44 protein-coding genes (1 of these 44 running past the window's edge) are annotated in these 57,671 nt (G+C 69.3%); 20 read left to right on the top strand and 24 right to left on the bottom strand.

Features of this window, described 5'->3' with window-relative positions; translation table 11 throughout:
- From ABZV91_RS18150 to ABZV91_RS18125, 6 genes are all read left to right on the top strand, one after another.
- Nucleotides 1-1,490, top strand: the 3' portion of a protein-coding gene (locus ABZV91_RS18150) for an ATP-binding protein (protein ID WP_355242643.1). 1,291 nt of this gene lie to the left of the window's left edge; the window shows 1,490 of its 2,781 coding nt (coding positions 1,292-2,781); its start codon lies beyond the left edge, outside the window; it ends in the stop codon at nt 1,488-1,490.
- Nucleotides 1,487-1,897 carry a roadblock/LC7 domain-containing protein gene (locus ABZV91_RS18145; RefSeq protein ID WP_355242640.1) on the top strand — a complete coding sequence of 137 codons (411 nt, stop codon included), beginning with the start codon at nt 1,487-1,489 and terminating at the stop codon, nt 1,895-1,897. Before ABZV91_RS18150 ends, ABZV91_RS18145 begins: the two co-directional genes overlap by 4 nt.
- A gap of 200 nt (nt 1,898-2,097) precedes the next feature.
- Nucleotides 2,098-2,412, top strand: a complete 315-nt coding sequence (locus ABZV91_RS18140; RefSeq protein WP_030522344.1) for a DUF742 domain-containing protein — start codon at nt 2,098-2,100, stop codon at nt 2,410-2,412.
- 55 nt (nt 2,413-2,467) lie between these two features.
- Nucleotides 2,468-3,025: an ATP/GTP-binding protein gene (locus ABZV91_RS18135; protein ID WP_355242652.1), complete on the top strand. Its 558-nt coding sequence runs from the start codon at nt 2,468-2,470 to the stop codon at nt 3,023-3,025.
- The gene (locus tag ABZV91_RS18130; RefSeq protein WP_355242638.1) at nt 3,018-3,929 is read left to right on the top strand and encodes an MHYT domain-containing protein; all 912 of its coding nucleotides are present in this window, start codon (nt 3,018-3,020) and stop codon (nt 3,927-3,929) included. Before ABZV91_RS18135 ends, ABZV91_RS18130 begins: the two co-directional genes overlap by 8 nt.
- Before the next feature lie 6 nt (nt 3,930-3,935).
- Nucleotides 3,936-4,313 (top strand): hypothetical protein, encoded by a 378-nt coding sequence (locus ABZV91_RS18125; protein WP_355242635.1) that lies wholly within the window; start codon nt 3,936-3,938, stop codon nt 4,311-4,313.
- Nucleotides 4,314-4,548: 235 nt separating this feature from the next.
- Here the strand turns inward: ABZV91_RS18125 and rpmF are convergent, their stop codons facing one another.
- The 3 genes from rpmF to ABZV91_RS18110 are packed head-to-tail and all read right to left on the bottom strand — an operon-like array spanning nt 4,549 to nt 6,342.
- Nucleotides 4,549-4,722 carry a 50S ribosomal protein L32 gene (gene rpmF, locus ABZV91_RS18120; protein ID WP_355242632.1) on the bottom strand — a complete coding sequence of 58 codons (174 nt, stop codon included), beginning with the start codon at nt 4,720-4,722 and terminating at the stop codon, nt 4,549-4,551.
- Between the two features lies 1 nt (nt 4,723).
- Complete coding sequence (locus ABZV91_RS18115; RefSeq protein ID WP_355242629.1) at nt 4,724-4,993, bottom strand: type B 50S ribosomal protein L31; 270 nt, start codon at nt 4,991-4,993, stop codon at nt 4,724-4,726.
- Complete coding sequence (locus tag ABZV91_RS18110) at nt 4,993-6,342, bottom strand: GTP-binding protein (protein ID WP_355242626.1); 1,350 nt, start codon at nt 6,340-6,342, stop codon at nt 4,993-4,995. The genes ABZV91_RS18115 and ABZV91_RS18110 overlap by 1 nt, the downstream gene beginning before the upstream one ends.
- Before the next feature lie 108 nt (nt 6,343-6,450).
- On the opposite strand from ABZV91_RS18110, the gene rpmB reads away from it, so the two are divergent.
- The 5 genes from rpmB to ABZV91_RS18085 all read left to right on the top strand — a co-directional run bounded on the left by rpmB (nt 6,451) and on the right by ABZV91_RS18085 (nt 8,032).
- The gene (rpmB, locus tag ABZV91_RS18105) at nt 6,451-6,687 is read left to right on the top strand and encodes a 50S ribosomal protein L28 (protein WP_355242623.1); all 237 of its coding nucleotides are present in this window, start codon (nt 6,451-6,453) and stop codon (nt 6,685-6,687) included.
- Nucleotides 6,688-6,695: 8 nt separating this feature from the next.
- Nucleotides 6,696-6,866, top strand: a complete 171-nt coding sequence (rpmG, locus tag ABZV91_RS18100) for a 50S ribosomal protein L33 (protein ID WP_030522352.1) — start codon at nt 6,696-6,698, stop codon at nt 6,864-6,866.
- Nucleotides 6,866-7,171 (top strand): 30S ribosomal protein S14, encoded by a 306-nt coding sequence (gene rpsN / locus ABZV91_RS18095; RefSeq protein WP_355242621.1) that lies wholly within the window; start codon nt 6,866-6,868, stop codon nt 7,169-7,171. The genes rpmG and rpsN overlap by 1 nt, the downstream gene beginning before the upstream one ends.
- 30 nt (nt 7,172-7,201) lie before the next feature.
- Nucleotides 7,202-7,456, top strand: coding sequence for a 30S ribosomal protein S18 (gene rpsR, locus ABZV91_RS18090; protein ID WP_030522354.1), 255 nt, complete (start codon nt 7,202-7,204; stop codon nt 7,454-7,456).
- 111 nt (nt 7,457-7,567) lie between these two features.
- Nucleotides 7,568-8,032, top strand: a complete 465-nt coding sequence (locus ABZV91_RS18085; RefSeq protein WP_355242618.1) for a hypothetical protein — start codon at nt 7,568-7,570, stop codon at nt 8,030-8,032.
- 174 nt (nt 8,033-8,206) lie between these two features.
- Here the strand turns inward: ABZV91_RS18085 and purH are convergent, their stop codons facing one another.
- The 6 genes from purH to sucC all read right to left on the bottom strand — a co-directional run bounded on the left by purH (nt 8,207) and on the right by sucC (nt 15,456).
- Complete coding sequence (gene purH / locus ABZV91_RS18080; protein ID WP_355242615.1) at nt 8,207-9,769, bottom strand: bifunctional phosphoribosylaminoimidazolecarboxamide formyltransferase/IMP cyclohydrolase; 1,563 nt, start codon at nt 9,767-9,769, stop codon at nt 8,207-8,209.
- Nucleotides 9,766-10,413 carry a phosphoribosylglycinamide formyltransferase gene (purN, locus tag ABZV91_RS18075; RefSeq protein WP_355242649.1) on the bottom strand — a complete coding sequence of 216 codons (648 nt, stop codon included), beginning with the start codon at nt 10,411-10,413 and terminating at the stop codon, nt 9,766-9,768. Before purN ends, purH begins: the two co-directional genes overlap by 4 nt.
- Nucleotides 10,414-10,558: 145 nt before the next feature.
- Nucleotides 10,559-12,130, bottom strand: a complete 1,572-nt coding sequence (locus tag ABZV91_RS18070) for a DUF6350 family protein (protein WP_355242612.1) — start codon at nt 12,128-12,130, stop codon at nt 10,559-10,561.
- Nucleotides 12,131-12,197: 67 nt separating this feature from the next.
- The gene (locus ABZV91_RS18065; RefSeq protein WP_355242609.1) at nt 12,198-13,115 is read right to left on the bottom strand and encodes a DUF5336 domain-containing protein; all 918 of its coding nucleotides are present in this window, start codon (nt 13,113-13,115) and stop codon (nt 12,198-12,200) included.
- A 220-nt stretch (nt 13,116-13,335) separates the two neighbouring features.
- A complete protein-coding gene (gene sucD / locus ABZV91_RS18060) occupies nt 13,336-14,250 on the bottom strand; it encodes a succinate--CoA ligase subunit alpha (RefSeq protein ID WP_355242606.1) in 915 nt (304 codons plus the stop codon).
- 42 nt (nt 14,251-14,292) lie between these two features.
- The gene (gene sucC / locus ABZV91_RS18055; protein ID WP_355242603.1) at nt 14,293-15,456 is read right to left on the bottom strand and encodes an ADP-forming succinate--CoA ligase subunit beta; all 1,164 of its coding nucleotides are present in this window, start codon (nt 15,454-15,456) and stop codon (nt 14,293-14,295) included.
- Nucleotides 15,457-16,063: 607 nt separating this feature from the next.
- Between sucC and ABZV91_RS18050 the strand changes: the two genes are divergently transcribed.
- Entirely contained in the window at nt 16,064-17,338 is a 1,275-nt protein-coding gene (locus ABZV91_RS18050) for a M23 family metallopeptidase (RefSeq protein WP_355242600.1), read from the top strand.
- A gap of 61 nt (nt 17,339-17,399) precedes the next feature.
- Here the strand turns inward: ABZV91_RS18050 and ABZV91_RS18045 are convergent, their stop codons facing one another.
- A complete protein-coding gene (locus tag ABZV91_RS18045; RefSeq protein WP_355242597.1) occupies nt 17,400-17,825 on the bottom strand; it encodes a hypothetical protein in 426 nt (141 codons plus the stop codon).
- Between the two features lie 38 nt (nt 17,826-17,863).
- Complete coding sequence (pcrA, locus tag ABZV91_RS18040) at nt 17,864-20,581, bottom strand: DNA helicase PcrA (protein WP_355242594.1); 2,718 nt, start codon at nt 20,579-20,581, stop codon at nt 17,864-17,866.
- Nucleotides 20,582-20,921: 340 nt separating this feature from the next.
- Between pcrA and ABZV91_RS18035 the strand changes: the two genes are divergently transcribed.
- Nucleotides 20,922-21,233, top strand: coding sequence for a chorismate mutase (locus tag ABZV91_RS18035; RefSeq protein WP_030522366.1), 312 nt, complete (start codon nt 20,922-20,924; stop codon nt 21,231-21,233).
- Nucleotides 21,234-21,325: 92 nt separating this feature from the next.
- Here the strand turns inward: ABZV91_RS18035 and ABZV91_RS18030 are convergent, their stop codons facing one another.
- Nucleotides 21,326-22,780, bottom strand: coding sequence for an NAD-dependent succinate-semialdehyde dehydrogenase (locus tag ABZV91_RS18030; RefSeq protein ID WP_355242590.1), 1,455 nt, complete (start codon nt 22,778-22,780; stop codon nt 21,326-21,328).
- A 577-nt stretch (nt 22,781-23,357) separates the two neighbouring features.
- On the opposite strand from ABZV91_RS18030, the gene pgi reads away from it, so the two are divergent.
- Nucleotides 23,358-24,995 carry a glucose-6-phosphate isomerase gene (gene pgi, locus ABZV91_RS18025; protein ID WP_355242587.1) on the top strand — a complete coding sequence of 546 codons (1,638 nt, stop codon included), beginning with the start codon at nt 23,358-23,360 and terminating at the stop codon, nt 24,993-24,995.
- A gap of 3 nt (nt 24,996-24,998) precedes the next feature.
- Here pgi and ABZV91_RS18020 read toward each other — a convergent pair whose 3' ends face one another.
- Nucleotides 24,999-26,492 carry a hypothetical protein gene (locus ABZV91_RS18020; protein ID WP_355242584.1) on the bottom strand — a complete coding sequence of 498 codons (1,494 nt, stop codon included), beginning with the start codon at nt 26,490-26,492 and terminating at the stop codon, nt 24,999-25,001.
- Nucleotides 26,493-26,648: 156 nt separating this feature from the next.
- Between ABZV91_RS18020 and ABZV91_RS18015 the strand changes: the two genes are divergently transcribed.
- Nucleotides 26,649-28,268 (top strand): acyl-CoA dehydrogenase family protein, encoded by a 1,620-nt coding sequence (locus ABZV91_RS18015; protein ID WP_355242581.1) that lies wholly within the window; start codon nt 26,649-26,651, stop codon nt 28,266-28,268.
- A 6-nt stretch (nt 28,269-28,274) separates the two neighbouring features.
- On the opposite strand, the gene ABZV91_RS18010 is transcribed toward ABZV91_RS18015, so the two are convergent.
- From ABZV91_RS18010 to ABZV91_RS17975, 8 genes are all read right to left on the bottom strand, one after another.
- Nucleotides 28,275-29,414, bottom strand: a complete 1,140-nt coding sequence (locus ABZV91_RS18010; protein WP_355242578.1) for a lipase family protein — start codon at nt 29,412-29,414, stop codon at nt 28,275-28,277.
- Between the two features lie 101 nt (nt 29,415-29,515).
- Nucleotides 29,516-30,046, bottom strand: a complete 531-nt coding sequence (locus ABZV91_RS18005; RefSeq protein ID WP_355242575.1) for a hypothetical protein — start codon at nt 30,044-30,046, stop codon at nt 29,516-29,518.
- Between the two features lie 81 nt (nt 30,047-30,127).
- On the bottom strand, nt 30,128-30,925 hold the full coding sequence (locus tag ABZV91_RS18000) for a family 1 encapsulin nanocompartment shell protein (protein ID WP_355242572.1): 798 nt from the start codon (nt 30,923-30,925) through the stop codon (nt 30,128-30,130).
- Nucleotides 30,922-31,950 (bottom strand): Dyp-type peroxidase, encoded by a 1,029-nt coding sequence (locus ABZV91_RS17995; protein ID WP_355242569.1) that lies wholly within the window; start codon nt 31,948-31,950, stop codon nt 30,922-30,924. The genes ABZV91_RS18000 and ABZV91_RS17995 overlap by 4 nt, the downstream gene beginning before the upstream one ends.
- A gap of 50 nt (nt 31,951-32,000) precedes the next feature.
- Nucleotides 32,001-32,327 carry a cupin domain-containing protein gene (locus tag ABZV91_RS17990; RefSeq protein WP_030522375.1) on the bottom strand — a complete coding sequence of 109 codons (327 nt, stop codon included), beginning with the start codon at nt 32,325-32,327 and terminating at the stop codon, nt 32,001-32,003.
- 133 nt (nt 32,328-32,460) lie between these two features.
- A complete protein-coding gene (locus tag ABZV91_RS17985; protein ID WP_355242566.1) occupies nt 32,461-32,967 on the bottom strand; it encodes a dihydrofolate reductase in 507 nt (168 codons plus the stop codon).
- Nucleotides 32,964-33,803, bottom strand: coding sequence for a thymidylate synthase (locus ABZV91_RS17980; protein ID WP_355242563.1), 840 nt, complete (start codon nt 33,801-33,803; stop codon nt 32,964-32,966). Before ABZV91_RS17980 ends, ABZV91_RS17985 begins: the two co-directional genes overlap by 4 nt.
- 132 nt (nt 33,804-33,935) lie before the next feature.
- Nucleotides 33,936-34,802 carry a hypothetical protein gene (locus ABZV91_RS17975; RefSeq protein WP_355242560.1) on the bottom strand — a complete coding sequence of 289 codons (867 nt, stop codon included), beginning with the start codon at nt 34,800-34,802 and terminating at the stop codon, nt 33,936-33,938.
- A 150-nt stretch (nt 34,803-34,952) separates the two neighbouring features.
- Here ABZV91_RS17975 and cobF point away from each other — a divergent pair, with 150 nt between their 5' ends.
- The 4 genes from cobF to ABZV91_RS17955 all read left to right on the top strand — a co-directional run bounded on the left by cobF (nt 34,953) and on the right by ABZV91_RS17955 (nt 39,287).
- The gene (gene cobF / locus ABZV91_RS17970; protein ID WP_355242557.1) at nt 34,953-35,693 is read left to right on the top strand and encodes a precorrin-6A synthase (deacetylating); all 741 of its coding nucleotides are present in this window, start codon (nt 34,953-34,955) and stop codon (nt 35,691-35,693) included.
- A 36-nt stretch (nt 35,694-35,729) separates the two neighbouring features.
- A complete protein-coding gene (locus ABZV91_RS17965; RefSeq protein WP_030522379.1) occupies nt 35,730-35,975 on the top strand; it encodes a DUF2630 family protein in 246 nt (81 codons plus the stop codon).
- Between the two features lie 8 nt (nt 35,976-35,983).
- On the top strand, nt 35,984-37,477 hold the full coding sequence (locus ABZV91_RS17960; protein WP_355242553.1) for an NAD(P)/FAD-dependent oxidoreductase: 1,494 nt from the start codon (nt 35,984-35,986) through the stop codon (nt 37,475-37,477).
- Nucleotides 37,478-37,559: 82 nt separating this feature from the next.
- Nucleotides 37,560-39,287 (top strand): carboxylesterase/lipase family protein, encoded by a 1,728-nt coding sequence (locus tag ABZV91_RS17955; RefSeq protein ID WP_355242550.1) that lies wholly within the window; start codon nt 37,560-37,562, stop codon nt 39,285-39,287.
- 92 nt (nt 39,288-39,379) lie between these two features.
- On the opposite strand, the gene ABZV91_RS17950 is transcribed toward ABZV91_RS17955, so the two are convergent.
- Nucleotides 39,380-40,246, bottom strand: coding sequence for a DNA-formamidopyrimidine glycosylase family protein (locus ABZV91_RS17950; RefSeq protein ID WP_355242547.1), 867 nt, complete (start codon nt 40,244-40,246; stop codon nt 39,380-39,382).
- A 9-nt stretch (nt 40,247-40,255) separates the two neighbouring features.
- Nucleotides 40,256-40,792 (bottom strand): potassium channel family protein, encoded by a 537-nt coding sequence (locus ABZV91_RS17945; RefSeq protein WP_355242544.1) that lies wholly within the window; start codon nt 40,790-40,792, stop codon nt 40,256-40,258.
- Nucleotides 40,793-40,957: 165 nt separating this feature from the next.
- Between ABZV91_RS17945 and ABZV91_RS17940 the strand changes: the two genes are divergently transcribed.
- Nucleotides 40,958-41,614, top strand: a complete 657-nt coding sequence (locus ABZV91_RS17940) for a maleylpyruvate isomerase N-terminal domain-containing protein (protein WP_355242541.1) — start codon at nt 40,958-40,960, stop codon at nt 41,612-41,614.
- Between the two features lie 156 nt (nt 41,615-41,770).
- Here ABZV91_RS17940 and ABZV91_RS17935 read toward each other — a convergent pair whose 3' ends face one another.
- Nucleotides 41,771-57,403 (bottom strand): non-ribosomal peptide synthase/polyketide synthase, encoded by a 15,633-nt coding sequence (locus tag ABZV91_RS17935; protein ID WP_355242538.1) that lies wholly within the window; start codon nt 57,401-57,403, stop codon nt 41,771-41,773.
- Nucleotides 57,404-57,671 lie beyond the last annotated feature (268 nt).

The raw sequence follows: 57,671 nt of genomic DNA, 5'->3' as shown, positions 1-57,671 counted from the left end.
ACCTGTTCCGGCTCGACCATCTCGCTACTCGAATGCGGCGCAATGGTGACAATCTGCTCGTGCTGGCCGGTACCGCGCTGCGTCGCGGGCAGCTCGACCCGGTCCCGCTCTCGGATATGCTGTGGAGTGCGGTTTCCCAGGTCGAGGACTATCAGCGGGTCGAGATCGGTCATGTGCCCGAAGGTGTGGTCGCCGGTGAGCCCGCGGTCGATATCGAACACCTGCTCGCGGAGGTCATCGACAATGCGTTGCGGTACTCCCCACCCAATACGCCGGTGGCGGTGACCGTCTCCCGCGCGGTCGACGGCGGGTACCTCATCGAGATCACGGACCGGGGACTGGGTATGGCCACCGAGGATCTGCAGGCCGCCAACGCGCGCCTGGCCTCCGGTGGTGAGATCAATGTCGAAACCGCACGCCGCATGGGTCTTTTCGTCGTCGGCCGGCTGGCCAAGCGCCATCAGATCACCGTGGGTCTCCGGCGTACCTCGACCATGGCGCAGCAGCCCGGTATCACCGCCAGCCTGCATCTGCCGGGCCTCCTGGTCTCCCCCGACACCGGATCCGACAACTCGAACGTCCTCACCGCCGACCTCTCCGCGGCCACACCGCAACTCCAGCACACCTCGCAGCTGCCCCAGCCGCCGACGCCGCGGCAGCTGACCCCGGTGCCCGATCTGCCGTCCTCGGATCCGTGGCCCTCGCGTTCCGATCTCCCCGCGGCGCGCCCGCTCACTCCCGCGCCCATGACCTCGAGTTTCGGCACCACGTCCACCGGATTGCCGCAGCGCCGCCCCTCCACGCACGGTCCCGCGGCCCCCGGCAAGGACACGGGGAACGGCAGCGGCGCCCGGGACACCTTCTCGGCGTTCGATCCGGTCCCCGATACCCCGGAATCCGACGAATCGCCCACCGGTCTGTGGTCGGAAACCTACAAGACCCAGTCCTTCCCGGCTCCGGTCGAGCTCCCGGCACCGGACACCACCGAACTCCGGCCGTCGTCCGACCCGCAGCCGCCGGCGGTCACCGCCCGCTCCGGATTGCCGATCCGGCGCCCGGGCATGGACCACGACGACCCCATCGGCCGCGCCGAGACGCGCCGCGACGAGCCGGCGCCGGCCACAACCACCTCCTCCCGGCTGCAACCGGTCGGCGGCGAGACCCCCACTCCGATCTACCAGCGTATGGTCTCGGAATGGTTGGTCGAGCCGGCCACCACCCAGGACCAGCCGCGCCAGGACTGGACCACTCCCGCCGATATCGGCTGGCTGGCCGCGGAAGACGCCGCCAAGCCGAGCTCGGACTCCACCACCGCGAACGGGCTCCCCATCCGCCGACCGGGCGCGCAGCTCGTCCCCGGTGGGCTGACCCCCGTCGAGGACGAGGCCCCCCGGGACCCGGCGGAGATCCGGAGCAATCTGACCAGACACCTGAGCGGGGTCCGCAGTGGGCGGGCCGACGCGCAGAACAATGACGGAGGGCTTGCATGACCGACGACCCGAAGAGCAGCACGGACGAGAACCTGAACTGGCTGGTCGCCAGATTCACCCGGGATGTGCCGGGTGTCTCCCATGCCGTCCTGGTCTCCGCGGACGGCCTGTTGCAAGCTGTCAGCCCCCATCTGCCCGCCGATCGTGCCGAGCAGCTCGCCGCGGTGACCGCGGGCCTGGCCAGTCTCTCCACCGGCGCGGCCCAGTTGTTCGACGGCGGCAAGGTGATGCAGTCCATCGTGGAGATGCAGCGCGGCTACCTACTGGTCATGAGCGTCGGCAACGGCTCACACATCGCCGTACTCGCCAACAAGCAGCACGATATCGGCCGGATCGGCTACGAGATGGCCCTACTGGTCGATCGCGTGGGCTCGGTCGTCAGCGCGACCGCCCGAACCACCGTCTGAGCACCATGTCCCAATTCGGCCAAGGCTTGCCCGATCCCCATACCGGCGGAGCCGGATTCGGCTCCCCGGATCGAAACTACGGTCCGGGCGCACAGAACTTCGGACCCGGTTCCTCGCAGTACAACACCGGTGCCTATCGGTTCGACGCCGCTGCGCAGCCGAACAACCCGCGCCGGGCCGGACGTGTCCGCCCGTACGCAATCACCGCCGGCCGAACCCAGCCCGCCGTCGATCTGCCGATGGAGGCGGTTATCGAAACCATCTCCTATCATGCACAATTCGATTGGCCGTCCGGTGACATCCGAGCCGAGATTCTCCGGCTCGGAACCCACCAGCTGTCGGTTGCCGAAATCGCCGCGCATCTCGATCGCCCGCTCGGTATGGTCCGCGTCGTCATCGGTGATCTCGTCGTGGACGGCAACCTGCGAGTGCATTCGACTTTGACCGAGCAGGCGAGTTACGACGAACGCCGGTCGCTGATGGAGAGGACATTGCGTGGACTCCGAGCCCTTTAGCAACAACCAGGGTGGTGGTGCGGCGGAGACCGAGACCCGGGTCGCGTCGACCAAGATCGTCGTCGCCGGTGGATTCGGCGCGGGTAAGACAACTTTCGTCGGCGCGGTCTCGGAGATCGTGCCGCTGCGTACCGAGGCGATGGTCACCAGTTTCTCCGACGGCGTCGACAATCTGGACGACACCCCGGACAAGCAGACGACCACGGTCGCAATGGATTTCGGGCGGATCATCCTGCCGGGCAACCTGACGCTCTACCTGTTCGGCACGCCCGGCCAGCGCCGGTTCTGGTTCATGTGGGACGACCTCATCCGCGGCGCCATCGGCGCGGTGGTGCTGGTGGACGCCCGCCGGCTGGAGGACAGTTTCGCGGCCGTCGATTTCTTCGAGGCGCGCAATCTGCCGTTCCTGATCGCGGTCAACCGGTTCCCGAACTCACCGCGGTTCGCGATGGCCGAGCTGCGTGAGGCGCTGTCGGTACGCGAAGGCGTGCCGATCGTGGATATCGATGCCCGTGACGCGAAAGAGGTCCGGCAGGCGCTGGCCGCCGTCACCGAGTACGCGATCAACCGCTTGAAGGCCCAGGAATACGAGGGAGTCGCCCGGCATGGTTGAGGTGCTGGCCGCGGAAACGGTCGAGACCGCCGATCTGTTCACCATGGGCTACTGGCTGACCCTGCTCACCTTCGGGGTATCGGCGGTCGGGATGTTCGTGGGTCTTGCCTGCGCGGTGAACGGCCGCCGTTCGGTCCGGTTCCGCCCGGTATGGGTGGCCGCCGCCGCGGTCTCCATCGGTGGTATCGGGGTCTGGCTGGCCAGCACGGTCTCGATGCTGGGTATCTCCATTCCGGGCCGCATTCTCCGCTACGACATCTCGGATCTGACGCTGTCGCTGGTGTTCGCCGTCGGCGCGGTCTTCCTCGGCCTGCTGCTCGCCGGTCGTGAGTTCGAGGTCAAACGCATGGTGAACGCGGCGGCCGGGCTCGGTCTCGGATTCGGGATCATGCTGTGGCTACAACTCACCTCGATCGATATCCAGGGTTCGGTCTCGCTGAACATCGGGCTCTTCGTCGTCGCGATCGTCGTCGTGGTGACCGCTTCCTCGCTGTGTGTCTTCCTCTTCCAGAGGTTCCGCTTCCCCGCCGCCCGGTTCGGGTCGATCGCGATGTTCGGTGCGGGTGTGGCGGCCGTCTACTTCACCGGTGTCGCCGCCCTGGAATTCCGTTTCGACCCCGACGCCGAACCCGCACAAGGGATGGAGCTGTTCGGCTACGCCTTCCCCATGTTCGTCATCGGCCTGCTGGCCCTGGCCGTTCCGATCACCGCGGTCCTGGTGGCTCCCGAACGTCCCGACGACACGTCCCGCGCGGCGAAGTCCGGTGCGTCGGAGACCAGTGGCCCGGTCGGCGGGCCCGGTCGCGTATCGCCCGTCGACGAGCAGATCCGGCCGGCTGCCCGGCCCAATGCGGCGGCGGCCCTGGCGCAGCGTGCGCAGCCGCTGCCGGAACCGGCGCGCTGATCCGGGGTGGATGCCGAAATCGTGCTGTCCGATCAGGAAAAGCTCCTGCGGGAGCTGGGAGCGCAGGTGCGCGGGCTGCGCTCGGAGGTGTCCGAGCTACGGGTCGAGATCAGCGAAATGGAGGCCACGGTCGCCGATCTCGCGACCCGGGCGGACCGGCCCGAGCGGGTGGAGCTGCCGTGGCCGCTCTCGCTGTTGCTGCTACCGGCCGCGCTCGCCCTGGCGCTGCTGCGACAGGTGGGCGATATCGCGGAGGCGCTCGCGGCGGAATGCGACTCGCGACAGGACGCGGAATCACCCGGGGAGATCGAGGTGAAAGCCCTCGAAAGTGGCGATGAGCGGGTCTCCCATCTCTGGGAGACCCGCCCTCACGCACGAGGATAACCGGTATGGACCGGTGAAGGAGTAGTCCGCCGGGATTTTCCGGCGGTCATCGCATCTCCGTCCGAAATAGCAGTACCGCACCGAACTTCGGTCCGCAATCGGTCAGCATGCCATCTTTTCAGGTGAGGACCATGGTAATGGTTGCGGAATATTTGCCAGCAGTGACGATGCGTCGCCTGTCTTGCCCGGATGAGACTGCCGCCATGGCTTTTTCGCATCTAGGGGCCCTGACAATTCATCGCCGTTTCCGGTCCAGCAGACCGCGTCGAGCGGCCTGCACCAGTCGCCGCGGCACCCGATGCACCACACCGTCCACTGTGACCGGAACCAGGTCCGGCGGCGTTGCCTTCCAGTTCGACCGGCGGCTACGGGTATTCGACCGCGACATCCGCCGCTTCGGTACTGCCATCTCACTGCTCCTTCCGGGCTCGGCCGGCGCGCCGGCCGTATCGGCGTTCGAATTTCTCCACCCGGCCTTGGGTGTCGAGCACACGATGCGCGCCGGTCCAGAAGGGGTGCGAATCCGCGGTGACGTCCACCGTCAGCAGCGGATAGGTATTGCCGTCGGTCCAGGTGACGGTCCGGTCGCCGGTAGCCGTGGAACGGGTCAGGAACCGGGCCCCGGTACTGGCGTCCTCGAAGACGACGGGGTGGTAATCGGGATGGATATCGGCCTTCATCACTTCTCCTTCCGGGCGCGCTCGCCCGTGTCGCCGCCGCGGCCCTCGCCGGTGGCGGCCGGATACGGTTCGTCCGGATCACAGGGGTCGGTATGCCATTCGCCGAAGGGATCCGACCAGCCGGCCACCTGATGCGGCGCTCGCTCGACCAGGCGCAGTTCGGCATCGTCGACCAGGGCCCGGCCCAGTGCCTGCCGGACCTCCTCCGGGTCGGCCGCGTGGACCAGGACGACCAGCGAATTGTCACGGTCGCCGAACCGGTCGTCCCAGCGCAGCCGGGCCATGGCCAGCCGTTCCGGCTCGACCTCGGCGCGTTCGGCTTCGGTCATCGCCGCCAGCCAGCGACCGGCGCCACCGATCCGCAGACCCCCGCCGGCCGATTCCAGCCAGACGACCTCGTCCGGCTGGGTCGCCAGCCATACCCGGCCACGCGCGGTGACCACACCCTCGAACAGGACGTCCAGCGCCTCGTGCAGCCGCTCCGGGTGGAACGGCCGCCCGGCGGCGAATTCGACCAGCTCCACATCGTATTCCGCGCCCAGCGGAGGCCGGCCGCGTAACAGCGGGGCATGGGCGTCGAAAGTCCGGCCGCGCCGCGACCCGGCCGGTATCCGGGTCAGCAGTTCCTCGATCGCGCCGGTGGTCACCGCCGCGTCCGGTCCCGTCCACAGTGCCGGGGCGAGCGGCGCCAACCGGGACAGCACCGCCCCGAGCCGGGCGCGCTCCAGCGGGTCCACGAGATCGGCCCCGGTGATCACCAGGGCATCCGCGAAATCGACCTGCCCGACCGCCAGTTGGGCGAGGGTGCGCTCGTCGTCGGCCCATGCCCAGCCGAGTTCGTCGAGCGCTTCGTCACCGGTCGCCGCGGGGAGCCAGGTACGCGCGTCGATACCGGTGAGCACGGCGGCTATCCGGACATCCCGGGCCGCGGGGCCGTCCACCCGGCCGACGACACCGGCCACGACCACCTCGCCGATCCCCTGGCACACCGACTCCGCTTCGATGGCCGGGTCCAGCGCGAGCACGATCCGCCGCACCGAATCACGGGCCGCGAGAGTGCACAGTAGTGGCAGCAGATCCGCCTTCAGCGTGCACGAGACGCAGCCGTGCGCGAGTTCGTGCACCGAGACGGTATCCGTACCGCCTCGGGACACGGTGCGGCGCACGACCCCCTCCCCGAGTTCGGTGAGGTCGTGGCGTACCACCACGGTGCCCGCGGTCGCGCCGAGCGCGTCCGCGATGAGGTCGACGGAACCGGCCGGGTCACCGTGCAGGCCCGCGACCACCACGACCGGCGTGCGGCGGTCTCCGGGATCGATGTCATCTGGGAGTTGTGCGGAATGGGACACCACTACCCTTTCGGTAATGATTTTCAATTACGACCCGGCACACGCTACAGTGTGGACCCATCGTTGTCGAAAACGATTGTCATCATCGTTCACGTCGGAGGGAGCCCCATGTCGGCGCACTGTCAGGTCACCGGCCGCACACCCGGGTTCGGCAAGGCCGTCTCGCATTCGCACAAGCGCACCAGCCGGCGCTGGGACCCCAATATCCAGCGCAAGACCTACTATCTGCCCAGCGAAGGCCGCCGGATAACCCTGAATGTGTCCGCCAAGGGCATCAAAACCATCGACCGGGACGGGATCGAGGCCGTGGTGGCCCGCCTCCGCGGCCGCGGAACGCGGATCTGAGCGCAGCGATGGCATCGAAATCGACCGATATCCGTCCGGTGATCAAACTCCGGTCCACGGCGGGCACCGGATACACCTACGTCACCCGCAAGAACCGCCGGAACGACCCCGACCGCATGGTGCTGCGGAAATACGATCCCGTGGTCCGCCGGCACGTCGACTTCCGCGAGGAGCGCTGATGGCCAAGAAGTCGAAGATCGCCCGCGACCGGCAGCGACGCGCCGTCGTGGACCGATACGCCGAACGGCGGGCCGAGCTCAAAGAGCTGATCCGCAAACCCGGCACGCCCGAAGACGACCGGCTGGCCGCGCAGGCGGCCCTGCGCCGACTGCCCCGGGACGCCAGTCCGGTACGATTGCGCAATCGGGACGCCGCCGACGGGCGACCGCGCGGTTATCTCCGGAAGTTCGGCCTTTCGCGTGTGCGTGTGCGTGAGATGGCACATCGAGGAGAGTTGCCCGGTGTGCACAAATCGAGCTGGTAACCCACCGATCGTGAGTTAGGAACCGGTCATATGGCAGTCAAACGAGGCCCGTCGAAGAAGGTCCGCGCCGAACAGGCCCGCCGGCCCAAGAAGAACCCGCTGATCGCAGCGGGTATCGAGACGGTCGACTACAAGGATGTGAATCTGCTGCGCACTTTCATCTCCGATCGCGGCAAGATCCGCAGCCGCCGGGTCACCGGCCTGACCCCGCAGCAGCAGCGACAGGTCGCGGTCGCGGTGAAGAACGCGCGCGAGATGGCCCTGCTCCCCTTCACCAGCCGCTGACCCCTCGCTGAATTCCCGCCCGGACGCCCGGCACCGCACCCGCGGCGCCGGGCGTCCGGCTGCTGTCCACGCACGGGCAGTGCGGGGTCGGCGCCCACTACAGTGGTGCGCATGCTCACACTGCGGGGATCTACGGCAATTCTGGCTCTCGGCGTCGTCCTCGCGGTCTCGGCCTGCGGTACCGACGGCACCGCCGCCCCGGAGCCCGGCCTCTCCCCGACCTCCGTGCCCGCCCCGGCGAGTACACCCGCGACTCCCACCGAGGATCCCGGCGCCGACCCCGGCCACCTCTTCACCGCGGACCCGTCCCTCGTCGGCGCCCATCCCGTCCCCTTCACCTCGTGGACGAGGGTGGCCGAGGACCGCATCGCGATCCATTTCGAAACCGGTGTGCCCGAATGCTACGGCGTGGACGCCAGCACCACCGAGGACGACGGCACGGTCACCGTCGAGCTGCGCAGCGGCACCCGGGCCGACGCCGTCGACAAGATGTGCGTGATGATGGCGGTTTTCGGCACGCTGGAGATCCCACTGGACGCGCCGCTGGGTGACCGCCGGGTACTCAGCGCGGTCTGATCGCCTGCTGCCACCGGCCGGATCACCCTACCGGCGGCTCGGCCGAACTCCTGGTCGTACCGGTCCGGCCGCTCTCGGGTACGCCGGATCCGGGTATGCCGATACCCCTGTGCGTTCCGCCCCGCCTCGACCGAAGCGGGAATGCCCGTGGCGGCACCGCCACGGGCACCGTACTCAGTGGGCGAAGTGCCGGGACCCGGTGAAGTACATGGTCACACCGGCTGCCCGCGCGGCATCGATGGTGTCCTGGTCACGCACCGAGCCGCCCGGCTGGACGATCGCCCGGATACCGGCCTCCAGCAACAGTTGCGGGCCGTCGGGGAACGGGAAGAACGCGTCCGAGGCGGCCACCGAGCCCGCGGCGCGATCACCGGCCCGCTGGACGGCGAGCCGTACCGAATCGACCCGGTTGACCTGCCCCATACCGACGCCCACCGACGCGCCGTCATGGGCCAGCAGAATGGCGTTGGATTTCACGGCCCGGCAGGCGCGCCAGGCGAATTCGAGATCGGCCAGGGTCGCCGCGTCCGCGGCCTCACCGACCGCGAGCGTCCAGTTCGCCGGATCGTCACCGTCGGCGTCGATCACATCGCGCTGCTGTACCAGCAGCCCGCCGCTCACCGGCCGGTGTTCGGCGCCCGCCGGCGCCGGCGCCTCGGCGACAAGGATGCGGATGTTCTTCTTGCGCTGCAGTACTTCGACGGCGCCGTCGGCGTAGGAGGGTGCCACGATCACCTCGGTGAAGATCTCGGCCACCTGCTGGGCCATCGCCACCGAGACCTCGCGGTTGGTCGCGATGACACCGCCGTAGGCGCTCACCGGATCGCAGGCGTGCGCCTTGCGGTGTGCTTCGGCGATATCCGCGCCGGTGGCGATACCGCACGGGTTGGCGTGTTTGATGATCGCCACCGCGGGCGCGGCGTGGTCGTAGGCGGCCCGGCGCGCGGCATCGGCGTCGGTGTAGTTGTTGTACGACATCTCCTTGCCGTGCAACTGCCGCGCCCGCGCCAGCCCGGGCCCGCCGTCACCGTCGGTGTACAGCGCGGCCCGCTGATGCGGGTTCTCGCCGTAGCGCAGGACCGCCGAACGGTCCCATACCGCGCCGATCCAGGACGGGAACTCGTCCTCCTCGACGGTCTTCTCGACCAGCGTCGACGCCATCCAGTTCGCGACCGCGACGTCATAGCTCGCGGTGTGCTGGAAAGCCTTGGCGGCCAGCGCGATACGTTCCGACAGCGTGAACCCGCCGTCGGCGACGGCCTTACGGACCTCGTCGTAGTCGCCGGTGTTCACCACCACGGCCACCGACGGATGGTTCTTGGCCGCGGCGCGCACCATCGACGGGCCGCCGATATCGATCTGTTCGACGCATTCGTCCGGGCTCGCCCCGCTCGCGACGGTCTCGCTGAACGGATAGAGGTTCACCACCACCAGCTGGAAGGCCTCGATACCCAGTTCGGTGAGCTGGCCGAGGTGTTCGGCCTTGCGGGTATCGGCCAGAATGCCCGCGTGCACCCGAGGATGCAGCGTTTTGACCCGGCCGTCCAGGGTTTCCGGGAACCCGGTCAGGTCCTCGACCTTGGTCACCGGGACACCGGCGTCCGCGATCCGCGCCGCGGTCGACCCGGTGGACACCAGCTCCACCCCCGCGCCGTGCAGCGCGGTCGCCAGCTCGACGAGCCCGGTCTTGTCGTAGACGCTCACCAGCGCCCGGCGGATCGGCGTGCGTTCACTCACCGGAGAACTCGCTCATCAGGGATAACTGCCTTTCGTCCATCGGAGACAATTCCGCGGGTCGCGACGGCGGCGACAACCTCCACCAGCAACCGTCGCTCCACGACTTTGATGCGCTCGTGCAACGCGGCCTCGTCGTCGGCCGGATCGACCCGGACCGGCTCCTGGGCCAGGATCGGGCCGGTGTCCACGCCGGCGTCCACCAGATGCACGGTGGTTCCGGTGACCCGGACCCCGTAGGCGAGCGCGTCCCGCACCCCGTGCGCACCGGGGAAAGCGGGCAGCAGGGCCGGATGGGTGTTGATGATCCGGCCGCCGAAACGATCCAGGAACACCGGCCCCAGCAGCTTCATGAAGCCCGCGCAGACCACCAGGTCGGGCGAGTATCCGGCCACTGCCTCGGTGAGCGCCACATCCCATGCGCCGCGATCGGCGTGATCGCCGACCGCGACCCGGAAGGCGGGCACACCCGCCGCCGCCGCGTGTTCGACGGCGGGGCACTCCCGGTCGACGCCCACCGCGTGGATCCGCGCCGGATACCCGGGGTCGGCCGCGGCGTCGAGCAACGCGCGCAGCAGTGAGCCGGTCCCCGAGGCGAGTACGACCAGGCCGGCCGGGGTGGAATCGGTGGGTTCCGGGGCGGTCAGGGCTCTACTCCTGGAGTTCGAAGGAACGACGGGCGGGGTCCACCCGCCGGCGGGAACGAACCCGCGGCACGGATAGAGCCTAGTAGACGCGGTCGGGCCCGCCTGCGGCGGCAGTGAGCCGGGGGCCTGGAGCGAGCGAACGCGGTCAGGTCCGGCGCGGGTCCCCGTCGTCTCCGTCCAGCGCGTCCGGCTCGACCACTTCCGCGTCCACGATCTCCGGCGCCGCCTCCGCGGCGGCGACGGCGTCCGCGGCGGATCCACGCGGCGGATCCTCGACCACCTCGGCCTCCAGCGGGCGTTCGGGCCCCGGCGATTCGGCGCGCGGCCGGTCGAGCAGACCCGCATAACGGTCGGCCGGATCGGTGGCGGAATCGCCCGGCAGCTCCGGGAGCCGCCGCTCGGGCAGCGCGCGGTCCGCCGGAGTCCGGCCGCTCTCCTGCTCGCCGGGGTAGTAGTCGTCGTCGTAATCGATATCGTCCGGGTCGAAGAGCGCGTCGGGATGGCGCATCAGCGGTGTGGGGAAAGAGACGACGAAGGTCCGCGCGAACAGCAGCCCGGCGTAACCGGGAATCGCCAGCCAGGCGAACACCGCCAGGGCGAACACGGGCAGCTCGAGGCCCAGCCGCCCGAAATTTCCCAGTTCTCCGCCGGACAGCGCCGCCAGCGCGGTGAGCGCCGCGCTCGCGAGCCCGGCCGCGGCGAGCAACGCCCAAGGGGCGCCGGGGCGGTCGTAACTCACCCGGGCCGATTCCACGCCCCCGTACACGCCCACGGCAGCCGGCACGAGCAGCAGCACGGCCCACCAGAGCTCGGCCGGACCCGTCGGTACCGCGGCCAGTACCGGCACCGCGGGAATCGGCCCACCGACCACGGTGAACACCCCGACCGAGGCATCCCCGAATTCGACGCCCGGACCCACCAGCACCCCGACCCCGGCCACCACCGCGTTCGGCAGGTACAGCAACGAGAGCAGAGTGAGCCCGAGTACGTCGACGATCCCCTCCGCGGACCCGTAGGTCTCGCCGACCCGCGACCAGTGCGCCAGCAGGGCCGGCACCAGCAGCACGGCCGCGGCGGCCAACAGGCGCAAGACGGCCCGGCCCGCGACGTAGGCGGCGGCGATCACGTCGTAGGGCAGGCCCTCGAAGAGACGTTCCCGGCACCGGAAGGCGATACCGCACAGCACGGCGGTGAGATGCAGGAGCAGTGCCCAACCGAAGGCGGTCAGCGGGTTGGGACGTTGCAGGGCAATGGATCCCGACGCGTCCTCGGTGACCGCCAGGCAGACGGCGGTGATCAGCAGCGGGCCCCCCATCGCGGCGCCGCACAGCCAGCCCAGTTCCGCCCGGGTGGGTTCGGTATCGGTGGCGGCGACGGCTTCCCGGGCCGCGGCCCACAGCAGCAGCGCGGTCGGCAGCACCGGAAGCAGACCCACCGTGGTACTGCCGATGAGCAGCGGCACCTGGTGCGCGGCGAGCCAGCCCGCGGCCACCGCGCCACTGAGACCGGTGAGATCACTGCCCGCGGTGAAAAGGGTCACCAACATGGTGACCACGACAACGGCCAGGGTGAAGGCGGCGGGCCGGAAGGCCACGAAGAGAAGCGCCCGCGCACGCTCGGGCGGTAGTGAGAGAAAACCCGGCTCGTCACCGGAACGCGTCGAACTCCTGCGTGCCCCCCGGAGCGGGTGGTTCGACGAGGTACGCGGGGAACTCATGGATTTCAGAGTGGCAGCCGCCCCGGCGCGGACGCTTCAGGCGCGCCGCGCCGGGCGCTGCCGGTGCTCACTTCTGGTCGTCGGACTGCCGGAACGCGCGGGTGGCGTCGGCGGCCGGATCGGACGGCTGCTCCCCGCCGAACGGCTGGGCCTGCTGACCCGGCTGTTGCGGCTGCTGGCCGTAGGCCTGCTGCTGCGGCTGCTGACCGTACGGCGAGGGCTGCTGGCCACCGGCGTACGGCGACTGCTGCGGCTGCTGGCCGTAACCCTGCTGTTGCTGCTGGGCGTAACCCGGCTGCTGACCATAGGCCGCCTGCTGCTGACCGTAACCCGGCTGCGGCTGCTGACCGCTGCTGTACTGCTGGCCGTAGCCCGGCTGCTGACCGTAGCCCTGCTGCTGGCCCTGGTACTGCTGCTGACCGTAACCCTGCTGCCCGCCGGGGAATCCGGTCTGCGCCGCCGGACGAGCGGCCGGCGGGGTGAGGATTCCGGACTCGAACAGCACGACCGCCACCGCGAGTCCCGTCTGAACCAGCGCCAGCACCAGGATCAGATAGAGCCCGATCTCGGCCTTCGCGCCGTCCGGCAGGCTGAACAGCTGGAACAGGATGGTGACGAAGGTTCCGGCCGCCACCGCGGCCGCCGCGCCGACCCAGTTCTGCTTGGGCAGCAGGGACAGGCCCGCGAGGATCGCGGCGATCAGCAGCAGTCCGCCGATCGTGGCTTCCTGGTACTCGAACAGGTTCAGGCTGGTATCGGCCGAGGACGGCAGATCCATATCGGTATCCGCGCCCACGTAGGACAGGAAGCCGAGCAGGAAGGCGATCACGCCTACCGCGGCCACACCGATGGTGAGGAAGAACGGCAGTCCTTTCCCGTCGGCCCCGGCGGCGCTCCCACCACCGGCCGCCTGCTGGCCGGGGTTGGGCGGAACGGAGGGCGGAACGGGTGCGTTGTACCCGGAGCCCCCGGTCGGGTATGACATGTCGTCATCTCCTAGGTCGAGTAATACGTACTTGACGGCTGAATTCTCTTCGACGCTACTGCACGCACGCGCAGAGGTCATCACCGAAGGATCCGGCCGTGGACGGCTCGATTACGCCACCGATACCGTCCACGCACCGTATTCCCGCTCGGTGCGCGACAAATCACAGAGGCCGCCCGCGCGAGCGGACGGCCTCCCGGAGTTCGGCGCTGCTACCGGATCAGGCGGAAACGGCCGCCTTCTCCAGGATCTCGCGCGCCAGGGCGGCGGTCTCGGACGGCGTCTTGCCGACCTTCACGCCCGCGGCCTCCAGCGCGTCCTTCTTGGCCTGCGCGGTACCCGAGGAACCGGAGACGATGGCGCCCGCGTGGCCCATGGTCTTGCCCTCGGGGGCGGTGAAACCGGCCACGTAGCCGACGACCGGCTTGGTGACATTGGCCTGGATGTAGGCCGCGGCCCGCTCCTCGGCGTCGCCGCCGATCTCACCGATCATGACGATCAGCTCGGTCTCCGGGTCCTTCTCGAACGCCTCGATGGCGTCGATGTGGGTGGTGCCGATGACCGGGTCGCCGCCGATACCGATGGAGGTCGAGAAGCCGAAGTCACGCAGCTCGTACATCATCTGGTAAGTCAGGGTGCCGGACTTGGACACCAGGCCGATCGGGCCCTTGCCGGTGATGTTGGCCGGGGTGATGCCGACCAGCGATTCACCGGGGGTGATGATGCCGGGGCAGTTGGGGCCGATGATCCGGGTCTTGGCGCCCTTCTCCACGTTGTAGGCCCACGCGTAGGCGGTGTCCTGAACGGGGATGCCCTCGGTGATCACCACGAGCAGCGGGATCTCCGCGTCGATGGCCTCGATGATGGCGTCCTTGGAGAACTTCGGCGGGACGAACGCGATGGAGACATCGGCGCCGGTCTTCTCGATGGCCTCGGCCACCGTGGCGAAGACGGGCAGCTCGACGGCGTTGCCGTCCTTGTCGGTGTGCGAGACGGTGGTGCCCGCCTTACGCGCGTTCACACCACCGACGACCTGGGTACCGGCCTTGAGCATCAGCGCGGTGTGCTTGGTGCCCTCGCCGCCGGTGATGCCCTGGACGATGACCTTCGAATCCTTGTTGAGGAAAATAGACATAGTTCTTTTTGTCCTTTACTGGGCGTGCCCTGGTAGGTCGACTCAGCGGGCCGCGAGTTCGGCGGCCTTGTCGGCGCCTTCGTCCATGGTCTGCGCCAGCGTCACCAGCGGGTGCGCGGCCTCGGCGAGGATCTTGCGACCCTCCTCCACCCGGTTACCGTCCAGGCGGACCACCAGCGGCTTGTTCGCTTCGTCGCCCAGGATCTCGAGGGCCTTCACGATGCCGTTGGCGACCGCGTCGCATGCGGTGATACCACCGAAGACGTTGACGAAAACGCTCTTCACCTGGGCATCGTTCAGGATCACGTCGAGGCCGGCGGCCATGACCTCGGCGGAGGCGCCGCCACCGATGTCGAGGAAGTTGGCCGGCTTGACACCGCTGTGCTTCTCGCCCGCGTAGGCGACGACGTCCAGGGTGGACATGACCAGACCGGCGCCGTTGCCGATGATGCCGACCGCACCATCCAGCTTGACGTAGTTGAGGTCGTTCTCCTTGGCCTTCAGCTCCAGCGGATCGGTCGCGTCTTTGTCCGCGAACTCCGCGTGGTCGGGGTGCCGGAACTCGGCGTTCTCGTCCAGGGTGACCTTGCCGTCGAGCGCCAGGATCTCGTTGTCCGGGGTGCGGACGAGCGGGTTGACCTCGACCAGGGTGGCGTCCTCGTTGACGAAGACCTCCCACAGCTTCTGGATGGTCACCGCGGCGGCGTCCAGTACATCGGCGGGCAGGTGGCCCTGTTCGGCGATCGAGCGGGCGAACGCCAGGTCGACGCCCTTCACCGCGTCGACCGGGACCTTGGCCAGCCGGTCGGGCTTGGTGGCGGCGACCTCTTCGATCTCCATACCGCCCTCGACCGAGCACATGGCCAGGTAGGTGCGGTTGGTGCGATCGAGCAGGAAGGAGATGTAGTACTCCTCGGCGATGTCCTTCGCCTCGGCCACCAGGATCTTCTTGGTGATGTGACCCTTGATGTCCAGGCCGAGGATGTTCTGCCCGTGCGTGAACGCGTCGTCCGGGGTGGCCGCGTACTTCACGCCACCGGCCTTGCCGCGGCCGCCGACCTTCACCTGGGACTTGATCATCACCGGTTTGCCGATTTCCGCGGCGATCGCGCGGGCGTCCTCGGCAGTGTCGGTCACGCGGCCTTCCGACGAAGGCACCCCGTGCTTTACGAAGAGCTCCTTCGCCTGATATTCGAAGAGATCCATGTACTCACCGTCTCGTCTGCGTTGCTATGACAACGTCTTTGTTGGCGGCCCGACGTCGGTAGCGGGTCGTTCGGACTCTAACCACTCACAGGCACGCCCGATCGGGCACGTTCATCCTAAGTGGCGCAGGTCACGAGCCCTCCGGCGGGGAGGGCAAAGCCGCAGGCCAAGGCTACCGGCGAGTAGCTTCCGGACGAGCCGCAGGCGGTGCGCGGCGACCGTCCGCGCCGGTGAGCCGATCGCGACCCGGAGATCACAGGACAGCGCGTCCGACCGTGAGGCCCACCCGACTCGGGAAACGTGATCAATGTCACAGTAACGTTTGAAAACGTCCTACCGCTTGCCGCGTCGCAATCGTTTCGTTACCGTCGAACGGTCGATGTCACAGGCCGATCACAAACGTTGCACAGCGTGTGTGCTTGCGCACTCGGTTGTTCCGCGAGTAGAGATCTCCGTGATATTGCTCCCTGAGCAGGTTTAGAGAGGACGGCAGCTTGACGCAGCACCCCGCTCCGCAGTCGCAGAGCCGTTCGGCAGCAGCCTTCCCGGCCCCGCAGTCCGTGATCACCGGCCAGGAGTCCGGCGCCCGTCGGATGCGAACCGGCCGATGAACCACCGCGGCACCCTCGACGCCCATCCCGACGGTCGCGCCCGGCGCCGGCACGAGAACGCGCAGCCCGCCGAAGCGGCCCAGTCGTTCAACGCTTTCGGCGCACCCGGCGACAGTCGGACCCGCAGGCGCCCGCTCAACACGGCCGCCGCCTCGGCCGCCGCCGACGCCCACCGCACCGCCGCCGACGACTTCTGGGCGACCAATCAGGGTTGGGCCGATTCCCGGGCCGACAGCTGGTCCGATGGCGAGCAGCAGGCCCAGGACAACTGGCAGCAGGGCGGGTGGCAGCAGAACGACAAACCCGTCTGGCACAGCGATCCGAACTGGAACACCCACCAGAGTTGGGGCGAGGCGCAGTCCTGGTCCGACGCACCGACGCAATCCTGGCCCGAGCCGGCACCCTACGAGCCGGGCGGCCGCGCCGAATCCGACCACTACGCCAGACCCACGACGATCGCCGAGGCGCTGGAGAGCGCGCCGGTCGCCGACGAGGTCCCCGAAGAAACCCGGCAGTCGCGCTCCCGCGGCGCGCATCGGGTAGCCGCCCCGCCGTCCGCGCTCAAGGGCCGCGCCGCGGTCGTCGCGGTGGCCGCGGGCGCCGTGGTGGCCGCGGGACAGTGCGCCACCGCCGAACCCACCGAACAGAAACACGCACAGCAGGCCACCGACTACGAGGCCGCCGGATCGGTTCACGAGATCGCCGCCCAGTCGATGGCCACCGAGGATCCGGCCGCCGTATCGAACACCGCGTCACCGCAGATGCTCGGCGGGAACCTTCCGGTCGACACCAGCCGCTTCGGCGAGATGCTGGCCAACGGTGCCCAGTTCGCGGAGGATCTGGCCCAAGCCGAAGAAGCGAAGTTCCGGCCGCTCTTCGCCAAATTCGCCAACGGTGCCTACACCTCCGGCTTCGGCGCCCGCTGGGGCGTCCAGCATCTCGGAATCGACGTGGCCGCGCCGATCGGCACCCCGATCTACGCGGTGGCCGACGGTGAGGTCATCGATGCCGGGCCCGCCTCGGGTTTCGGTATGTGGGTGCGTCTGCTGCACGCCGACGGCACCATCACCGTCTACGGACACGTCGACACCACCACCGTCTCGGTGGGCGAGTACGTGTTCGCCGGAGATCAGATCGCCACGGTGGGTAACCGTGGGTTCTCCACGGGACCGCATTGCCATTTCGAGGTGTGGCTCAACGGCAGCGACAAGATCGATCCCGTGCCCTGGCTGGCCACCCGGGGAATCAGCCTCACCGGCAACGGTGACTGACCACCTCCGCCCGCCGGGTGTCACCCGGATGAACCGCGGAACACCCGGCCGCGGTTCGCTTTCACGGTGCGGCGGCGATCGCCAGCCCGATCAGCGTGATCACCTTGGCGACCTCCAACCCGATGTACCAGTAGTGCGCTGTGGAACGCGGTAGCTCCTCCCCCGCGAGCACCCGATCCGAGCGGCGCGACAGCGGCGGGCGTACCACTGCCACCTGAACAGTCAGGATCAGCGCCGCGAGCACGAGCCATACCCACACCGCTGCGGCGGGCGCCAGCACCACGGCCGCCACCAGCACCAGCGCCGCGAGCACGGCCTCCACGGTATTCAGCGCCCGGAACACCAACCGCCCGATCCCCAGCCCGAGTTCGGTGGTGACCCCGGGCGCACGGAACTTCAGCGGCGCCTCCAGGAACGAGATGGCCAGCACCATGCCGAGCCAGAGCATCGGCACGAACCACATCACATGCTGCGCGACGGACTCCATGACCGGAACCTACCGCGCGGCCGGGCCCCGCGGGTGCGCTACAACTTCGTCAGGGTCTGGCTGAATTTCGGGATGAGCCGGATGGTGCCGCTGGTCCCGAAATCGATGGTCACACTGGCCATATCGCCGACCCCGTCCGCGGCGACCACCCGGCCGAGGCCGTACTTGTCGTCGCTGACCCGGTCGCCGACCGCGAGCACCAGGCCGACATTGTTGCGGGATACGCCACGGCGCGCCGGGCGCGTCTCCCGGATGCCGGGCCGCGGCTCCCGGGACTGCGGCCAGCCGCCCGTCCAGTCCTCCTCGCCCGCCTCGGCGCCGCGACGGCGGCCGTACTGCGCCGGAGCCGAGGACCGTTTGGGTTCCAGCCGCTTCCAGTCGATCAGATGATCCGGGACCTCCTGCAGGAACCGGGATTCCGGATTGAACACCGGCTGCCCCCACGCCGAACGGACCACCGCGCGGGTGAGATACAGGCGGCGCCGGGCCCGGGTGATCCCCACATAGGCCAGCCGGCGCTCCTCGGCCAGCTCGGCGGGATCGCCGAGGGCCCGCAGATGCGGGAACTGGCCGTCCTCCCACCCGGTCACGAAGACCACCGGGAACTCCAGCCCCTTGGCGGTGTGCAGGGTCATCATGGTGACCATGCCCGCGCCTTCCTCGGGTATCTGGTCGGCATCGGCCACCAGCGAGACGCGTTCCAGGAATGCGGCCAGCGATCCGGGTTCGGGTTCGCCCTCACCCGTTTCCGGCACCAGGCCCTCGGCCCGGGCGGCCTCCAGGGCGTTGCGCGCCTCGGAGCTGAACTCCCGGGCGACGCTGACGAGTTCGTTCAGGTTGTCCAGCCGCGCGCCGTCCTGCGGATCGTCGGAGGCCTCCAGTTCCGCCCGGTAGCCGGTACGGTCGAGTACCGCCTCGACCACCGCGCCCACATCGGGGAAATCGACCTCGTCCAGCGCCCCGGCGGCCCGGATCTGCTCGAGCAGCGCGACGAATCCGGCGATGGCGTTGCGCGCCCGGGTGTTCAGCAGCGCGACCTCACCGGCGGCAGCGTCGCGCAGCGCCTCGGCGAAACCGATACCGCGCTGTTCGGCGTGCACGGCCACGCAGGCCTCGGCCCGGTCGCCGATACCGCGGCGCGGGGTGTTGAGGATCCGGCGCAGGCTCACCGCATCGTCCGGGTTCTCCAGGACACGCAGGTAGGCGACGATATCTCGGACTTCTTTGCGCTCGTAGAACCGGACCCCGCCGACCACCTTGTAGGGCAGGCCCATCCGGATGAAGATCTCCTCCAGCGCCCGGGAGTTGTTGTTGGTGCGGTAGAACACCGCGATATCGGAGTAGGCGGCCCCGCCCGCGTCCACCAGCCGGTCGATCTCGCGCGCGACGAAGGCCGCCTCGTCGTGTTCGTTGTCGGCGACGTAGCCGGTGATGAGTTCCCCCTCACCGGCGTCGGTCCACAGCCGCTTGTCACGGCGGTTCGTATTGCGCGCGATCACCGAGTTGGCCGCGGACAGGATGTTCTGCGTGGACCGGTAGTTCTGTTCCAGGAGGATGGTCTCGGCATCGGGGAAATCGCGTTCGAATTCCTCGATATTGCGGATGGTGGCGCCACGGAAGGCGTAGATGGACTGATCGGCGTCACCGACCACGCAGAGTTCGCTCGGCGGCACCGTATGCGCGTCGGGCTCCCGGGCCTCGGTGGCGGGTGCGGCAGCCGCGGCGCCGGCGTCGGTATCGGCGGCTTCACCGGCCGTCCCGGCTCCCGCGCCGTGATGCCCGACCAGTTCCCGCACCAGCACGTACTGCGCGTGGTTGGTGTCCTGGTATTCGTCCACCAGGACGTGCCGGAAGCGGCGGCGGTAGTACTCGGCGACCTCGGGATGCCGTTGCAGCAGGGCGACCGTCTCGCCGATGAGATCGTCGAAATCCAGCGCGTTCGCCGTGCGCAAGCGCCGCTGGTACTCGGTGTAGACACGGGCGACCACGCGCGGCAGTTCGGCGTCCTCGAACTCCGCGTCGCTGCTCGCCTGCTCCGGGCCGACGAGTTCGTTCTTCAGATTCGAGATGGCGGTCGCGAGCAGCCGCGGGGTGTACTTCTTGGCGTCCAGTTCCAGATCCCGGCCGATCATGGCGAGCAACCGCCGGGAATCGTCGGCGTCGTAGATGGAGAAGTTCGAGTTCATTCCGGGAAGCAGCGCCGACTGGGTGCGCAGGATCCGCACACAGCTGGAATGGAAGGTCGACACCCACATACTCGCGGCACGCGGACCCACCAGGTCGATGACCCGCTCCCGCATCTCGGCGGCGGCCTTGTTGGTGAAGGTGATGGCCAGGATCTGCCCGGGGGTGGCTCCGCGCGCGGCCAGCAGGTAGGCGATCCGGCGGGTCAGCACGGCGGTCTTGCCCGAGCCCGCCCCGGCCACGATCAGCAATGGCGACCCGGTGTGCAGTACGGCGGCGCGCTGCTGCGGGTTGAGGCCCTCCAGCAGCCGGTCGGCCTCCTCCGCTCGGCGCTGCGCGCCATCGGTGCGCTGCTGCGTCTGCTCGGCCTGCACACGCTGCCGCAGCGCGGCCAGACCGCTGGGCGCACCGGGCTCGCGGCCACCGGGCACCGTCGTGCGCCGGTCGGCACCGGATAGCTCCAGGCCGGGCAGGGCCGCAGCCGCCGCGCCGGGCTCCGGCGAGCCGGCGGCGGAGGTGCCGACACGGGAATTGTGCGAATCCGAACGAAGTGCTGCCGCGGTGGTGTCCATCGTCTGTTCACGCTACCGCCGCGACCCGACACGATCGAACACTCGGCCGAATTCGTCGCCGGCGGGCGGGCTCGGCGGGGAGATATCCCCACCAGTGAGCGTTTTGCATACATCGGTTACCGTGGCAAACTGGCAATATGGTTTGCCCTTCAGCGAAACATCCGCGCCGGTTGTGTGGACAGCTGGGCCGCAGACCGGGCACCTGAGGCCCGCACGGGGCAGGTGAGGGGGAACGGCATCACCAGACCCGCCGGGTCTTTTTCACGCGGTGGAGGAGCTCTGGATCGGTAACACGACGCGCCTCGGCGCCGATCCAGGTTCTGACACGAGGAGATGAGAAATGAGCACACCCGCTACGGCGACCGGGTCGGGTTCGACTACCGACACGGACTCGGAGCTTCCTCGGACCGAAGCCGAGATCGAAAAGCTCCGTAAGGAGATCGACCGGCTGGATGCGGAGATCCTCACGGCCATCAAGCGCCGGACGGAGATCTCGCGGGTCATCGGACGGACCCGGATGGCCTCCGGGGGTACCCGCCTGGTGCACAGCCGGGAGATGAAGGTGCTGGAGCGCTTCAGCGAGCTCGGCCAGGAAGGCCATACCCTGGCGATGCTGCTGCTGCGTCTCGGGCGCGGACGTCTCGGCCGCTAGGTCCCAACAGAACCGACGCGGCGGCCCGCAGACCGCCGCAACCTCACGAACCGCCCCGGGTGACCACGCCCCAGGGCGGTTCGTACTGTCTGTCACGTCATAGCGATGTACTTGGTCGACAGGTATTCCTCGATTCCCTCGGTACCACCTTCCCGGCCGAACCCGGACGCCTTGACGCCGCCGAACGGGGCCGCCGGGTCGGAGATCACGCCGCGGTTCACTCCCACCATTCCGCTCTCCAGCCCCTCGGCCACCCGCAGCGCCCGGTCGAGGTCCCGGGTGTAGATATAGCTCACCAGCCCGAACTCGGTGTCGTTGGCGGCGGCCAGGCCCTCTTCCTCGGTATCGAAGGCGACGATCGGCGCCACCGGGCCGAAAACCTCCTCGCGGAGGATCCGCGCCTGCGCGGGGATATCGGTGAGCACCGTCGCCGGATAGAACCAGCCCGGGCCGCCCGGAGCCTTCCCGCCGACCCGGACCGACGCGCCCGCGCCGACCGCGTCGTCGACCAGGTCGGACACGGTGTTCAGCTGGTCCTCGCTGACCAGGGGGCCGAGCGTGGTGTCCGGATCGGTTCCCGGGCCCAGCCGGACCTGCGAGTTGATCGCCGCCACGAACTTCTCGGTGAACTCCTCGACCACCGCGCGGTGCACATGGAAGCGGTTGGCCGCGGTGCACGCCTCACCGCCGTTGCGCAGCTTGGCCAGCAGCGCCCCCTCCACGGCGGCATCGATATCGGCGTCGTCGAACACGACGAACGGCGCGTTCCCGCCGAGCTCCATCGACGTACGCAGCAGGCCGGACGCGGATTTCTCGACCAGGGTACGACCGACCTCGGTGGACCCGGTGAAGGTCAGCTTGCGCAGCCGGGGATCGTCGAGCAGCGGCTGGGTGACCGCGCCGGACCGACGGGAGGTGATCACCGACAGCACACCGTCGGGCAGGCCCGCCTCGGCGCACAGCTTCGCCAGCAGCAGCATGGTGAGCGGGGTCGCCGAGGCCGGTTTGACGATCATGGTGCAGCCGGCCGCCAGCGCGGGACCGATCTTGCGGGTACCCATCGCGAGGGGGAAGTTCCACGGCGTGATCGCCAGACACGGACCGACGGGCTGCTTGTGCACCAGGATGCGGCCGGTACCCGAGGGCGCGTGCAGGTAGCGGCCGTGGATACGCGCGGCCTCCTCGCTGAACCAGCGGAAGAACTCGGCGCCGTAGCGCACCTCGTTACGGCTCTCCGGTAGGGCCTTGCCCATCTCCAGGGTCATCAGCAGGGCGAATTCCTCGGCGCGCGCGGTAATGCGTTCGAAGACCGTTCGCAGGATCTCACCGCGCTCGCGGGCCGGAGTCGCCGCCCAATCGGCCTGAACCGCCACCGCGGCGTCCAGGGCGCGCACCGCGTCCTCCGGGGACCCGTCCGCCACCTCGGCCAGCACCTCGCCGTTCGCGGGATTGTGCACCGCGAAGGTGCCCCCGCCGGTGGCGTCGACGGGGCCGCCGATCCACAGTTGCTTCGGGACGGATGCGAGTACTTCGGTTTCCGATGCCATACCGGCCAGCCTAAGCGCGGAACCGGTAGAAGGCGGCTGTGTTTATCGGCGGCGCCTCCGGCGCCGCGGGTCGGGGCCCGGTGACCCCGGCTTCTTCACTCCGCCGCTCGGTCGCTACGCTCCCTCCCTCTGTCCCTCCAGAACCGGGGGCGGGCCCCGACCATTGATACCGACCCTCCGAAGTAGGAGCGAGGTGAATGCAGACGCGGGCAATGACCGGCCCGAGTAGGTTCACGACGCTCGCTCGCCCCGGAACCCGAGCCCCGGCCCCGAACCGCGAACGCCGACATCCCGAGGAAGGACGGAAGCAGGATATGGACATGCGCCCTACCGGCCCGGGCAGGTCCAGAGATTGCCAATGCTCGATGGACGGTCGGCGGCACGCGCTTCAGAAGCGGCGGGCCCGTCACGAAGGCCGGCCATCCGGACTGGATGCCAGTGCGCGCGGAGGTGCGCTCGGACCGCAGGAGTTACCGGTGGGCAACCGCCTTCGCTCCGGTCCGCCCGGCCGCCCGGGACCCGCCGCGGCCCCGGCCGCGCCTGCGTCGGGCACCGGCGGGTTGTACGCTCGGCCAGTGTGAGCGTCGACATAACCGCATCGGCGGCATGGCAGAAATTGCGCGATCATCACACTGCGATCGCCGCCCTACAACTGAGGGACCTGTTCGCCGAAGATCCACCGCGCGGCCGCGATCTCACGCTGACCGCGGGTGAGCTGCGGATCGACTACAGCAAGCATCGCGTCACCCGGGAAACCCTGCAATTGCTGGTGGAACTGGCCCGCGAAGCAGGCGTGGAGACGCAGCGCGACCGGATGCTGCGCGGCGAGCACATCAACACCTCCGAGGACCGGGCCGTCGGGCATACCGCGTTGCGGTTGCCGAAGGGCAGTTCGCTCACCATCGACGGCGAGGACGCGGTCGCCGCGGTACACGAGGTACTCGACCGGATGGGCGCCTTCGCCGGCTCCGTGCGTTCCGGCGAGTGGCGCGGCGCGACCGGGCAGCGGATCCGCACGGTGGTGAACATCGGTATCGGCGGTTCGGATCTCGGACCTGTGATGGTGCATCAGGCGCTGCGGCACTACGCGGACGCCGGTATCGGCGCCCGGTTCGTCTCCAATGTGGATCCTGCCGATCTGGTGGCCACACTGGCGGATCTGGATCCGGCGACCACCCTGTTCATCGTCGCCTCCAAAACCTTCTCGACCCTGGAGACGCTGACCAACGCGACCGCCGCCCGCCGCTGGCTGGTCGACGCGCTCGGCCCGGATGCCGTGGCGAAACATTTCGTCGCGGTGTCCACGCACGCGGGGCGGGTCGCCGAGTTCGGTATCGACACCGCCAACATGTTCGGCTTCTGGGACTGGGTCGGCGGCCGCTACTCGGTGGATTCGGCCATCGGCCTGTCGGTCATGGTGACGATCGGTCCCGCCCGGTTCGCCGAATTCCTGGCCGGCATGCACGATATGGACCGCCATTTCGCCACCGCGCCGCTGACGGAGAACGCGCCGGCGATGCTGGCACTGCTCGGCGTGTGGTACGCGAACTTCTTCGGGGCACAGTCGCGGGCGGTACTGCCGTACTCCAACGATCTCGCCCGCTTCCCGGCCTATCTGCAGCAGCTCGCGATGGAGTCGAACGGGAAATCGGTGCGCGCGGACGGTTCCCCGGTCACCACCACCACCGGCGAGATCTTCTGGGGCGAACCCGGCACCAACGGTCAGCACGCCTTCTACCAGCTGCTGCACCAGGGCACTCGGTTGATCCCGGCCGATTTCATCGGCTTCGCCCGGCCCACCGACGATCTGCCCACCCGCGACGGCACCGGCAGTATGCACGACATCCTGATGAGCAATCTGTTCGCGCAGACCAAGGTGCTGGCGTTCGGCAAGACTGCCGAGGAGATCGCCGCCGAGGGCACACCGCCGGACCTGGTACCGCACAAGGTGATGCCCGGAAATCGCCCCAGCACCACGATTCTCGCGCCCCGGCTCACCCCCGCGGTCTTGGGCCAGCTGATCGCGCTCTACGAGCACCAGGTGTTCGTGGAGGGTGTGATCTGGGGTATCGACAGTTTCGACCAGTGGGGCGTGGAACTGGGCAAACAGCAGGCGCTGGCACTGGCGCCGCTGCTCACCGATCCGGACGAGCCGGCACCGCAGGGCGATTCGTCCACCGACGCGCTGATCCGCTGGTACCGCGCCAACCGCTGACCTTCACCACGGCCGGATCGGCAGGCCGACCCGCGCGGCGGTCGCGGTGACCAGCCGGTGCAGGGCCGCCGCGTCGGCTGTGCGTTCCGGATACAGACTCGCGACGGTCAGGATGTAGTCGTCCCGGAAACGGCACAGGTACCCGGACAGCCGGGTGCGTGGCCGCCGAGCGTAGTCGAGGCCGGGATGGACGGCCCGGGTCGCGATCCCGGTGCACTCGTGCGGTCCGAGGGCCGACAGCGCCGGCGGGATCGGGCCGATATTGGAACACAGGATGTCGCGTTCCCCCGCTCCCCGGGACAGCAGATGGGCCACCCGGTCGGGCACCAGGTAGAGGAACTCCTCGGGCACTCCGCGCGGGCCGGACATGCGCCGCTCATAGGCCGACCGGCTCGTCGCGCGGATATCGGCCGGACCGTCGTCCGGGGTCACCGCGATCTCGGTCACCGCCAGATCGTTGTCGATCCGGGGTTCGTCCCGTGTGTCCACGGGCAGGCTCGCCGCGATCTCGGCGGCGGGAAAACCCGCGGCCCACAGTATGTTCGCGACGAGCCAGATGAACAGGCTGTTGGCGGTACCGCCGTATGCCGCGGCCACCGCGTCCCAGTCCGCGACCGGGCACCGGAAGATCAGCGCCGGTTCGTTCAGTTCGGCGAACGTGGAGGTTCCGGCGGTCTCGGTGAGACCGGCGATCGCCGCGGGAACCGATAGTCCGGCAGCCCGGAGTGGCTCGTCGGGCTGTTCGGTAGCGGCGGTCGAAGCGGCGACCGCGGGAGATTCGGCTCGGGCCGGCGGGCCGGCGGACGCGCGATGTGGATGCGGCACCGGATCCGAGAGGGCGGGGCGGAGTGGGCCGCCGGGTACTGCGCCACCGCCTCCGGCAGCCGGTCGCCCGCGGCCCGGCCCGCGGGCGCCGCGCGATATCCGGGCGGCGGCGCGGACACCACCGAGCCCGACCGTCGCCCAGGTACGGGCCGCATCGAGCCAGTCCGAATCCGGGCCACCGTCGGCCGCTTCGTCCCCCCGGCCACGCGAACGCTGCCCCGCGCGGCCGGCGTCCATCGCGTCCAGTGCTCGTTCGACGGCGATGATCAGCCCCCGGGCGTCGGCGAGAACGTGGGAGCAGGTGAGCGCCACGATCGTGCCCCCGTCGGTGAGCGGCGCCGCGGACAGCCGCCAGCCCGGACCGTGTTCGGGATCCAGGTCCGCACCGCACGCGTCGGCCCAGTGCGGGATCTCGGCCGGTGCCAGCGCCGCACAGTGCCGGTCGAGTGGATGAGCGCGGTCGTTGCGGTGCCACCGCGCCCGAGCACCCGGCACCCGGGGACGGACCACCCGGCGGCCGAGCGGCCCGGTGCGCAGTTCCTGGTGCAGCCGGGCGAGCACACCGGGGTCCACCGTCTCCGCGGTGCGCCACAGGCCCTGAAGCGCGATCGGGGTGCCGAGCCCCTGATGCGATCGCAGGAAGATCTCGTCGACAACGCTCAATCGGCGCATTCGCACAGGTTAACCCTCGTTTCCCGAACACCGCCGGACAGGCCGGCCGCCTCGCCCGGGCCATCCGGCCCGGCCGGCGCGATGACCGACCCGTCGATACCGACCGGTCCCGATCCCCGCAGGCCCATCATGTGACGTGGGACGCATAATCGATGGATGCTCACGCACGAGGTTCTCAACCAGGTCCCGCCGATCACGCCGTTCGATGTCTCGCGGGACCCGGCGTTGCTGGAGGGTCTGCACCGGGAGGGCGCCGGATGGGCGGAGGCGGAAGTGCACGAACTCGGCGCGCTCGCCGGGAGCGAGCGTGTCCAGGAATGGGGCCGCCTCGCCAACGAGTACCCGCCCGTCCTGCACACCCACGACCGCTACGGCAACCGCGTCGACGAGGTCGAATTCCATCCGTACTGGCACGACCTGATGACCGTGGCGGTCGAACACGGACTGCACGCCGCACCATGGGCCGACGCCCGGACCGGCGCCCACGCGGCGCGGGCGGCCAAGTTCTACGTCTGGGGCGCCGCCGACGCGGGGCATATGTGTCCGGTCTCGATGACCTACGCCGCGATTCCGGCGCTGCGGCACAACCCGGAGCTCGCGGCGCGCTACGAACCGCTGCTCACCGCTCGCACCTACGATTTCGGCCTACGCGAACCGTCCACCAAGGCCGGGCTCATCGCCGGTATGTCGATGACGGAGAAGCAGGGCGGGTCCGATGTGCGGGCCAACACGACCACCGCGACCCCGCAACCCGACGGCACATACCGGCTCGTCGGGCACAAGTGGTTCACCTCGGCGCCGATGTCGGATATGTTCCTGACCCTGGCGCAGGCGCCGGGCGGGCTCTCGTGTTTCCTGCTGCCGCGGGTGCTGCCCGACGGTTCCCGCAATCCGATCCGGTTGCAGCGGCTCAAGGACAAACTGGGCAACAAATCGAACGCGTCCTCGGAGATCGAGTACGAGAACGCCACCGGCTGGCCGGTCGGCGCGGAGGGCGCCGGGGTGAAAACCATCATCGAGATGGTCAATATGACCCGTCTCGACTGTGTGATCGGTTCCGCGGTCGGGATGCGCACGGCGGCCGTACGCGCGGTGCATCACGCCCGCCATCGCCAAGCGTTCGGCGCGGCGCTGGTCGACCAGCCCGCGATGCGCAATGTGCTGGCCGATCTGGTGCTCGAATCCGAGGCCGCCACCACGGTCATGCTGCGGCTGGCCGGCGCCACCGACCGCGCCGCGACCGATCCGGGCGAAGCCGCGCTGCGCCGGATCGCGCTCGCGGTCACCAAGTACTGGGTGTGCAAACGCGCGGCCACGCACGCCGCCGAGGCGCTCGAATGTTTCGGCGGGAACGGTTACGTCGAGGAATCCGGTATGCCGCGGCTGTACCGGGAGGCGCCGCTCATGTCGATCTGGGAGGGTTCGGGCAATGTGGCCGCGCTCGACGCCCTACGCGCGATGGGCACCCAGCCCGAAACCGTGGAGGCGTATTTCGCCGAGGTGTCCCGGGCGCGCGGCGAGAACCCACGTCTGGATCACGCGATCGACCGGGTCGGCAAGGAACTGGCCGATCGCGGCGATATCGAGTACCGGGCGCGGCGGGTCGTCGAACTGATGGCGCTGGTCCTGCAGGGTGCCCAGCTGGTCCGGCACGGCCATCGCGCGGTCGCGGACGCCTTCTGCGCGTCCCGGCTCGGGGCGGACTGGGGTGCCGCGTTCGGGACGCTGCCCACGGGCGTGGATACGACGGCGATCATCGAGCGGGCGTTCGTCTGAGCGGCGTCAGCCGACCGGCAGCACCTTGCCGAGGAAGGTGAGAGTGCGGTCGAGGCCGCCTCCCTCCGCCAGGTCCGCGTGGCCGGCCTCGAGGAATTGGACCGCGTGCTCCGTGCCGTTCGCGACGAACTGCCCGACCAGCGCGAGAGTCAGCGGTAACGGGACGGTGATGTCGTAGACCCCGTGCACGACCAGGATCGGATCCTGGTAGCCGCTGATCGGCACGCTCATGTAGTCGCGCATCATCGGCGCGAGATCCGGATCGTTCAGCGGCCGGGAGACCAGGGACCCGATCTCCGTGGTGTCCAGCATGGCCGAGGCCTGGGAATTGCAGTTGGTGCTGAGCCCGGCGATGAACCGGCGGCCCTGCGGAGTCAGGAAATCGCGGACTTCGGGGCCCAGCCGGGCGCCGACCATCCCGGCCAGCACCATGGGCGCGTACCGGCCCACGTACCCCGGCAGCTCGGGCTGATCCGGGCGCGAACGCAGGAAGATGCTCTCCAGATTGCTGACCGGGGCCAGGGCGGCGGTACCGCGGAAGTCGAGCTCCGGGGCGTACTCGGGGGCGAGCCGGCCGGTGCCGAGCGCGGCATGACCGCCCTGCGACCACCCGGCCACCGCCCAGCTCGGGGCCAGTCCGGGATAGGCGGAGCGGGCGGCGCGCACCGCGTCGATGGTGGCGGTGGCCTCGCTCGTGGTGTGCAGATACGGATGCGGACCCGGCGAATTGGGACTCAGGCCGATGTAGTCGGGGGCGACGACGGCGTATCCGGCGTCGGTCAGACGCGCCACGGTGGGCCCGGTTTCCTCCTCGAGCTCGTCGTAACCGGTGAGACCACATTCCTGCGCCAGCCCGGAGGTGCCGTGGTCCCAGGCGACCACCCGGCGGCCCCCGTCCGGGACCGGCCCTTCGGGGATGCGCACCAAGGCGGCCGCGGGAACGAGTTCACCGCCGGGGCCGGTGGTGACGTATTCGATACGCTGCACACCGCCGAGCCCGGCCCACGGCCGGCCGAGCGGTTCGGCCGAGAGCAGCCGGCCCGGGTACCAGGACGCCTCCGCCCGCGCCACGACTCTCGGCAGTCCGGCCCCCAGCGCCGCCACCAGTGTCAGTACTGCCGCGAAAGCTCGGGCATAGCGGACCATTGCTCTGTGCTCCTCTGTCGTGCGGCGGATCATCGTGCGTGGTGGCCGGCGGTCCGGGAGCCGCGCCCGCCGGTACGGCGCCCCCAGGGCGCCGGCCGTACTCAGCGAGTCGGTGGGGCGATCTGCCAGTGCCGCTCCAGGGCGCCCGCGATCTCGGGCAGCACGGTGATCGGAACTTTCTTGTGGCGCAACATCGTGCGTATCTCGTCGACCTGTTCGCGCTTACGCAGATCGTAGGCTCCCGAGACCGGCCCGCGGACCGGTGGAATGGACAGCAGCACGAGTTCGCTGTGCGGTTCCGCACCGCCGGTCAGGTCCAGCGCGAGGGACCAGCGCGCGTCCTCGTCGAGGCCGAAACGGCCGGCCACCACCCGCTCCCACTCGATACTGGTGGCCGACCACGGCGTCCGCCGGTGGATCTCCTGCTCGGTGAGGATCACCGTGTCCCGGGTGAACAGCGCGAACAGCGCGGCGACGGCGAGTATCGCGCCCAGAACGATCCCGGTGAACACCCGGGCGGGCCCGAACAGCAGCACCGTCGGAACGGTCACCGCCACCACCACCGCGACACCGGCCAGGCTGTAGGCCAGCACCCGACCGGTGGGCACGACTCCAGCGTGCACCCTCTGCATACCGACTCCGTTCACCCCGCGCACTGGCTGGCCACACCGTACCGGACACCGGTGGCGGCTCCGCCGATGCCGGTCACCCGTTCAGAACAGCGCGACGGCGGCCTCGGCCGAGTACACGTGGAAGGTCAGGCTCTGCTGGAAATAGAGGTGGACCGTCTCGGCGTCGTGGGCCAGGTAGCCGATGGACAGATCCTGTCCCACGGTGAGATCGAAGTCACCACCGCGGGTGGTGAGCACGAACGCTCCGTCGATGGCCGGCGCCCAGATGATCTCCCCCTCGGGAACCAGGCGTTCCAGATGGGTGCGCAGCGGATGACCGTGGTTGGAGGTCTCGCTGACCTTCGTGTAGAGGTCGGCGCTCAGCAGCACCGAATACGGTCCGTCGACACCGGCCAGCCGCAACTGGCTCACCGCCAGGGCGATCACCTCGGGTACGCCGAACACATCGTCGGGCAGCGCGATCGACCGATTCGACGAAGCGGCGCGGATGCCGGTGATACCGGCCGCCGCGTACCCCTCGAATACGGCCCGGTCCTCGGCGAACGCGATAGTGCGCGCGGCGTCCTTCACCGGGTCCAGGTCGGTGTCCTGGGCACCGCGTTCGACATTGTCGAGTTCCTCGCGCGACAGGGTGAACGGCACCCGCAGCTCGACCAGCGGCGCCACCACCCGCTGCCGCGCCTGGACACCGTCGTGCGGTGCGGCGATCGGCGTCGTATGACCGAGCCCGCGGGCCGAATAGTCCGTACCGTGCGGACCCGACAGGTCGACCACCCGGCGGCCGGCATTGTGCCGTTTGAATGTCCGCGTGGCCTCCTCCTCGATCACCGCCCAGGCCGCGTCGGTGATCGGCGCGAGTTCGCGATGCAGGTTGTTCATACGGTGCTGCTCCTTTTCAACGTGCCGATACCGAGGGAACCGTCGGCGGCCGGCGGCGGGCCCGGATCTGCCGCCGCGGCTTCCTCCGGCGGGTCGGGCAGATCGTCGGAGAAATCCTGGGGCGGAACGAAGAAGAGGGTGCCGGTGACCGCGGTGGAGAAATCCAGGATGCGATCGTGGGTGGCCTCGTCGGTCCCGAGGAACATCCGCTCGAGCATGATCTCGGTGGTCCGGGGGGTCGCCGAATAACCGACGAAGTAGGTGCCGAACTCACCGTCGCGGACACTGCCGAACGGCATGTTCGCGCGCAGGATCTGCCGTTCGGTGCCGTCCGGCTCGATCACCTGATTCACCGCGATATGGGAGTCCGGGGGTTTCACCTCGTCGGCGAGTTCGAAATCCTCGAGTTTGGTGCGGCCGATCACCCGTTCCTGCTCCTGCACCGGCAGCGCCCGCCAAGCGGTCAGATCGTGCAGGTATTTCTGCACGATCACATAGCTGCCGCCGGTGAAGTCCGGGTCACCGTCCCCGATCAACGCGGCCCGGCCGGCGGGCGTATCCGGCAGACCACCCTCCGGGTTCTCGGTGCCGTCGACGAAACCGAGCAGGTCCCGTTGTTCGAAATAGCGGAAGCCGACCGTCTCGTCGACGATCGTGCCGACAGCGGCCAGCCGGTCGCCGATCGCCATGGCCAGTTCGAAACAGGCGTCGTGCACTTGGCCGCGGATATGGAAGAGCAGGTCACCCGGCGTGGCGGGAGCCCGGTGCAGCGGCCCCTCGTACCCCGGGAACTCGTGCAGTTCGGCCGGGCGGGATCCGCCGAACAGCCGGTCCCAGGCAGTGGAGCCGATCCCGGTGATACACCCCAGCCCGGCGCCCGGCAACCGGAATCCGATGGCCCGGCGCAGACCGGGCAGTTCGGCGAGCAGATCCCGTGCCGCCGCCTCACCACCGGGGTCGATGGTGGCGACCAGGAAATACGCGGCCGGGGTGAGTGGTTCGAGAATCGGCTGCGGCTGCCCCATAGCCGATCACATTACCGGCGCGGGACCGGCACACGCGTGACCCGGGCTGCCTACTTGGCCACTGTCAGTAGGAAGGCCACATCATCGATGGCCTGCACACTGTGCCGGGCCTTCGGCACCACCAGCAGGTCCCCGGCCGACCCCTTCCATTCGTTGTCCCCACTGTGCAGCGTGAGCGTGCCGGAGAGGACGAGCAGCGTGGCCTCACCGTTGTTGTCGTGTTCGGCCAGGCCCTGGCCGGCACACAACCCCACCACGGTCTGGCGTAGCGAATTCGCGTGACCGCCGTAGATGGTCTGCGAGCTGCGGCCACTGGTCACGGTCGCGGCCAGCTTGAGTTGCTGCCGGGCCACCGCTGTCAGCGATTTCTTGTCCATGGACAGCCTTTCGCCTCCGCATACCCGCGACCGGGCTGTGATCGCGGGACGTACAGCCGAGTATGCCCGACCGGGCTCCGCCGTTCCGGTGTTTTCCGAGGCTCGGGCCGCTGTCGAGGGCGGGCACCGGCGGTCAGTCGCGCGTGTAACGCCTGATCCGGTAGCGCAGCCCACCCGAGGATTCGAGCCAGGTCACCGGATCGGCCGACGACCACTCCGGCCCCAGGGACGGGGCGTGCGCATCCCCGTCCACCTCGGTGTCGACCTCGGTGATCAGCAGTTCATCGGCATACGGCAGTGCCAGCCGGTAGATCTCGCCGCCGCCGATCACCCAGGTCGTCGCGGGCGCCGCGAGAGCCAGTGCGGCCTCGACCGACGCCGCCGCTTCCGCCCCGTCCGCGGACCATCCGTGCTGCCGTGTCACGACGATATTGCGCCGGCCCGGCAGCGGCCGGAACCGGGCGGGCAGCGAATCCCAGGTGCGGCGGCCCATGACCACCGGATGACCGGCGGTCGTCTCCTTGAACCGAGCCATGTCCTCGGGCACCCGCCACGGGATGGTGTTGTCCACCCCGATCACCCCGTCGGGAGTCTGCGCCCAGATCAGGCCGATCACACGCGCGGGGCCGGTCGCGGTCACACCGCCACCGGCGCTTTGATCCCCGGGTGGTGCCGGTAGTCGAGCACCCGCACGTCCTCGTACCGGTAGTCGAACAGCGAGGCGGCGGGTTCGAGTTCGAGTACCGGGAACGGGTACGGCGTGCGGGTCAGCTGCTCGGTCACCTGTTCGTGGTGGTTGTCGTAGATATGGCAGTCACCGCCGGTCCAGATGAAATCACCGGGCGCGAGTCCGGCCTGCTGGGCGACCATCACGGTGAGCAGCGCGTAGCTCGCGATATTGAACGGCACGCCGAGGAAGAGATCGGCGCTGCGCTGGTACAGCTGGCAGGACAACCGGCCCTCGGCGGCATAGAACTGGAACAGCGCGTGGCACGGCGCCAGCGCCATCCGGTCCAGCTCGGCGACATTCCAGGCCGAGACGAGCATCCGCCGGGAATCGGGATCGGTGCGCAGCGTGTGCAGCACCTGGGCGATCTGATCGATGTGGCGACCGTCGGGAGCCGGCCAGGAACGCCACTGCACCCCGTACACCGGGCCGAGCTCGCCCTCGGCATCGGCCCATTCGTCCCAGATGCTGACCCCGTGCTCCTGTAACCACCGCACATTGGAGTCGCCGCGCAGGAACCACAGCAGTTCGTACACGATCGATTTGAGATGCACCTTCTTGGTGGTGATCAAGGGGAACCCGGCGGACAGGTCGTACCGCAGCTGGTGCCCGAACACACTGCGGGTGCCGGTTCCGGTGCGGTCCGCCTTGGCGGTCCCCGTCTCCAGCACCAGCCGGAGCAGATCTTCGTATTGGGTGTCCGGAGCGTGTCGCGGGTCCGGGACCTGACTGTTCGCTGCGCTGACCACGGGCCGAGCTTACTTCGCGGCCGGTAGCCCCTGCCCCCGCCCCGGGGCAGACCACCGTGTCGCCGGGTGGTGGCAATGGTGCGGCGCGCGGCGCCGCGGGTCACCGGATGCGGCGGTCGGCGTCCCGGCCGCCTACGGTTGCCCCGGTGCCGGGGTGGGTGGCCAGGGTGGCGCGAGTCGCTCGGAGTCGTCGACCGGGCTGAGGAACCGGCCGTCCGGGCGGTCGGTGCGGTACACGGAGACATCCGAGCCGTAGAAGCCGGTGACCTCGTCGAGCCGGTGCCGCACCGTCGACAGCGGGCCCTGTTTGGAATCCACGAGGATCTCGCCCGCACGCACCTGCGCGACCACCCCCGAATGCTGGACGTTGCCGTCCTTGCGATAGATCACCACATCGCCGGGGACGGCGGTACCGAGGTCGTCCACCCGCCGGAACCCGTTGTCCGACAGGATCCGGTCGACCATCCGCCCGGCGATACACCCCGCCGCGCCGTCGCGGCTGAATGTGTACCCGTGGCAGTTGTAGTGGGGGTTGATCGGCCCCAGGAGGTCGAGTCGATCCAGTCGCACCCCACCCCGGATGTTCTGCTCGAACAGCTCGGTCAGACCGGCTCGGCTCCAGAAGATACGGGTGTCGACCGGCGCGGTGGCCAAGGACTCCGCAAGCGTCCGTGGCGGGATCACCGTTCCCGCGTCGGTCGTGTGGGCGCGCAGGGTGATCGGCTCGGTGGACCATCCCGTGCGGGCGATATGCGCGGCGACGGTGGCGGGCGGCGGACGCGGATCGCCACCGGGCGTGGCGACGGCGGCCGGCCACGGCTCGGGGCCGGCCACCTCCGCCCAAGCCGACGCGGACCGCGCGCGTAGCGTGCCCGCCCCCGCGGCCGCCGTACCGGCGCGCCGCCGCCAGCCACCTGCCACGGCCTCGCTGACAGTCGTCAACGTCTTGCACAGGGACTGCGCGATTTCGGTGACCTTGCGGCTCGCTCTACCGGACACCGACCTCTTCCCCGCCTACCGGCCCCGACAACACTGCGACCGGCGACGCGCGGCGATGCCGTCCGGTGGGCGACACCCTATCGATTCGAGCGACCGCCTGCTCCGGCCACCCGGCGGCCCGCCCTGCTCCCGGCCTGCCAAGCTGACCTCATGCGCACGCTGTATGTGATCGGTATCGGTGCCGGCGACCCCGACCAGGTGACGATGCAGGCGATCAAGGCCCTCCGGGAGGTCGACGTCTACTTCGTGATCGGCAAGGGCGTCGAGAAACAAGAACTCGTGGCAGTGCGCACCGCGATCCTCGCTGAACACGCCGACCGCCCCTACCGGATCGTGGAGATCCCCGATCCGCCCCGCGACCGGGAGCCCGAGGATTACCGCGGCACGGTGCTGGACTGGCACGAACGGCGTTCGCTGCTGCTGGAGGAGGCGTTCGCGGCCCACGAGGGAGTCGGCGCGATCCTGGTCTGGGGTGATCCCGCGCTCTACGATTCCACCCTGCGCATGGTGGAACGGGTGCTGGCCCGGGGCGCGCTGGACTTCGACTACACCGTGATCCCGGGGGTCACCAGTGTGCACGCCCTCGCGGCCCGGCACCGGACCGTGCTGCACCGGATCGGCGAACCGGTCCACATCACCACCGGACGCCGACTGCGTGAGGAAGGGCTGGGCGCCGGGTCCACGGTGGTCATGCTCGACGCCGACTGCGCGTTCACCACCGTCCCCGGCGACACGTTCATCTGGTGGGGTGCCTATCTCGGGATGCCCGACGAAGCCCTGATCGCCGGCCGGGTCGGCGATGTCGCCGACGATATCGTGCGGCGGCGGACGCGGTTGCGCGAGCGCAAGGGCTGGATCATGGACATCTATCTGCTGCGCCCGGCCGAATGACCAGGTGATCGACATCGGGGTCGTAGCATGGTCGGCATGACCGAACAGGACATACTCGGGCGGATCAAGGATCTCGTCGACCACGAGCACGACCTTCGGTCCCGGGCTTCGCGCGGGGAACTCGATCCCGACGTGGAGCGGCGGCGACTGGCCGAACTGGAGGTCATGCTGGATCAGTGCTGGGATCTGCTGCGGCAGCGGCGGGCCCGGATCGACCGCGACGAACCACCGGACGAGGCCCAACCGCGATCGGCGGGGCAGGTCGAGGGTTACCTACAGTAGGGAGCCCGATGCCCGACAACGACAGCGACGCCACCGCGGACGGTGGGGTCGCCGAATACGATGTGATCGTCCTGGGCGGTGGTCCGGCCGGTGAGAACGCGGCCGCCTACGCCGTCGCCGGTAGTGACCGCACCGCGGCGATCGTCGAACCGGAGAAGGTCGGTGGCGAATGCTCGTACTGGGCCTGTATCCCGAGTAAGGCGCTGCTGCGACCGGGCCATGTGCTGGGCGCCGCGCTGGGCCTGCCCGGTATCGAGGCCGAAGGACCCGACACCGCCGAAGTGCTGCGCCGCCGCGACGAATTCGTGCACGCCCACAACGGCGACCACGATGATTCGAGTCAGGTCGAATGGGCGGCCCAACAGGGCATCGAGGTGATCCGCGGCACCGGCCGGCTCGACGGGGAACGCCGGGTACGCGTCGGCGACCGGGTGCTGTGCGCCCGCTCGGCGGTGGTGCTGGCCACCGGGACCCACGCGGCCGTCCCGGACGTCCCCGGCCTGCGCGCGGCGCTGCCCTGGACCTCACGCGACGCCACCAACCTGCACGAGGTCCCGAAGCGGGTGATCGTGATCGGTGGCGGTGTGGTGGCCTGTGAGGCCACGACCTGGCTCTCGGCGCTCGGCGCGGAGGTCACCGTGCTGGTCCGCGGGGACCGGCTGCTCGCCGGTGTGGAACCCTTCGCCGGCGAGTACGTCGCCTCCGCGCTCACCGCGCAGGGCGTGCAGATCCGGTTCGGGACCCGGCCGCTGCGGGTGGCGCGGCCGGCGGCCGTCGACCACGGCGAGGGCCGGATACACGGCGGCGCCGTCACCGTGCACGCACAGGGGCCGGACGGGGAAACCACCTTCGTCGCCGACGAGATCGTGGTGGCGGCGGGGCGGGTGCCCAACACCGAGGGGGTCGGCCTGGAAACGGTGGGCCTGCCCGACGGATACGTCGAGGTCGACGATCAGCTGACCGTTACCGGCGTACCCGGGGAATGGCTGTACGCGGTCGGCGATATCAACCACCGCGCCGCGCTCACCCATATGGGCAAATACCAGGGCCGGGTGTGCGGGGACGTCATCTCCGCGCGCGCCGCGGGCCGGTCGCTGACCGGCCCGCGCTATCGGGCCGCCGCCGACCACCACGCGGTACCGCAGGTGGTGTTCACCGACCCCGAGGTCGCCGCCGTCGGACTCACCGCCGCCGCCGCACGGAAGGCCGGCCACGAGATCCGCACCGTGGAACTGGATATCGCGGTCGCGGGTTCGGCGCTGGCCCGCGACGATTACACCGGACGCGCCGCACTGGTGATCGACACCGCCACCGACACGCTGCTCGGAGCCACCTTCGTGGGGCCCGATGTCGGCGAACAGTTGCACGCCGCGACCATCGCGGTGGCCGGACGCGTCCCCCTGGACGCCCTGTGGCACGCAGTGCCCGCCTTTCCCGCGATCAGCGAATTCTGGCTACGACTGTTGGAGACCGACAGGTCGTCGTTACGATCGGCGGTATGAGCGAGTCGGTCCCGGAAGCGGCAGCGGAGCGTAACCCCACAGTTGCCTCGCTCATACCCGCTGGACGCGTGAGCGCGGACGCGTGAGCGCAACCGAACAGATCACGACCACGGACGGTATCGTCCGCGGTCGCCGCGGTCGGCGCGTGATGTACTGGCGGTCGCTGCCGTATGCCGCACCACCCGTCGGTGACCTGCGGTTCCGCTCGCCCCAGCCGGTGCGGCCGTGGCCCGATGTCCGCGACGCGACCTATTTCCGCGCCGCCGGTATCCAACCGACCTTCGGGGTACGGCTGGGTCCGCGCAAGCTGCAGGAGATGAGCGAGGATTCGCTGACACTGAATGTCGTGGCTCCCGCCACCGCCTCGGTACGCCCGCGGCCGGTGCTGGTGTTCATCCACGGCGGCGGCTACCTGTTCGGTACCTCGGCGCTGCGCCTCTACTCCGGTGTCCAGCTGGCGGCCGACGGTGATGTGATCGTGGTGTCGATCAACTATCGGCTCGGCGCGTTCGGTTACGCCGACTTCAGCGAGTTCTCCACGCCGGACAGCCCCTACGACTCCAATCTCGGTCTGCGTGATCAGATCGCGGCGCTGCGCTGGGTGCGGGCCAATATCGCCGAATTCGGCGGCGACCCGGACAATGTGACGATCTTCGGCGAATCCGCGGGCGCCCACGCGGTATTGAGTCTGCTGGCGACGCCCTCGGCGGAGGGCCTGTTCCGCCGCGGTATCGCCCAGAGCCCGCCCGCGGATTGGGGGTTGACGGTCGCCGAATCGCGGGAGTTCGCCCGCCGCATCCTCGACCGGCTCGGTATCGCACCCGAGGACGCGAATCACGCACTGCGCGCCGCCGACCCGCACGATATCCGCCGCGCGTTCAACCGCGCGTCGAATGCGACGATGGCGGAATTCCCGGGGTTCTTCCCGGCCGCGCCGGTAGCCGACGGCGAGTTGTTGCCGCGCATACCGATCGACGCCTTCACCGAAGGCCACACCCACCGGGTCCCGCTGATCATCGGCACCTGCCGGAACGAGGGCGCCCTGTTCAACCGCTTCACCGATACGCTGCCCACCCGTCCGGAACGCCTCAAGAAGGCACTGTCGTCCGCCGGGCCCGACCTCTACCCCCGGGTGTTCTCCACCTATCCGGGTTTCCCGGCCGAACCGGCCGCGATCCGCGCGGGCGGCGACTACTTCTTCTGGCGGCCCTCCGTGGCGGTGGCGGAGGGGCACAGCCGTCACTCCCCCACCTACGCCTACCGCTACGATTTCGCGCCCCGGCTGCTCCAGCTCTACAAACTGGGCGCCACGCACGCGACCGATCTGCTGCCGACCTTCGGCACCGTCTACGAACCCTGGAGCCGGGCCCTCACCGCCGGCGGCAGTCGGCGCGGTCTACTCACGGTGACCCGCCAGGTCCAGAACAACTGGCTGCATTTCGCCCGCACCGGCGAACCGCTGCCCTCCTGGCCGCGCTACACCGAAGAGGAACGCAGCACGCTCATCATCGACGCGCCGGGCCGGGTGGACCACGACCCGGACAGTGCCCAGCGCGCACTGTGGGCGGGCGTCCGCGCACCGCAGCTGGTTCCGGCCGGGGTCGGCAGGCCGGCTCTACCGGCCGACGCGGGAGTGGCCACCGAGGCCGAGCCCGAAGGCGAGGGGACGTTGCTCGACACGGTCGCCGCCGAACACCCGATCGCCGCGACCGCCGCCGATGCGGCCGCGCGGGTCGCGGACGAAGTCTCCGACAGCGCGGACGATCCGGCACCGGAGGGCGCGCGACCCGATACGAAAGAGACCGAGTGAATCAACTCTCCGCACCGGGGAGAGATTTCCGTACAGGTCGGGGTGCACCTCTGGCCCGGACGACCCGCGACGCAACCGGCGGACAGCGCGGCCTATTTGAGCAGGCGTGACATCCGGCGGTCGGCCAGGATCTTGCCGCCGGTCTGGCAGGTGGGGCAGTACTGGAAAGAACGGTCGGTGAACGCGACCTCGCGGACGGTGTCCCCGCAGACCGGACAGGGCAGGCCGGTGCGGGCGTGCACCCGCATACCCGAACGCTTCTCGCCCTTGAGCCGGGCGGCGGCCTGCCCGACCGACCGCGCCACGGCATCGGACAGCACCGTACGCATCGCCGCGTACAGGTCGGCGACCTTCGCGGCCGACAGCGTCTTCGCCGTGGCGAAGGGCGAGATCTTGGCGGTGTGCAGGATCTCGTCGGAATAGGCGTTACCGATACCGGCGAGCACGGTCTGATCGACCAGCACATTCTTGATCCGCCCCGGCGCGGCGGCCAGCAGCTCGGCGAACTCGGTCTCGGTGACAGCGAGCGCATCGGGGCCCAGTCGGGCGATACCCGGCACCTGTGCCGGGTCGGTCACGATATAGACCGCGAGGCGCTTCTTGGTGCCCGCCTCGGTGAGGTCGAAGGCCGGAGTGGCGCCCTCGGGTGTGAAGAAATGCACGCGCAGCGCGAGCGGACCGCGACCCGGCTTGGGTGGGCTCACGCTCGGATTGTCGGTCCAGCGCAGCCAGCCCGCCCGGGACAGATGGGTGATCAGCCACAGACCCCCGCAGTCCATGCCGAGGAACTTCCCCCACCGCCCGGCCCCGGTCACATCCCGCCCCGACAGCGCCGTCACCGGCGGATCGAAGGTTTTGATCGCGCTCAGCGCCGCCACATCGATCCGCCCCACCACCGCGCCGACCGCGTGCTCCCGCAGGAACTGCGCCAGCGCCTCCACTTCCGGTAGTTCGGGCACGGCCTCAGGCTACCGGGGCTCACCGACATCCGTGCGGTCCAAACGCCGGGTGATTCCGGTCGTGGTCACGGCCAGCAGCGTGCCGATCACCACCAGGTCGAAGGCCATCTGCACCGTGGTCGCTATCCGGGCGGCCTGACCGGCCGCGTGCACATCACCGAAACCGACAGTGCCCAGGGTCGCGACGGTGTAGTAGAGCGCGTCGTTGCGGGTACGCAGCCCGGCGAACTGGCCGGGCTGGCGGAGTTCGAGGAGATAGTAGAACAGTGCGAAGAACACCACGACCAGGGTGATCAGGAAAAGCAACCCGTCGACGCGGCGGCCCGTATCGTCGCTCGCGGCCAGGAACTGGCCGATCCGGCGATAGGCCAGCCAGCACAACCCCGCCACCCCGGCGACGAATGCCACCAATGTGACCACCTTCGTGGGCCAGAAGCCGGGAAGTTCCAGTCCGACCGGGACGAAGTAGTAGAACAGCAGGGCGGACAGCACCGTGCCCGCGTTCCGCCACAGATGCGCGCGGCCGCCGATACGTCGAGAAGCCATGCGGTCATGATCTGCCCTCGTGGCCGAGTCGACAGCCGGGCGCGCCGAGCCGCACACCGATTCCGCGCGTACCACTCCGCCCACCCGACAGCGACGGACGCGGCCGGACCCGTCCCGGCCGGGGAAACCCCGCACGACAGGGGTCGGCGCTGCTAGCTTGCGTCGGTGGATCACTTCTCACGCTCGTGGACAGCGTTGCGCACGGCGGTCGCCGGACTCGCGGACGCGGATTTCGGCCGGCCGTCGGGATGTACCGGCTGGCTCGTCCGGGATCTGGTCTGCCATCTCATCATCGATGCCCAGGATGTGCTGATCACTCTGGTGACCCCCACCGACAAGGAACCCACGCGCGACGCGGTGACGTACTGGGATATCGCCGAGACCCCGCCGACCGGCGACGATCCGCTCGACGCCCTGACCGTGCGGCTGGCCGCGGCCTATGGTGAACCGCGCCTGCTCGAACTCCACCTCGACGATGTCGGCTCGGCCGCCGGGCGCGCCGCGGTACTCGCCGACCCCGACCAGCGGGTGAGCACCCGCGACGAGGTGCTCACCGCCGGCGACTACCTGTCCGCCTACGTCCTGGAGTGGACGCTGCACCACCTGGATCTGGTCGCCCATCTCCCGCACGCCGAGCAGCCGCCCGAAGAATGCCTCGCCCGGTCGCGCGAGCTGCTGGAAGGCATCGCCGGAGCCGCCTTCCCCGCGACGTTCTCCGACCGGGACGCTTTGTTGCTCGGCACCGGACGCCGCGCCGCGACTGCGGACGAACAGGTCGCGCTGGACGAGTCGGCCGCGAAGTTTCCGCTCGTCCTCGGTTGAGGGAAGCCATAGCGACGCCCCGAGCACTCCTGCGTCCGCTCGCCCCGACCGCGCTGCCGGCGCCCGCGACCCCACCATCGGCGGGGTACCACCGAGCCGCGACGCGGTCGGCCGGCCCGTACGGGAGGCCACCGACCGCGGCGCGGCATACCGGATTCAGCCCTCTACACCGTCCGCGCCCCGGAGCCGCGCCAGCAATCGCGGCGCGATCACCGAGAACGATTCCACCGTCGTCATTTCGTCGTGGGTCGCCGGTACCGCGTATTCGACGATTTCCCCGTCCACGTACGGCAACCAGTCCTCCGCCCGCGGGCCGGCCTGCCGCGCGCCCGGGGTGGGTACCTCGGCACGGAAGAAGTCGATGACACCCCGGTAGGTGCGGGGCCGGTGTTCGGAGATCAGTTCCGCGGACCGCGCCGCGGTCCGGTACACCCCGCGCAGCCGTTCCACCGGCAGGGTCAGCAACTCCGGCGGGATCAGTCGGTGCAGCCGTTCCAGTTCGGCGTCGTCGAGTTCGCCGATACCCCGGTCCGTTCCCGACTCCTCGGTCACGATGCCCTGTTCCACCAGTGCCGCGCGGAGCAGGGTTTCGAAGATACCCGGGTCGACGGCGGGATGACTGTCGAGCAGGGCCAGCATCTCGACCTGCTCCCCCGCCGCCTGCAATTCGGTGGCGACGGCGTGGGCCAGCACGCCGCCCAGGGACCAGCCGAGCAGCCGGTACGGGCCCTCGGGCTGGATCCGCCGGATCTCCGACAGATACCGTGCCGCGATCTCGGCCAGCGAGTCCGGGGCGTAATCGGGTTCGGTGTAGGCGGGCGACTGGAGACCGTAGATCGGCTGATCGTCCGGGACCAGCCCGGTCAGCGCGGCGAAACTCCACGCCAGCCCGTCACGGGCATGGACAGCGAAGATCGGGGTCGCCGTGCCGGTCTCCCGGAGGGGCAGGACGACCCGCAATGCCGCCTCGGACAGTTCACTCGCGGCACCCGGTTCGGCGATCCGGGCGGCGAGCCCGGCGACCGTCGCCTCGGTGAACATCCACTGCACACTGATCTCGGCACCGGTGACCGCACCCAACCGGGCCGCCACCGCGGTCGCCAGCAGCGAGTTACCACCGAGGGCGAAGAACGAATCGTCCACACCGACCCGGTCCACGCCCAGGACTTCGGCGAAGACATCGGCGACGGTCTGTTCCAGCGGTGTGCGCGGGGCGCGGTAGCCTGCCTCGGCCGCGAAAACCGGCTCGGGCAGCGCGTGGCGATCCAGCTTCCCGGCGGGGGTCAGCGGGATCTCGTCGATCACCATGATCGATGACGGCACCATATGGCGCGGCAGTCGCGCCTCGACATGCGCCCGCACGCTCGCCGTGTCGACCGGGCCACCCGGTGCGGCCACCACATACGACACCAGCGACACGCCGCCGGCCGGATCGCGGTGCCCGACCGTGACCGCGAAGTCGACAGCGTCGGACGAGGTCAGCGCGGAGTCGATCTCGCCGAGCTCGATACGGAAACCGCGGACCTTGACCTGGAAGTCGTTGCGGCCCACATACTCCACCGCCGGATCCCCGGCGCCGTCGCGGCGCCAGCGCACGATGTCACCCGTGCGGTACAGCCGCGACCCCGGCGCACCGAACGGATCGGCGACGAATCGCTGCGCCGTCAGACCCGCTCGCGCGTGATAGCCACGGGCCAGCTGGATACCACCGACGTACAGTTCACCGGCCACGCCCTCGGGGACCGGGTTCAGCCGATCGTCCAATACCAGCGCGCGCATCCCTCGCACCGGACCGCCGATCGTCACCGGATCGCCCGCCAGCAGCGCACCACTGATATTCGTCGCGACAGTGGCCTCGGTCGGGCCGTAGGCGTTGTGCAGCCGGCGCTCGACCCCACCGTCGCGGACGGTGGACCACTTCGCCACCAGATCCGCCGAGATGGCCTCGCCACCGGCGATGATGACCCGCATACCCGCCAGATCGGCCGGATCCAGCGAGGCCAGCACCGACGGCGTGATCAACCCGACCGTCACCCGCTCCCGGGCGATCAGCTCACCGAGCTCGGCGCCGCCGTAGGTCCCCGGCGGTACCACCACCAGGGCGCCCGCGGAACCCACCGCCAGCAGCAGCTCCAGGATCGAGGCGTCGAAACTCGGCGACGCGAACGCCAGCGCCCGCGAATGCCGGTTCAGTCCGTACCTTTCGACCTGTTCGGCACTGAAGTTCGCCAGGCCGGCGTGCGTGACGACCACGCCCTTGGGCAGCCCCGTGGAGCCCGAGGTGTAGATGACGTAGGCGGTATTCGCCGGGCTAAGTGCGCGGATCCGGTCGGCGTCGGTGACAGCGGCACCGGAATGACGCCGCGAGTCCAGCTCGTCGAGCACCAGCCATTCCACCGAATCCGGCAGATCCGCCCGCACCGACGACACCGTCACGCCGAGCCGCGTCCGCGAATCGGTCAGCATATGCGCGATCCGGTCCGCCGGATACGTCGGGTCGACCGGAACGAAGGCCGCCCCCGACTTGGTCACCGCCCACTCGGTCAGCACCGAATCCGCCGACCGTGGCACCGCCACGGCCACCAGATCCTCGGTGCCGACGCCGTGCTCGATCAATACTCGCGCCAACCGGTTCGAGCGCTCGTCCATCTCGCCGTAGGACAGCCGCTGATCCCGGAACACCACCGCCGGCGCCGACCGGTCCTGGGCCACCGCATCCGCCAGCAACTCCGGCAAGGTTCGCGCCGGCACCGACGGACCACCGTGGATATGGGTGAGCAGCCGGTGTTCGGACTCGTCGATGATCGGGAGATCGCCGACGCGCGCTTCCGGATTCCGGGTGACAGCGGTCAGCAGGCGCAGGAACCGGCGCGCGAAGAGTTCGACGGTGTCCGCGTCGAACAGCGCGCGGGCGTAGGAGAACTGTGCCGCCATCCCGGCGCCGGTTTCGACGACATCGAGTGAGAGATCGAATTTGGCGATCTCGACATCGAAATCGACGGCGCCGATCCGCAGTCCGGGCAGCTCGACCTCGGTGACCGGTAGGTTCTCGAACGAGAGAGCCACCTGGAAGAGCGGGTGCCGGGCGGTGGAACGCTGCACACCCACCACTTCCACCAACCGCTCGAACGGCACGTCCGCGTTCGCGAACGCCTGCAGGTCGGTTTCCCGGGTCGCCGCGAGCAATTCACCGAAGCTCAGCTCACTTCGAATCTGCGACCGCAGTACCAGCATGTTGACGAACATTCCCACGACGTCGTCGAGTTCGGCCTCACCACGGCCGGCGACGGGTGTGCCCACCGCCACGTCGTCGGTGCCGGACATCCGCGCCAGGAACAGCGCCAGCACCGCGTGCACCACCATGAAGACGGTCGCGTTGTGTTCGGCGGCCAACCGTGTCAGAGCCGCGTGCACCTCGGCATCGATCGGGAACGCCACCGTGCCGCCGGCGAAGGACTGCACACTGGGCCGCGGCCGATCGGCCGGCAGGTTCAGCTCGTCCGGCAGGCCGGCCAGCGCCGTGCGCCAGTACTCGATCTGCGCACTGAACAGGCTGTCCGGATCGTGCTCCGAGCCGAGGATCTCCCGCTGCCACAGGCTGTAGTCGGCATACTGCACCGGCAGCGGCGCCCACCCGGGGGTGGAGTCCGCGGCGCGCGCCAGGTAGGCGGTGATCAGATCCCTGGTCAACGGCGCTATCGACCAGCCGTCGGCGCTGATGTGATGCACCACGGCCACCAGCACGTATTCGTCCTCGGCCGGCTGGAACAGCGCCACCCGCAGCGGCACCTCGGTCGTCACATCGAAGCCGGTGGCGACCACGCCGGCGACCCGGTCGAGCAATTCGTCCGCCCGCACGGGAACAGGAGTGAGGTCCGGCGCGACCCGGTCGGCCGCCAGGACCAGCTGGTACGGCTGCCCGTCCCGCGCCGGGTACACGGTGCGCAGGGTCTCGTGCCGCTGCATCACATCGGCCACGGCGTGCCGCAGCGCGGCCACATCGAGCCCACCGGAGAGGCGGATCGCGGCGGGGATGTTGTAGGCCGCCGATCCGGGATCGAACCGGTTGAGGAACCACATGCGTTGCTGGGCCGGCGACAACGGCACGTATTCCGGTCGCGGACCTGCCAGCAGGGCCTTGCGTCCACCGGCACCGGCGTGCTGTTCGGCCCGTACCGCCAGCGCGGCCACCGTCGGCGCCTCGAACAGCACCCGCACCGGCACCTGGGTATCCAACGCCTTGCCCAACCGGGCGGCCACCTGTGTCGCGATCAGCGAATTACCGCCGAGTGAGAAGAAGTCGTCATCGGCCCCGACGCGCTCGATACCGAGGACCTCGGCGAAGATCCCGGCCACGATCTCCTCGACCGGGGTCGAGGGGGCCCGGAACGCACGCGCCTCGAACACCGGTTCCGGCAGTGCGCTACGGTCCAGCTTCCCGTTCACCGTCAACGGCAGAGCCGCGAGTTCGACGAATACCGCCGGCACCATGTACGACGGCAAGCGCCGCCTCAACTCCGCCTCGAGCTCGCCCGTATCCAGCCCGGGAGCCTCGCCCGTACCCGCGGCACCGCCGGCGGGCACCACGTACCCGACCAAACGATCCCCGGTCCGCGGATCCGACTTCGCCACCACCGCGACCTGCGCGATCTCCGGCAAGGCCAGCAACGCCGCCTCGATCTCCCCCAACTCGATCCGGAACCCACGCACCTTGACCTGGAAATCGGACCGGCCCCGATACTCCAGCTCGCCATCGGTGTTCCACACCACCACATCACCGGTGCGATACATCCGCTGCCCCGCCACGAACGGATCCGCCACGAACCGATCCGCGGACAGATCCGAGCGACCGAAATACCCGACCGCCAACTGCGCACCCGCCAGATACAACTCACCCGCCACACCATCGGGCACCGGACGCAACCGCGAATCCAACACATACACACGGCTGTTCCACTGCGGCACACCGATCGGCACCGACGCCACATCGGCATCGGTGACGGTATGCGTGGTGACCGACACCGCGGCTTCCGTCGGACCGTACAGGTTGAACAACCCGACACCCGGACAGGCAGCCAGCATCCGCTGCGCCGTCGCCGCCGGCAACGCCTCACCGATCGCCAGCACCCGCCGCAACGACTCCGGCAAACCATCCCCGGTGCTCAAAAGCGCATCCAGCATCGACGGCACCACCGTCAACGTCGTCACGCCCTCGCCACGCATCGAGCTGTTCAGGTAGGCCGGGTCCTGATGACCGTCCGGCGACGCGATGACCATCCGGCCACCGCTCACCGCGGCGGTCCAGAACTCCCACACCGACAGGTCGAATGTCGCGGCCGTCTTCAGCAGGATCGCGTCTGAGGCATCCAGCCCGAACTCGGCCGTGATGTACCGCAACTGGTTCACGATCGCCGCATGCGGCACCGCCACACCCTTCGGACGACCCGTCGAACCCGACGTGAAGATCACATACGCCGTATTCGACGCCCGCAACGGCATCACCCGCTCGGCATCCGACACCGGGCTCGTATCGAAATCATCGAGATCCAGCCGGTCCAAGAGCACCGGCGGAACCGCACCGGTACCACCGAACCCGGTCTCGGTGGTGGTCAGTACACATACCGGTGCCGCGGTGTCGAGGATGTAGCCAGTGCGCTCGGCCGGCTGATCCGGGTCCACCGGCACATATACACCACCGGCCGTGGTCACCGCGTACATCGCGACCACCAGGTCCACCGACCGCCGCAACGCCAGCGCCACCCGGTCCTCCGGGCCCACACCCGCGCCGATCAGGTATCGCGCCAACCGGTGGACCCGCGCACCCAATTCGGCATACGTCAGATGCCCGCCGTCGGCGGCCACCACGGCGGTCTCGTACGGTCCGGCCGCGATCGTGGTATCCAGCAGCGATGCCAGTGTCGCCGCCGAGTCGAGTTGCCGCGCGGTCGAATTCCGGCCCTCGACCACCGTCGTGCGCTCCGCGGGAGCCAGGATCTCGATATCGCCCACCGGCACGGAGGCGTCGGTCACGATCCCGGCCAGCACGCGGAGCAACCGGTCCACGAATCCCTGCGCCGTGGCGTGGTCGAACAGCGCGCTGGCATAGGTCAGGTAACCCGCCATCCCCTGAGCGGCACCCGTGTCGTCGTAGACATCACCCACGATCAGATGCAGATCGAATTGCGACATCTCGGCATCGACATCGACGCCGGCCACCGTCAGGCCGGGCAGTTCCAGACTGGTCTGCGCCAGGTTCTGGAACGAGAATCCCACCTGGAACAGCGGATGCCGCGCGGTGGATCGTGCCGGGTTGAGGACCTCCACCAGACGCTCGAACGGCACATCCGCATGCGCGAAGGCGGCGATATCCACTTCACGCTGGCGCGCCAGCAGGTCGGTGAACGACTCACCACGGTCCAGCCGGGTCCGGAACACCAGCGTGTTCACGAACATACCGATCAGATCGTCGAGGGCCTGCTCGCCACGACCGGCCACCGGGGTGCCGACGGTGATGTCCTCGCTCCCGGACAGCCGCGACAACAGCACCGCGAACGCCGAATGCACCACCATGAACAGCGTCGCGTTGTGCTGCTGCGCCAGCCGCAGCAGACCGGTATGGGTTTCGGCGTCGATCCGCACTTCGACCCGGCCACCGGCATAGGACTGCACCGCCGGACGCGGCCGGTCGCCGGGCAGGTCCAGTTGATCCGGCACCCCGGCCAGCGCCGACCGCCAGTAGGCGATCTGCGCGGCCGCCAGCGACTCCGGATCGTCTTCGTCGCCCAGCAGTTCACGCTGCCAGAGCGCGTAGTCGGCGTACTGCACCGGCAAAGGCGCCCATCCCGGTTCGAATCCGGCGGTACGGGCGGCATAGGCGGTCATCACATCGCGGGCCAATGGGCCTGTCGAAGAGCCGTCCCCGGCAATATGGTGTACCACCATCGCCAAGACGAAATCACCGCTCGCGGCGTACGCCCCCTCGGCGGCGGATCCATCGCCCGACGCACCGGCATCGGTCAATTCGAACAGGGCCACCCGCAGCGGCACTTCGGCGGTGACATCGAACCCGGCCGAGACCAGTTCGGCCACGGCGGCCACCACGTCCGTGGCGGCCACCGAACGCACTTCCAGCCGCGGTGTGGCGTCACCGGCGGGTAGCACCACCTGCATCGGACCGTTCTCGGTTTCCGGATACACCGTCCGCAGTACCTCGTGCCGCGCCACCAGATCGGCCACCGCCGCCCGCAACGCGGCCACATCCAGCGCACCGGACAGGCGAATGGCCAATGGAATGTTGTAGGCCGCCGACTGTTGATCGAAGCGGTTGAGGAACCACATCCGCTGCTGCGCCAACGACAACGGCACCCGCTCCGGCCGCGGACCCGCCACCAGTGCCTTACGTCCCGATCCGGCCTGCTGTTCCACCCGCACCGCCAGCCCCGCCACGGTGGAAGCTTCGAACAGCACCCGTACCGGCACCTGGGTATCCAGCGCCGCACCCAGTCGAGCCGTCACCTGCGTCGCGATCAGCGAGTTACCACCGAGGGCGAAGAAATCGTCGTCCGCACCGACCCGCTCGATACCGAGGACCTCGGCGAAGACCCCCGCCACTATCTCCTCGACCGGAGTCGCCGGTGCCCGGAACTCCCTCGCCTCGAACACGGGAGCCGGCAACGCCTTACGGTCCAGCTTTCCGGAGGTGTTCAGGGGGAATGCCTCGAGCACCACCACCGCCCCGGGAACCATGTAGACCGGCAGCACACCGCGCAGCGCGTCCAGCAGCGCCGCGGAGCCGATCTGCTCGCCGGGGGCGGGCACCACATAGGCGACCAACTGCTCACCCAGCTCGGACGCCGCGACCGTCACGACGGCCTGGCTCACCACCGGCTGTGCCAGCAGCGCCGATTCGATCTCACCCAGTTCGATCCGCTGGCCACGGAACTTCACCTGGAAATCGGTACGACCCAGGTATTCCAGGGCCGGCCGGAACTCCGGGCGGCCCTCGACCAGGGTCTCGGCCCGGCGCCACCGCACCAGGTCACCCGTCCGATACATCCGCTGACCGGTATCGAACGGGTTCGCCACGAAACGATCCGCCGACAGATCCGGTCGGGTCACATAGCCGCGAGCCAGCTGATCGCCCGCCAGATACAGCTCACCCGTGACGCCCGGCGCCACCGGCCGCAGCCGCGAATCCAGCACATACACACGGGTGTTCCACTCCGGCACACCGATCGGCACACCGGTCGACTCGGTACCGGTCGCCTGCCAGTAGGTGACCGTCACCGCCGCCTCGGTCGGACCGTAGACATTGTGGACCGCGGCATCGGAGATCGCCTGTACCGCGGCGACCGTCTCCGGCGGCAGCGCTTCGCCGAGCGCGAAGACGTGCCGGAGCGAGGGAATCGAACCCGCCGGGGTGTGCGCGGCGAACATCGCCAGCATCGACGGCACGAAGTCCGTCATCGTCACCCGCTGCTCGGCGATGACCCGCGCCAGGTACTCGGCATCGCGATGACCGTCGGGAGTCGCGACGACCAGGCGCGCGCCCACCGCCAGCGGCAGGAAATAACCCCACAGCGACACGTCGAACGTCGTCGCCGTCTTCTGCAGATACACATCGTCGGCGTCCAGCCGGTACTGCGCCAGCCACCACGCGATCTGGTTGCCGATCGCCGAATGCGACACCGCCACGCCCTTCGGCCGGCCCGTCGAACCCGACGTGAAGATCACATACGCCGTATTCGACGGCCGCACCGGCGCCGACCGATCCGCATCGGTCACCGGCGACGAGTCGAAACGATCGGTATCGAGGCCGTCCAGGGCCAGCACCGGTACGCCCGCGAGCGCGTTCGCGCCGGCGGCGCCACCGGGCGCGGTGCTTCCCGCGCCGATTCCGGCGGCCCGCGCATAGGCGGTGGTGGTCAGCAGGCACACCGGTGCGGCGGTATCGAGGATGTAGCCGATACGTTCGGCGGGATGCGCGGGGTCCAGCGGCACATACGCACCGCCCGCCGCCACTACCGCGTACATACCGACCACCAGGTCGATCGACCGGGAGATCAGCACCCCCACCAGCGACTCCGGACCCACCCCCTGCGCGATCAGCAACCGCGCCAGCCGATTCACCCGGCCCGCGAACTCGGCATAGGTCAGGGCGGTGCCCTCGAAGGACAACGCCACTCGATCCGGATACGCGGCCACGGCCCGCTCGAACCCGTCCAGCAGCAACCGCGCCGGTACCGCGTGCTCGGTCGCGTTCCACTCCGCCAGCACCCGCGCGCGTTCGGCGGGAGCCAGGATCTCGAAGTCACCGACCGGTGTGGCGGGATCGGCCACGATCTCACCGAGCAACCGGGTGAAGCGGTCGGCGAAGGCTTCCACCGTTTCCTGGTCGAACAACGCCGTGGTGTAGGTCAGATAACCCACCACACCCTGCGGGGCACCCGAAGCGTCGTAGGCGTCGGCGAGGACGAGATTCAGGTCGAACTGGGAGTTCTCGGTATCGATCTCCACCCCGGACACCGTCAGGCCCGGTAGTTCCAGACTCGATGCCGCCAGATTCTGGAAGGTGAACCCGACCTGGAACAGCGGATGCCGCGCCTGCGAACGCGCCGGGTTCAGCACCTCCACCAAACGCTCGAACGGCACATCCGCGTGCGCGAACGCCGCGATATCGACCTCACGCTGCCGCGCCAGCAGATCCGTGAACGATTCACCCCGATCCAGCCGCGTCCGGAACACCAGCGTGTTCACGAACATACCGATCAGATCATCGAGCGCCTGCTCACCACGACCCGCCACCGGCGTACCCACCGTGATGTCATCGCTGCCGGACAACCGCGACAGCAGCACCGCGAACGCCGTATGCGCCACCATGAACAGGGTGGCGCCCTGCTGCTGCGCCAGTCGCTGCAGACCGGCGTGGGTCGCGGCGTCGATATGCAACTCCACCCGGCGGCCGGCGAACGACTGCACCGCCGGCCGCGGCCGGTCCATCGGCAGGTCCAGCTGATCCGGCACCCCGGCCAGCGTCGACTGCCAGAAGGCGAGTTGTCTCGCCGCGGGCGACTCCGCGTCGGATTCGTCGCCGAGCAGCTCGCGCTGCCAGATGCTGTAGTCGGCGTACTGCACCGGCAATGCCGGCCAGCCCGGGGCTTCCCCGGCCGCGCGGGCCGCGTAGGCGGTCATCAGATCGCGCGTCAACGGCCCCGCCGAGGACCCGTCACCGGCGATGTGGTGCACCACCATCACCATCACGAACTCGTCGGCGGCGTCGTCCACGCGGAACAGGGCCACTCGTAGCGGCACCTCGGCGGTCACATCGAATCCCGCCGATGCCAGTTCCGCCACCGCCGCCGCGACCTCGCCGGCGGCCACCGACCGCACCTCGAGTTGCGGAACGGCCTGCCCGGCCGACAACACCACCTGCACCGGGCCGGACTCGGTCTCCGGGTAGACCGTACGCAGCACCTCGTGCCGCGCGACGACATCGGCGACGGCCCGCCGCAACGCGTCCACGTCGAGGTCACCCGACAGGCGGATCGCCAACGGCAGGTTGTAGGCGGCCGTGGCACCGTCGAAGCGGTTCAGGAACCACATCCGCTGCTGCGCCGGCGACAACGGTGCCGCCGGCACCGTCTCGCCCGACAGCAGGGTCCGGCTCGGACGCGGCTGTGCCACCAGCGCCGCCCGGCCGCCGGAGCCGGCCTGCTCCTGGATCCGCGCGGCCAAGGCGGTGACGGTGGAGGTCTCGAACAGCGACCGGACCGCGACCGTGGTGTCCAATGCCGCACTCAGCCGCGCCGCGACCTGGGTCGCGATCAGCGAGTTACCACCCAGGGCGAAGAAGTCGTCGTCGGCGCCGACCCGCCGCACCTCGAGGACATCGGCGAAGACGCCGGCCACGATCTCCTCGATCGGAGTCGAGGGCGCCCGGAACTCCTTGGTCTCGAACACCGGCGCCGGCAACGCTTTGCGATCGAGCTTCCCGGAGGTGTTCAGCGGGAACGCGTCCAACACGACCACGGCCGCCGGAACCATGTAGGTGGGCAGCACCTCCCGGACTGCCTCGAGCAGCTCGGTGGAGTTCGGCTGCTCGCTCGGAGCGGGTACGACGTAGGCGACGAGTTGCTCGCCGAGCTGGGAAGCGGCGACGGTGACCACGGCCTGGCTCACCTGGGGCAGGCCCAGGAACCCGGACTCGATCTCACCGAGCTCGATGCGCTGGCCGCGGAACTTCACCTGGAAATCGGTGCGCCCCAGATATTCCAGTACCGGTTGGCCGTCGACTCGCCGCCACCGCACCAGGTCACCCGTGCGATACATCCGCCGACCCGCATCGAACGGACTCGCCACAAAACGATCCGCCGACAGATCCGGACGCGTCACATAACCACGAGCCAGCTGATCACCCGCCAGATAGAGCTCACCCGTGACACCCTCGGGAACCGGCCGCAACCTGCTGTCCAGCACATACACGCGGCTGTTCCACTGCGGCACACCGATCGGCACACTGCCCGACTCCGCACCCGTGGCCTGCCAATACGTGATCGACACCGCCGCCTCGGTCGGACCATAGAGATTGTGCACAGCCGCATCGGAGACCGCGTGCATCGCCGTCACCGTCGCCGGGGGCAGGGCCTCACCGATGGCGAATACGTGCCGCAGGCTCGGGATCGACCCCGCCTCGGTATGCGCGGCGAACACGGTCAACATGGACGGCACGAAATCCGTCACGGTGACCTGCTGTTCGGCGATCACCCGCGCGAGATAGGCCGGGTCACGATGGCCATCCGGCGTCGCCACCACCAATCGGGCGCCGACGGCCAGCGGCAGGAAGTAACCCCACAACGACACGTCGAACGTGGTCGCGGTCTTCTGCAGATACACATCCGAGATACCCATCGGGTACTGCGACAGCATCCAGGCCACCTGGTTCGCGATCGCCGAATGCGGCACCGCGACACCCTTCGGACGGCCGGTCGACCCCGAGGTGAAGATGACGTACGCGGTATTGCCGGGCCGCACCGGGGCGAGCCGATCCGCGTCGGTCACCGGTGCGGGGTCGAAACCGCCGGTATCGAGGGTATCCAGGGACAGCAACGGTATCCCGGCGATCTCACCCGTATCGGCTGTGACGGCGTCGCCGCGGACGGTGCGCGCGTCGGTGGTCGTGGACAGCAGACAGACCGGCCGCGCGGTATCCAGGATGTAGCCGATCCGCTCCGCCGGATGGGCCGGATCCAACGGCACATACGCACCACCCGCGGCCACCACCGCGTACATCCCGACCACCAGGTCCAGCGACCGGGACATCAGCAAACCGACCAGCGACTCCGGACCCACACCCTGCGCGATCAGCAACCGCGCCAGCCGGTTCACCCGACCGGCGAACTCGCCATAGGACAGACTCGTCCCCTCGAACGATACGGCGGCCCGGTCCGGGTGAGCCGTCGCCGCCCGGCCGAAGCCCTCCAGCAGCAGCTGAGGGGTGAAGGGGTAGGCGGTGGCGTTCCACTGCTCCAGCACCCGGGTCCGCTCCACCGGCGCCAGGATCTCCAGGTCACCGACCGGCACGGAAGGATCCGCCACCACCGCGGCCAGCAAGCGCACGAAGCGGTCCGCGAATCCCCGCACGGTGGTGTGGTCGAACAGCGCGGTGGCGTAGGTCAGGTAACCCGCCACGCCCGCGGGCGCACCCGATTCGTCATAGGAATCACCGAGGTCCAGGTTCAGGTCGAACTGTGAGATCGCGGTATCGAACTCCAGCCCAGAAACCGTCAGGCCCGGCAGTTCCAGACTGGACGGCGCCAGGTTCTGGAACGCGAAACCGACCTGGAACAACGGATGCCGGGCCTGTGACCGGGCGGGATCGAGTACCTCCACCAGCCGCTCGAACGGCACCTCCCCGTGCGCGAACGCCGCGATATCGACCTCACGCTGCCGCGCCAGCAGATCCGCGAACGATTCACCACGATCCAGCCGCGTCCGGAACACCAACGTGTTCACGAACATACCGATCAGATCATCGAGCGCCTGCTCACCGCGACCCGCCACCGGCGTACCCACGGTGATGTCATCGGTACCCGACAGGCGCGCCAGCAGCACCGCCAGTGCCGCGTGCACGACCATGAAAAGCGTCGCGTTCTGCTGCTGGGCGATCCGCTGCAGACCGGCATGGATCTCGGCATCGACAACGACCTCGACCCGGCCGCCCGCGAAGGACTGCACCGCCGGGCGCGGCCGGTCCATCGGCAGATCCAGCTGATCCGGCACGCCGGCCAGCGCCGACTGCCAATAGGCGAGCTGCGCCGCGGCGATCGACTCCGGATCGGATTCGTCGCCCAGCAACTCGCGCTGCCACAGCGCGTAATCGGCGTACTGCACCGGCAACGGTGTCCACCCCGGCGCTTCCCCGGCCGTACGCGCCACATAGGCGGTCATCAGATCCCGCGTCAGCGGACCCACCGACAAGCCGTCACCGGCGATATGGTGCACCACCATCGCCAGCACGAATTCGTTCACCGAGTCGCCGGTATCCGATCCGGTACCGGCGGCCGCTGCGTCGTCCACCCGGAACAGGGCTACCCGCATCGGGACCTCGGCCGTCACATCGAAACCGGCCGACGCCAGCTCCGCCACCGCCGACACTTCGTCCCCGGCCGCCACCGAACCCACCCGCAACCGCGGGGCGGCCTCACCGATCGGCAGAACCACCTGTACCGGGCCCGACTCGGTCTCCGGATACACCGTCCGAAGCACCTCGTGCCGCGCCACCAGATCCGCGACGGCGGCGCGCAGGGCGTCCACATCGAGCGCACCCGACAATCGGATGGCCATCGGAATGTTGTAGGCGACCGATCCCGGATCGAACCGGTTCAGGAACCACATCCGCTGCTGTGACAACGACAGCGGCACCCGCTCCGGCCGCTCCCGGGCCACCAGCGGCCGATGGCCCCCGGATCCGCTCAGCTCGGCCAGCCGTTCGGCGAACTCGGCCACCGTCGGGGCCTCGAACAACACCCGGGCCGGGATCCGGGCGTCCACAGTGGCGCCCAACCGGCCCGTGACCTGGGCGGCGATCAGCGAATTACCGCCGAGTTCGAAGAAATCGTCGTCCGCGCCGACCGGATCGACGGGATTCAGCAGATCGGCGAAAACAGCGGCGACCTGCTTCTCCAACGGACTGTCCGGCGCCCGGTACGCCTTGGTCCGCAGCTGCGGTTCGGGCAGCGCGCGGCGATCGACCTTGCCGCCCGGAGTGAGAGGGATCTCGTCGAGGACGGTGATACTCGCCGGAACCATGTACGCGGGGAACCGGCTCGCGGCCAGTGCGAGCAGCTCGTCGGGGTCGACAGCGGCTCCGTCGGCCGGATGCACATAGCTGGCCAGGACGGTCGCGCCGCTGGAGGGCTCGTAACCTACCGTGACGGAGAAATCCACTGATTCGTGGGCGGCCAGTACGGCGTCGATCTCACCGAGCTCGATCCGGAAGCCACGGATCTTCACCTGGAAGTCGTTGCGGCCCAAGTACTCCAGTGACCCGTCGGCCAGCCAGCGCACCAGGTCGCCGGTGCGGTAGAGGCGGGAGCCGTCTTCGGCGAACGGGTTGGCCACGAAACGTTCCGCGGTCGGCCCGGGCCGGTTGCGGTAGCCGCGCGCCAATTGCGCGCCGCTGATATAGAGCTCGCCCGTCACCCCGGTCGGCAGCGGGGAAAGACGTTCGTCCAGGACGTATTCGGTGATACCGCGGGTCGGCGCGCCGATGCCGACCGGCTCGTCCGGCTTCATCGGGTCACTGATATTGACCGCGACCGTGGTCTCGGTGGGGCCGTAGGCGTTGAAGAACTCCCGCGGACGCCCGTCCGCGGCGGGAACGGCCCAGCGCCGCACCAGGTCCGGCGGACACGCCTCACCGCCGGTGATCACGACCCGCAGATCGTCCAGGCCCGCCGGATCGATCGAGGCCAGCGCGGCCGGCGTGACGAAAGCATGGGTCACTCTTTCGCTGCGCAGCAGCCCGGCCAGCTCCTCGCCGCCGTACACCGTGGGCCGAACCACCACCATGGTCGCCGCGCCGCCCAGCGCCAGCAGCAGTTCCAGCACCGAGGCGTCGAAGGACGGGGAGGCGAAGTGCAGGGTCCGAGCGGTCGTGTCGACGCCATATCGTTCCCGCTGCTCGGCGCAGAACCCGGCCAGTCCCGCCTGCGTGATCACCACGCCCTTCGGCGTCCCGGTCGAACCCGAGGTGTAGATGACGTAGGCCGGATGCTCGGCGCGCAGCGGCCGCAGCCGCTCGTCGAAGGACACCGGTTCGGCCGAGTACTGCGCGAGGCCGCCGACGAGCTCCGCGCTGTCGAGGGACACCCACTCCACCTGGCCCGGCAATCCGGCGGACGATTCCGTGACGGTCAGGCCGAGGACGGCTCCGGAATCGATGACCATATGTGTGACGCGGTCCACCGGATAGGTCGGGTCGACGGGCACATAGCCGGCACCGGTCTTGGCCACGGCCCATACCGCCACCACCGATTCGATCGAGCGGGTGATCCCGATCGCGACCAGATCCTCCGGCCCGATACCGCGGGCGATGAGCAGGCGGGCCAGCCGGTTGGAGCGCTCGTCCAGTTCGGCGTAGGTGAGCCGGCCGAGGTTATCGGTGGCGTCGGCGTAGCTGATCGCGATACCCGAGGGGTTGGTCTCGACCGCCGTCGCCATGAGCTGGGGCAGGGTGGTGCCCCTGGGCCGCCGGGTTCGGGTGGGTCGTGTGCGCGCCGTTCGGGTCATGCCTACATCACTTCCTGGTGGTGGTCACACTGCTCACCGACAACCGAACCCATCAACCTGCCTTGCCTGCCTTGTTCGCTTCCTTCGGCGGTGCACCCGCCGACGGCGGACCGCTACCGGCCTGCTGGGCGTGCCTCGCGCAGGGCGCGGGCCATCGCCGCCGAACTCGCCGTCGTCCATCATTACATGGGCCGCAGGTACCCATCCGTTACCACCGAGGATGCCGTCGCCCGGCGACGCGGCCGGTCGCCCGGCGACGATGACGCAG

It is taken from the genome of Nocardia sp. NPDC004568 (genome assembly GCF_040609955.1).
Classification (GTDB): Bacteria; Actinomycetota; Actinomycetes; order Mycobacteriales; family Mycobacteriaceae; genus Nocardia.
Note: the sequence above shows the minus strand (reverse complement) of the source record. Positions and strands in the feature narration are given on the sequence as shown.

Bases quoted from the DNA above. Each gene is read 5' to 3' on its own strand.
- ABZV91_RS18050 (WP_355242600.1), top strand. From the start codon at position 16,064: ATGAACCACCGCGGCACCCTCGACGCCCATCCCGACGGTCGCGCCCGG.
- cobF (WP_355242557.1), top strand. From the start codon at position 34,953: ATGCGCACGCTGTATGTGATCGGTATCGGTGCCGGCGACCCCGACCAG.
- ABZV91_RS18010 (WP_355242578.1), bottom strand. From the start codon at position 29,414: ATGGTCCGCTATGCCCGAGCTTTCGCGGCAGTACTGACACTGGTGGCG.
- ABZV91_RS18035 (WP_030522366.1), top strand. From the start codon at position 20,922: ATGAGCACACCCGCTACGGCGACCGGGTCGGGTTCGACTACCGACACG.
- ABZV91_RS17990 (WP_030522375.1), bottom strand. From the start codon at position 32,327: ATGGACAAGAAATCGCTGACAGCGGTGGCCCGGCAGCAACTCAAGCTG.
- ABZV91_RS17995 (WP_355242569.1), bottom strand. From the start codon at position 31,950: ATGGGGCAGCCGCAGCCGATTCTCGAACCACTCACCCCGGCCGCGTAT.
- rpsN (WP_355242621.1), top strand. From the start codon at position 6,866: ATGGCCAAGAAGTCGAAGATCGCCCGCGACCGGCAGCGACGCGCCGTC.
- ABZV91_RS18005 (WP_355242575.1), bottom strand. From the start codon at position 30,046: ATGCAGAGGGTGCACGCTGGAGTCGTGCCCACCGGTCGGGTGCTGGCC.
- ABZV91_RS18065 (WP_355242609.1), bottom strand. From the start codon at position 13,115: ATGTCATACCCGACCGGGGGCTCCGGGTACAACGCACCCGTTCCGCCC.
- ABZV91_RS18070 (WP_355242612.1), bottom strand. From the start codon at position 12,130: ATGAGTTCCCCGCGTACCTCGTCGAACCACCCGCTCCGGGGGGCACGC.
- ABZV91_RS18015 (WP_355242581.1), top strand. From the start codon at position 26,649: ATGCTCACGCACGAGGTTCTCAACCAGGTCCCGCCGATCACGCCGTTC.
- sucC (WP_355242603.1), bottom strand. From the start codon at position 15,456: ATGGATCTCTTCGAATATCAGGCGAAGGAGCTCTTCGTAAAGCACGGG.
- ABZV91_RS18145 (WP_355242640.1), top strand. From the start codon at position 1,487: ATGACCGACGACCCGAAGAGCAGCACGGACGAGAACCTGAACTGGCTG.
- sucD (WP_355242606.1), bottom strand. From the start codon at position 14,250: ATGTCTATTTTCCTCAACAAGGATTCGAAGGTCATCGTCCAGGGCATC.
- rpmF (WP_355242632.1), bottom strand. From the start codon at position 4,722: ATGGCAGTACCGAAGCGGCGGATGTCGCGGTCGAATACCCGTAGCCGC.
- pcrA (WP_355242594.1), bottom strand. From the start codon at position 20,581: ATGGACACCACCGCGGCAGCACTTCGTTCGGATTCGCACAATTCCCGT.
- ABZV91_RS17965 (WP_030522379.1), top strand. From the start codon at position 35,730: ATGACCGAACAGGACATACTCGGGCGGATCAAGGATCTCGTCGACCAC.
- ABZV91_RS18045 (WP_355242597.1), bottom strand. From the start codon at position 17,825: ATGGAGTCCGTCGCGCAGCATGTGATGTGGTTCGTGCCGATGCTCTGG.
- ABZV91_RS17960 (WP_355242553.1), top strand. From the start codon at position 35,984: ATGCCCGACAACGACAGCGACGCCACCGCGGACGGTGGGGTCGCCGAA.
- ABZV91_RS18115 (WP_355242629.1), bottom strand. From the start codon at position 4,993: ATGAAGGCCGATATCCATCCCGATTACCACCCCGTCGTCTTCGAGGAC.
- rpsR (WP_030522354.1), top strand. From the start codon at position 7,202: ATGGCAGTCAAACGAGGCCCGTCGAAGAAGGTCCGCGCCGAACAGGCC.
- ABZV91_RS17945 (WP_355242544.1), bottom strand. From the start codon at position 40,792: ATGGCTTCTCGACGTATCGGCGGCCGCGCGCATCTGTGGCGGAACGCG.
- rpmG (WP_030522352.1), top strand. From the start codon at position 6,696: ATGGCATCGAAATCGACCGATATCCGTCCGGTGATCAAACTCCGGTCC.
- ABZV91_RS18085 (WP_355242618.1), top strand. From the start codon at position 7,568: ATGCTCACACTGCGGGGATCTACGGCAATTCTGGCTCTCGGCGTCGTC.
- ABZV91_RS18000 (WP_355242572.1), bottom strand. From the start codon at position 30,925: ATGAACAACCTGCATCGCGAACTCGCGCCGATCACCGACGCGGCCTGG.
- rpmB (WP_355242623.1), top strand. From the start codon at position 6,451: ATGTCGGCGCACTGTCAGGTCACCGGCCGCACACCCGGGTTCGGCAAG.
- ABZV91_RS18030 (WP_355242590.1), bottom strand. From the start codon at position 22,780: ATGGCATCGGAAACCGAAGTACTCGCATCCGTCCCGAAGCAACTGTGG.
- ABZV91_RS17935 (WP_355242538.1), bottom strand. From the start codon at position 57,403: ATGACCCGAACGGCGCGCACACGACCCACCCGAACCCGGCGGCCCAGG.
- ABZV91_RS18130 (WP_355242638.1), top strand. From the start codon at position 3,018: ATGGTTGAGGTGCTGGCCGCGGAAACGGTCGAGACCGCCGATCTGTTC.
- ABZV91_RS18020 (WP_355242584.1), bottom strand. From the start codon at position 26,492: ATGCGCCGATTGAGCGTTGTCGACGAGATCTTCCTGCGATCGCATCAG.